We start from the raw sequence: 57,671 nt of genomic DNA, 5'->3' as shown, positions 1-57,671 counted from the left end.
CCATCTTCTATCTATTTTCAAACCTTAATATATGGATAGAAGGCTGGATTGGGCAGCTGCCTGAGTTTTTATCCTGGTTAACTTACATTCTTTGGCCTTTACTCGCTCTAACGATACTCGCTACCTTCTCCTATTTTTTCAGCACGCTCGCGAACTTTATCGCCGCGCCATTCAATGGCCTCTTGGCTGAAAAAGTGGAAGAGTACTTAACGGGACAAAAAGTAAATGATGATGGTTTCACTGCCGTCCTGAAAGATGTTCCTCGCGTTTTAGCTCGTGAGTGGAGAAAGCTCCTTTACATTTTACCTAAAGCAATAGGCCTATTCCTATTATTGCTCATCCCTGCCCTTGGACAAACAGTAGGCCCATTTTTATGGTTTATCTTTACCGCCTGGATGCTCGCGATTCAATATTGTGACTACCCGTTTGATAACCATAAAATCCCATTTAACGACATGCGTTACAAATTGAAACAAAAGCAAGGTAAGGCCTATGGCTTTGGGGTATTGGTGTCTGTGTTTACGACGATCCCAATTTTGAACCTAATTGTCATGCCTGTAGCAATATGTGGTGCAACCGCTATGTGGGTCGCGGAGTTTAAGCACCAACGATAGTCGATTAGAGATTAAGGAAAGGGATCAGCGCCAGCTTTTCCCTTTTCTTTTATCAAGTTCTGGGCCAACCTAATAAGATATAACTTTTTAATCCTTTTCCCTTTTTTTCATACCGCATATTCTTCTATCCATATTCACACAACGTGTAATGAAGGAACATCACTATGAGCAAAATCTACGAAGATAACTCTCTTACTATTGGTAATACACCTCTCGTTCGTCTAAACAAAGTAAGTAAAGGCAAAGTTCTCGCAAAAATTGAAGCGCGTAACCCTAGCTTCAGTGTTAAGTGCCGTATCGGTGCAAACATGATTTGGGAAGCAGAGAAAGCGGGCCTTCTTAAGCCAGGTGTAGAGCTTGTAGAACCTACCAGTGGTAACACTGGTGTTGCTCTAGCATTCGTAGCGGCTGCTCGCGGTTACAAGCTAACATTGACCATGCCTGAATCAATGAGCCTAGAACGCCGTAAGCTACTAAAAGCACTAGGCGCGAACCTTGAGCTGACTGAAGCGGCGAAAGGCATGAAAGGGGCGATTGCTAAAGCAGAAGAAATCGTAGCAAGCAACCCTAAGAAGTACCTACTTCTTCAACAATTTGACAACCCAGCGAACCCAGAAATCCACGAAAAGACTACGGGCCCTGAGATTTGGGAAGCGACAGACGGTGAAATCGACGTATTCGTTGCTGGTGTTGGTACGGGCGGTACTATTACAGGTACTAGCCGTTACATCAAAGGTGAAAAAGGCAAAGCCATCACTTCTGTTGCAGTTGAGCCAGCAGAGTCTCCGGTTATTGCACAAGCACTTGCTGGCGAAGAAATCCAGCCTGCCCCACACAAAATTCAAGGTATCGGTGCTGGTTTCATCCCTGGTAACCTCGATTTAGACATTATTGACCGTGTTGAGCAAGTTACCTCAGAAGAAGCGATTGAGATGGCTCGTCGCCTAATGGAAGAGGAAGGTATCCTAGCTGGTATCTCATCTGGCGCAGCGGTTGTTGCAGCGAACCGACTTGCGGAACTACCTGAATTTGAAGGAAAAACAATTGTAACTGTCTTGCCAAGTTCCGGTGAGCGTTACCTAAGTACAGCACTCTTTGCAGGTATCTTTACCGAAAAAGAGAACCAACAATAATATGTGTTCAAATCAATTTTTAGTTTAAAAAAGCCCCGTTTAGGGGCTTTTTTGTTGATCCCTGCCCTACCTTTGGTAATATCAGGGTGTTTTATTTCTAGCTTCAAAATAAAGAAGCAGAACACAAAAAGGTTTCAAAGTGATTACGCACGCAAACAGTTGCGTAGTTACCAAACTTTTGACTAGTATCAGAACTGACGCGCTTTGAACTCTTCCCGTGCTAGCGCACAAGATGTAAAGCAGTTAAGCTAAAATCTGGTCACAAACTAACAAAAAAATACATTTATTGGGGTATATCACATGTACGAGAAGCAAGTAGAAATCACAGCAGAAAACGGCCTTCACACTCGTCCAGCTGCACAGTTTGTTAAAGAAGCAAAAGCATTCGACGCAGACATCACTGTGACTTCTAACGGTAAAAGCGCTAGCGCTAAGAGCCTGTTCAAACTACAAACACTAGGCCTAGTAAAAGGTACTCAAGTTACTATTTCTGCTGAAGGCCCACAAGCTCAGCAAGCAGTTGACCACCTAGTTGCTCTAATGGACCAACTACACTAATCCGGTCTCCTACTCCAGAAGCCATTTTGTGAAAGCAAAATGGCTTCGTTGGAAATAGGCTCAAAACTAAGCTAAAACTATTCGTTAGCGCACCCATTATTCTCCCGTTTTATAAAGTTGACCAAACTTAAGGTAAGGCTATGATTTCAGGCATCCTAGCATCTCCTGGTATTGCAATCGGTAAAGCACTACTACTTCAAGAAGATGAAATTGTCCTAAACACAAACACTATTTCTGACGATCAAGTAGAAGCTGAAGTTCAGCGTTTCTTTGACGCTCGTAACAAATCTGCAGCTCAGCTAGAAACTATCAAGCAAAAAGCGCTTGAAACGTTTGGCGAAGAAAAAGAAGCGATCTTTGAAGGTCACATCATGCTTCTTGAAGACGAAGAGCTAGAAGAGGAAATCCTAGCACTTATCAAAAACGACAAGATGACTGCTGATCACGCTATCCACTCAGTGATCGAAGAGCAAGCATGTGCTCTTGAGTCTTTAGACGACGAATACTTAAAAGAGCGTGCAACTGACATCCGCGATATCGGTTCTCGTTTTGTTAAGAACGCACTAGGCATCAACATTGTTTCGCTTAGCGATATCAACGAAGAAGTAATTCTTGTTGCTTACGACCTAACGCCATCTGAAACTGCACAAATTAACCTAGACTACGTGCTTGGTTTTGCTTGTGACATCGGTGGTCGTACATCTCACACTTCAATCATGGCTCGCTCACTTGAGCTTCCAGCTATCGTTGGTACTAACGACATCACGAAGAAAGTTAAGAATGGCGACATGCTGATTCTTGACGCAATGAACAACAAGATTGTTGTTAACCCATCAGAAGCTGAGCTAGAAGAAGCGAAAGCGGTTAAAGCAGCATTCCTAGCTGAAAAAGAAGAGCTAGCGAAACTGAAAGACCTACACGCAGAAACGACTGACGGTCACCGTGTAGAAGTTTGCGGTAACATCGGTACAGTGAAAGACTGTGACGGTATCCTTCGTAACGGCGGTGAAGGTGTTGGTCTGTACCGTACTGAATTCCTATTTATGGACCGTACTGCGCTACCAACTGAAGAAGAACAGTACCAAGCGTACAAAGAAGTTGCGGAAGCAATGAACGGTCAAGCTGTGATCATCCGTACTATGGATATCGGCGGCGATAAAGATCTCCCATACATGGATCTTCCAAAAGAGATGAACCCATTCCTAGGCTGGCGCGCTGTACGTATCAGTCTAGATCGTCGTGAAATCCTTCGTGATCAGCTACGTGGCATTCTACGTGCTTCTGCACACGGCAAACTGCGTATCATGTTCCCAATGATCATCTCTGTCGAAGAAATCCGTGAGCTTAAGAAAGCGATCGAAGAGTACAAAGAAGAGCTACGCGCTGAAGGCCACGCGTTCGACGAAAACATCGAAATCGGTGTTATGGTTGAAACTCCTGCTGCTGCTGCGATCGCACACCACTTAGCGAAGGAAGTGTCTTTCTTCTCTATCGGTACAAACGACCTAACTCAGTACACGCTAGCGGTTGACCGTGGTAACGAGATGATTTCTCACCTATACAACCCACTATCACCAGCTGTACTTACAGTGATCAAGCAAGTTATCGACGCTTCTCACGCAGAAGGTAAATGGACTGGTATGTGTGGTGAACTTGCAGGTGACGAGCGTGCAACACTTCTACTTCTAGGTATGGGTCTGGACGAGTTCTCAATGAGCGGTATCTCTATCCCTAAAGTGAAGAAAGTAGTTCGTAACTCTAACTTCGCAGAAGTGAAAGCAATGGCTGAAGAAGCCCTTTCTCTACCGACAGCAGAAGAAATCGAAGCCGTGGTAGAAAAGTTTATTGCTGAGAAAGCTCAGTAATCGGTAGTACCAAGTAATTCAATACTTAATGGCCATTAGACGGCGAAAAAAGTCGTCTAATGAGCTATATTGGTATACTATAATTCGACAGAATAAAACCAAACCTTAGGAGCATGACACAATGGGTCTGTTTGACAAACTTAAGAAGCTTGTATCTGATGACAGCGCTGACGCTGGTGCTATCGAAATCATCGCGCCACTTTCTGGTGAGATTGTAAACATCGAAGACGTGCCAGATGTTGTTTTCGCTGAGAAAATCGTTGGTGACGGTATTGCTATCAAGCCAGCAGGCAACAAAATGGTAGCTCCTGTAAACGGTACTATCGGTAAGATCTTCGAAACTAACCACGCGTTCTCTATCGAGTCTGACGACGGTGTTGAGCTTTTCGTTCACTTCGGTATCGACACAGTTGAACTAAAAGGCGAAGGCTTCACGCGTATCGCTGAAGAAGGTCAAACTGTTAAAGCTGGCGACACTGTAATTGAATTCGATCTAGCTCTTCTAGAAGAGAAAGCGAAGTCAACGCTAACTCCAGTTGTTATCTCTAACATGGACGAAATCAAAGAGCTAAACAAGCTTTCTGGTTCTGTAACTGTTGGTGAAACTCCAGTTCTACGTGTAACTAAGTAATTTTTACTTAATCGAACACGAAAAAAACGCTGCCATTGGCAGCGTTTTTTATTATCTGACTTTTTTCTGAGCGATGTGCATCGCTGAAACACGTTCAACTGAGCAAGCCTAGTGCTGAGCTCGGCCTTTGCTTCGCTTGAGCGAGTAATGCAGTTGTCGCATCTTGGAGCACTTGAGAACGCACCATTTCCGTAGATTCTCTTGCGAAGTCTGTATCTCTTATTCGACTCTTGGATTCTGTAACACTCCGATTCACAGTATTTAAGTTATCCATCGAGCCGTTTACACGGTTCTGAAAGCTGCCAATTTCACTTCGGTGCGAATCAACGTACTTAATTGCTGCATCAATCACCCCAACTGAAAGCTGAGCCTTACCTGCCGTCGACATATCAATGTCATCCATTGTGACTAATTGACCAGCGCTCACATCAAGCTCATCCGCTAAACTCCCTTCGAGAACCACACCCTCTGGCGCCTTCATCGTAGAAGCGAAGAATTGCAGTTCGTTGTTTTCCGTTACTGAAGCATTCACTATCGATTGTTGAGTATTGATGTAAGTGGCGACCTGTTCTATACGGTCACCCAATTTGAGTCCAATGGATTCCGTTTGGGTTTGCCCTTTACTGTCTTGGTATTCGACTTTTAGGGTTTGGTTATCTTTAGTGACTCGCCAATCTTTATCGACCGCATCACCAACATAATGCTGCCCTCCCATCTCTGGGATATGGCTACGCATGTTACGTAACGTCAAAGAGATTGAATTAGCGTTCGCGCCAATATGGAAACTTTGTGAACCGTAAGATCCATCAAACAGGTTTTTATCCGCAAATGTTGTCGTGATCGCGACACGATCAAGCTCATCTTGCAGCGCTACGACCTCATATTGAATACTTTGCCGATCACTTGAGTCATAACTGCCGTTTGCTGCTTGAAGCCCCAGAGAGCGTAAGCGTTGCAATATGTCACTGCTTTCGTGCAATGCTCCCTCCGCTGTTTGAGCAACAGAAAAAGCGTCGTGCGCATTTCTTAAGGCGACATCAAGCCCTCTCGTTTGTACATGGAGAGTATTCGATATCTGTAAACCTGCCGCATCATCGCTCGCCGAGTTGATTCGAAATCCCGAAGTTAGGTTGCGTTGTGAATCAACATTTTGCGCAGCTGCTTGACTCAGGTGTCTCTGCGCCACCATCGCAGAAACATTGGAATTTAAAGAGAGCATCTAATCGATATGAATGCCTTATCGAACATACTGTCAGGACACATCTGAATCGTTATAGCCAATAAGCAAAAAGCCAGGGATGAGCCTGGCTTTGGTTTCTTGCTTTGTTAAATTGATTAACCTAGCAGACTTAGCGCTGAGTTTGGCGCTTGTTTCGCTTGCGCTAGAATTGAGCTTGACGCTTGCGATAGAATTTGTGATTTGGTCATTGCCGTCGTTTCTTTCGCGAAATCTGTATCTTTGATACGGCTCTTCGACGCATTCACGTTCTCGTTAATGTTGTCCAAGTTGCTGATTGCGTGGTTGAAACGGTTCTGGAAAGCACCCAGCTCTGCACGGTGGCTATCTACGTATTTCAGTGCCGCATCGATGATAGCAACAGATTCTTGTGCGCCACCAACTGAGGTTACGTCGATAGTATCTACCGTTACTTTTTTGCGTTCGCCCAGACCTAGTTCACCAGATAGACCGCCTGAAAACTCGACCTCGCCCTCAACTTTGTTGTTGCCTGCGAAGATTTGCAGTTTACCATCTTGGTCTACTGATGCTTTCACTAGGTCAGTTTGACCGTTAATGTAAGTCGCAAGCTCTTCGATATCGTCACCCGCTTTTGCGCTGATGTTGATTTCTTGCTCTTGGCCGTAGCTGTCCGTTAGGTTGATTTTTAGGTCGTTCTTACCTTCAGCAACGTTCCAGTCTTTACCTTTACCACTTTCAGCTTGGTAGCTCACACCGCCCATCATTTTGTTGTCTGAGCGCATGTCTTTTAGCTCAAGCATCACTGCTTCACCGTTATCCGCACCGATTTGGAACGATTTCGCACCGTGTGTGCCGTTTAGTAGCTTGTTACCACCGAAAGAAGTGGTTTCTGCGATACGGTTTAGTTCGTCATTTAGCGCGGTCACTTCTTCTTGAATCGCAACACGTTCTGCTTTCGAGTTTGAACCGTTTGCTGATTGTAGAGACAAATCACGCATACGTTGAAGAATGTTAGTGGTCTCGTTCATTGCACCTTCAGCAGTTTGTGCAATCGAGATACCGTCGTTCGCGTTACGAACAGCCACATCCAGGCCACGGCTTTGTACGTTCAAGCGGTTCGAGATTTGAAGACCCGCAGCGTCGTCTTTCGCGCTGTTGATTTTGAAACCTGAAGACAAACGTTCCATAGAAGTTTGTTGTGCTGAGTTTGCGTTGTTTAGGTAACGCTGAGCGGTCATCGCTGATACGTTTGTGTTTACATTCACTGCCATGGTGATTTCTCCAATTGATTTTCCGATGTAGCGGTTTCCGACGTCTCGGAAAACCAAGTAGTTCTCTCAAAGTTACCTCTATTAACGACACCAAATTCAGAAGCTTTAGAAAAAAGTTTAAAAAAATAACATTGCGAGATTTAGCTAATAAAATTGAAGAAAAGTAAGAAAAAGTGCTCAAGTTTCCACAAATCGAGCCGAGAGGGCCAAATTGTATAGAAAACCAGCGAAAGGAAACAATTGAAGATAAGTTCGCAGACGATAGACGTAAGAATTAGAAAAGAAAAAGCCCCTTTTCCTTTGAGAGAACTGGGGCTAGGTTGGTCGCCAGAGCCTATGTGGAGATCAAGAGAAATGAACACATTTCCGGCATACCGAGTGCAACTTTACATTGAAAATGATTGGCAGGTGAGAGATGAGAGAGCCGCTCATTCTATTGTAAAGTTGCTTGCCAAAAGCCTGCATTCCCATCCACGTCTGAATGTATTGAGCACAGGCTAAGTAAACTACTGCAATAGTGACATTGCAGAGTTTGGCAACTGTTTCGCTTGAGCAAGAATCGATGTTCCTGCTTGTTGCAAAATTTGTGCTTTGGTCATTTGCGTGGTTTCTTTCGCAAAATCTGTATCTTTAATTCGGCTGTTCGATGCGTCAACGTTTTCTTGGATATTCGCCAAGTTGTTGATGCTGTGACTCAAACGGTTTTGCTTCGCACCTAAGTCTGCACGTTGCGAGTCTACGTATTTCAGTGCCGAATCCAGCACAGAAATCGCGTTTTGAGAACCTTGTACCGTGGTCATATCAATATCTTGTACTGACGTTCTGATAGGTTCATCACTCAGGCCAAGCTCAGATGCTAATCCACCAGAAATAGAAATCTCACCCTGAACGTTTGGATGCGCGACAAAAACTTGCAACTTGCCATCTTCACTTACAGACGCATTAATCATATCAGACTGACCATTAATGTAAGTGGCAAGCTCTTCGATGTCGTCGCCCGCTTTGGCATTAATGTTGATTTCTAGATCATCAACATTGCCGTCTTCGTCTTCACCCATACCTGGTAGCGTGATCTTCAAGTCAGATTTAGCTGGGTCAACACTCCAGTTTTTATCTTTACCGTTCTCAGATAAGAAGGTCACACCGCCCATGCGAGTATCGTCCGCACGAATGCTGGTGAGTCCCATGATCATGGCTTCACCTGAGCTCGCACCAATCTGGAATGCTGCTTCACCGAATGAGCCGTTCAATAGACGACGACCACCAAATGAAGTGGTTTCTGCAATACGGTTTAGCTCGTCAATCAATGCCATTGACTCTTCGTTGATCGCCTGACGCTCAGCTGGAGAGTTAGTACCGTTCGATGATTGAATCGCAAGGTCACGCATTCGTTGCATGACAGAGGTTGCCTCATTCATCGCACCTTCAGCGGTTTGTGCAATCGAGATACCATCGTTCGCGTTACGCATTGCGACATCTAGGCCACGAGACTGTGCAGTTAAGCGGTTAGAGATCTGTAGACCTGCCGCATCATCTTTTGCACTGTTAATCTTATGTCCTGAAGATAAGCGCTCCATCGACGTGTTTAATTCATCAGTCGCTTTGTTTAGGTAACGCTGCGCGGTCATCGCGGAGACGTTAGTACTAACTGTTACAGCCATTTTGCTCTCCTGTTGAGTTCGCAAGCTTTTGCGAAGCGGCCAGCTTTACTCTCATTTGGATAAGCACTGACCGTAAAAGTTACTTGCTAAATCTGCCTTAAACGCAGGGTTTAGAATCTCTAAATCTGTTCTGATATTTTCAATACAATTTGTGTGCCAACTTGCGTAAATTATTTAACTACTTTTAAAAGAATCAAATAAACAATAAGTTAGCTTTATCATTAAGCTATTTCCGGTTTGTCAGACTCGTCTTAGCCCAAGGGTATTGAACGCTGCCCTGTTGCCGCCCGACTTGCCTCCCGCATCATTGCCGCTTTGGGTAAAATCGTGCCGCATGACATCTCAGACTCTCAGGTTACGTCGACTTATCGCGCTTAAGGCTTTGCACATAAGGCATCAAAATCAGACAATGTGTATGAGTGTCATACTAGATGTAGTTAAACAACGTTAGATCTTTGGTCTTACCGAATGCTTGTTGCGATGCCTGTAACGCTCGCGAGTTTTCACTGAACTCGATCACGGCTTTAGAGTAATCCAAGTCCTCAAAGTTGCTCTTCGCTTTTGCGAGAGACAAATTAAAGTCTTCATGATTTTGCTCTTGGATATCCAGCGTACTCAATCGAGCACCGGCATCTGTACGCGCTTTATTCAAATGGATAAAAGCAGCGTGGAATTCTTCTGTCATTTGGTGCAATTTGGCGGTCGCCGACGTATCCGAAACCGATTTGTCTGACCATGCCATTGCATCCTTGAAGGTATCGAAAATGCTGAACTCTGCCCGCTTTTCGATCTCAATGCTGTCACCAGGCGTAATTTGACCTTTTACGTGCACTTTCAGGTCTTTGTATTCAATCCCTTTCTCTGGAGAAAACTCATCGGCATCCACTACTTTGCCGTTACGCTCTAATTGGTAACCAAATTTGCCGTTGTTCATATCGACAAATGTCACGCGATACGCCGCATCATCCTTAGCGTCAACGTTAGTAGCTTTGTTTAGCAACAGCTCAGAGCCGTTTTGTAGATCGTAATTCGGCTGATAGTCGCCAAATGGGTTTGGTATCTCCATAAACAGCTTGCTGCCGGGATCGTTCATTGGCATCTCAAGCATGCTGGAGACTTTCATTTTGCGCTGATAATCGTCCCCAGCGTATTGCACGCTACCATCTTTATCGCGATAAAATGGTTGGCTTTTTGGCTTAGTGCCAGCAAACACGTAGTTACCAGATTCATCTTGCGAGTTCACCAAGTTAAGGAAGTTGTTCGCAATCTCTTCTAGCTCACGCTTCTTTGCTTGTCGGTCTTCCGCAGAAAACGCACCGTTAATCATTTCCATCGTTAAGCGCTTCGACTCGTCGGCAAAATTCTCCGCATTGGCGATATTAACTTCGTGGTTTTCTAGACGATTACGCACCAACACTATCGAGCTAAGATATTGTTGTAGCTGTTCTTGTTGCTGACTAATGTTTTGGATGTAATGCGCAGCGAGGGGGTCGTCACTAGGTTTCAGTAACTTTTTCCCTGAAGCAAGCTGCTCTTGGTTGTGGTGAACCTTATTCTCTTGACGACGCAGATCATTTTGTACGGACTGATAGTTATGGAAACTAGAAATTCGGGTTAGCACTTATCTCTTCTCCTTACCTCAGTTGTAAAATGGTATTGAAGGTATCATTCGCCGCTTGCATCACACGTGATGAAGCCATGTACGCTTGTTGAAACTTCATCATGTTGGCCGCTTCTTCATCGAGGTTAACACCAGAAATAGAAGCAACGCGCTCTTGCGCCGCTTCATGCTCTAAACGAGCGACGGAGGCTAAACGGTTTGCTGTAGAAGACTTCAGTCCAACTTCGGTATTGAGGTTATGATAAACATCGATCAAGGTACTGGATTTTCCATCCATCATCTTGTCTGTTTGGATCTTCTGCATTTTTCTCAAGTTGCCGTTACCACCTTCAGAAGGCACCAAGTTTGCGGTGAATTTATCATTCATCAGTGCGCCTTCGCTCAACTCAAACACGGTTGCATCGCCGTTTTTATACAGCGGATGGCTTTTCGGCACTGATATTTCAATCTTCGGGTTATCTTTATCTAACGGGTATGAGTATTTGTCCGATAGTAAATTACCCTTGTTATCCGTGATCTTTAACCACGGCTTATCATGCTTCTCGTCGGTTGGTTGTACGGTAACCTCAAACTCTTTAACATCCCCCGCCTCACGAATTTTAAACTTGGCGTTACCTTGGGCAAAAGTGGTTGAGGCTTCATAACTTTGTGCGGCAATAGCTTTTGCGTCATTGGTTTCCATCTTTATGATGGCTGCACCACTTCTCGTTGGGCGGAGCAATACGCGCTCACCGGCGGCAAGGCCTTCACCAATTTGCACTTTCATACCATCCAGAACAAATGACGAATCCGAACGGTCGATGTTCAACGACATTTGCTCACCTTTCGGTGTTGTCACGCTGTATTGATCGCCATCATAACGCAGCGAATATTCACCACCTTTGATCGCGGAAATGTCCTCGATGTAAACCGCAACATCAGCTTGGGAGTCAGGCGCAGCAAAAACTCGAGATTTTGCCACCAGCTCAGAGTTCACGTCGGTAAATACGTCTTTACCTATCTTACCGTTGAGATCCAGACCTTGAGATTGCAGCTGATTAATTTTGTAGGAAAAGCCCGTCGCTAAACGGCCCATTTCATCTTGCAGTTGTGGGATGTGTTTGTCGCGCATTTCAAGTAAAGCGCCGATTTTGCCATCCATATCATCAGACTTGATCGCTTTAATGCCATTCCCTTCCACCATTGCTAATCGTCTTTGATGAACATCCGGATAGCCATCGATCATTTTGAGCTGGCTTGCTTCCGTGCCAGAAACAAGAGTGTGTCCATTGCCGATATGAACATTAAACCCTTCCGCATTTTTGCGTGGGGTTACGGTAACTTTGGTGTACTCTGACAGCTCAGTAACCAGCTTTTCATGCTGATCCATCAGGTCATTATGTGGACCGGGAGTACGCATCATCAGTCGATGAATATCGCGAATTTCCAACGCAAGTTGATTAACGCGCTCAATGCCCATATCCAATTTTTTATTGGTGACATCAGATTGCAGTCGCACGGTTTCGTGGAAATCATTTAATGTATCAGAGAAGATTTTCGCCTTTTCCAATACCACTTTTCGTGCCCCTAAATCGTTCGGGGTATCTGCCATGGTTTTTACCGCATCGAACCACTCATTCAGGTTCTCGGGAATTTTCTTCGATGCCACAGAGCTCAACATACTAGAGAGCATATCAAGATTGCCTTGGGTATCCGTTTTGTTGGCATTGTTGGTCGACGACAGGTTCAGTTCATTCACGGCAAACTGATCCCACGAGCGGCGAACATTTTCCACATGCACACCCATGCCGTAGGTAGAACCACCAAACATGCGCGGATCATTCGTGCCTTGGATAACAGACTGACGGCTATAACCCTCTGTATTAACATTAGAAATGTTATGACCAGTGGTGTTTAATTGTCTCTGAGCAGTAAGCACACTTTGAGTACCTACATTCAGAAGATCTGACGCCATACATGCCCCCGAAAACGAAATATAAATCGGCAAAACCGATCACCTAGACACATTAAAAGCAAAAGATGTGCCAAGTGATAGAAAGGCGTAGATGTTCAGATAAAGTGAAGGCTTGCACTATGGCAAGCCTTCGAGAACGTCATAAATTGTCGCAGAGACATTACATACTTTCGATTTTATCCTTCACCTGCAGGACTTTATCTGCGTAATTCGGATCGGTCGCGTAACCCGCACTGTGGATACCGCGAATAAACAACTCTGAATTCCCGCGTTTCTGCAATGCTGTCTCGTAACGTGGGTTGTCATTCAAAAATCGTACAAAGTCATTAAAGCTGTCTTCGTAACTTGAGTAGGAGCGAAACGCTGCCGTCTCTTTCACTGGCGTGTTATCGTGGAACTCTAAAGTTTGAGTCGTCACTTTGTCACCCTGCCAGCTTCGATCTGCTTTGATATTAAATAAGTTGTTGCTGCTGCCACGCGCGTTCTTCACGACCTTTTGTCCCCACCCCGTTTCCAAAGCGGCTTGCGCAAGTAGCAGAGATGGCTCGACTCCTAGGGCTTTCGCAGCTTTCTCCGCGTATGGCTTCATCGAGTTAACAAAGGATTCTGGTGAATCGAATCGAGTGGGTTCATTGCTTGGTCGAGATAGTTGACCAGATTCAATCAAGCGCTGTTCAATCTCGCGCGCTTTTTTCGGGTCAACACGACGATATTCCGCAGCATTGTTTGCCGCATCACGCATAGCCGTTTCTTTTTTGTCGTTCCCTTGCCCAGCCGTTAATTGCTTAACAATCATATCGGCCAGTCCCATTGAACCAGACGAACTCAATTCACTCGCCATCTGTTCATCCAACATTTGTCGGTAGAACTTCTCGTTTTGGCTGTTCATCATGTTGGACTCAAAGCCCTCATTGGCTTCACGCATGGATTTCAACATCATGGAGGTGAAGATCGATTCGAACTGACGAGCAGCCGCATGCAATGCTTCTTGCTCGCCATCTTTTCCCTCTTTCACTGCTTTTTGACGCAGAGTGTCCAGAGAACTGATGTCATGGATAAAACCAATGTCGTTAGGATTGTTCATTATACCTACCTCCTAACCATTAAATGATGATCAACTGGCCTTCAATGGCACCAGCTTGCTTCAATGCTTGTAAAATTGCCATCAAGTCCGAAGGCGCAGCCCCGACTTGGTTCACGGCACGGACCAAATCATCCAACGTTAAGCCTGGTTCGAACTTAAACATTTTGCCTTGCTCTTCGCTGACTTCGATATCCGAGTCTGGTACGACTACGGTTTGCCCACCAGAAAAGCCGTTAGGCTGGCTAACATTCAGGTTTTCTTTGATCGCAACCGTCATGCCGCCGTGCGTTACTGCTGCTGGTTTAAGACGCACATGCTTACCAACTACGATGGTGCCCGTGCGAGAGTTAACGATGATTTTGGCTGCACCATCTGCTGGGTCGAACTCTAGGTTTTCGATTGCCGATAAGAACGCAACACGCTGGCTGACGTCACGAGGAGCACGCACGCGCACTGATGTCGCGTCAACAGCGCTCGCCATTTGTGGGCCAAGGAAGTTGTTTACAGCATCCGCCATACGTTGAGCCGTTGTGAAGTCTGACTCAAGCAAGTTGAACGTGATGTAATCACCACGACCAAATGGGTTTGGAATTTCTCGCTCTACTGTCGCACCACTAGAGATAAGACCAACGGTTGGATTGTTACCTACGATTTTAGAACCGTCAGCGCCTTCAGCACTGAAGCCGCTCACGACTAAGTTACCTTGAGCAACCGCGTAAACTTGACCGTCGAGACCTTTGAGGAACGTTTGTAGTAGCGTACCACCACGCAAACTTTTAGCACTTCCGATGGAAGAGACAGTCACGTCCACTTGCTGACCCGGTTTAGAGAAAGGCGGCAATTCTGCCGTAACCATGACTGCGGCAACGTTTTTAATTTTTGGCTTTGTGCCCGGCGGCATCTGAATGCCGAAGTTTTGCAGCATGGCGGCGAAACTTTGCTCTGTAAACGGGTTCGCTTCACCCGTACCAGGTAAGCCTGAAACCAAACCATAACCCACGAGTTGGTTGCTTCGTACACCTGCCACTTGCGCGACGTCTTTGATACGTGCGGCTTGGGCTACGGTAGAAAACAGAGCAACGCTCATCAGTACTAAAAGGAGTTTTTTCATGCTTACTTATCTCTTGCAGTCAAATTGCCGTCAGCACGGCGTGTTATAGCGCTACATTAAAGAATCGTGCCAAGAAGCCTGGCTCTTGCATATCTTGTTGCAAACCAGTGCCAGAGTACTGAATTCTTGCGTTAGAAACGCGATTTGATGCAATGGTGTTGTCGAAATTAATATCATCCGGACGAATAGTGCCACTTAAACGTATGTACTCATCACCCGTATTTAGCGTCATCCACTTCTCACCGCGGATCACGAGGTTGCCGTTTGCCAGTACTTCGATCACCTCAACAGTGATGTAACCACTGATGCTGTTGCTCTGCTTTGCAGAAGAGTCACCTGCAAATGAGTTGGAGTTGTTTAAGTCATAAGAGAAATTATATTTTCCGCCAATTTGCAGCTCTTCTCCGCCCACTTGAAGCGGGTCCATTTGCGCTTCATTGGTTTTCGATAAATCGGCATTTGCGCTTTTCGTCGCACTGGTTGTCTCATCCAGTGTTACGGTAATAATGTCGCCAATACCACGTGGTTTAGAATCGTCGTAGAGATCGGTAATGTGCTCGGCGCTAAACAACGAACCTGTTGCAGCAGCATAATGCTCAGGTTTGTTTTTCGGATGAATTGGAGCCCAAGCAGGATCGCCAGCAACCGGATCGCTTCTACCACGTAAAGTATCTACAATACCGCTGCTCTCTTCTTTCGATTTATCGCCTTCTACTGCGTCGACCACAGTGGTTGCTTGTGTCACTTCATCCGTTTCAATCGGTTCCAACATGGCACAGCCCGACATCGTAGCAATCAAAGCGAGTAGGCAAATACGTTTCATCGTGAGCTCCTCAAATCTTGCTCTTAATCGTTACAATTGCTGGTTAACGAAGCTCATCATTTTATCGACTGACGAGATCACTTTTGAGTTCATTTCGTAAACGCGCTGGGCTTCGATCATGTTGACCAACTCTTCCGTTACATTCACGTTGGACGCTTCCAGCATGGATTGACGAATTTCACCCAAACCGTCCAAACCAGGAACACCCTCTTGTGGATCGCCACTGGCACCCGTTGGTAAGTAAAGGTTCTGACCAATTGGCTCTAGGCCGCCCGGGTTAACAAAATCTGTAATGGTTAGCTGACCAACGACTTGGTTGTCTTGCTGACCTCGGACGCGAACCGACACTTCACCATCCGTACCGACAGTAATAGAAATCGCATCTTCTGGAATCACAATTTCAGGCTCTACAGGGTAGCCAGAACCCGACGTGACTAACGTGCCTTCACCATTTAGCGTGAACTGACCGTTACGGGTATAACCGATGTTGCCGTCCGGCAATGTCACTTGGAAAAAACCGTCGCCTTCCACCATCATGTCCAGTGCGTTGGTCGTTGTCTGTGCATTGCCGTGCGTGTGCACTTTTTGCGTCGCAACCACTTTAGAACCCGCACCTAACATCAAACCACTTGGCAGTTCCGTGTTCTGAGATGACTGGCCGCCAGGTTGGTTGATGTTCTGATAGAACAAATCTTCGAATACTGCACGGCTCTTTTTGTAGCCGACAGTAGAAGCGTTCGCCAAGTTGTTCGAAATCGTGGCAATGTTGGTTTGTTGGGCGTCTAGACCTGTTTTACTTACCCATAGTGCTGGATGCATAGTGAACCTCTAACTCTGTTAACTCATACGAAGCAGTGAATCTGAAGATTTATCCATTTCTTCAGCTGTGCTCATCATCTTGACTTGCATTTCAAACTGACGTTGTAAGTCAATCAATGCGGTCATTTCACCTACGGCATTCACGTTACTGCCTTCTATCGCTCCCGTCTGGAGACTAACAGTCGCGTCTGCTTCGTAAGGTTGGTTTGGAGTTTTATGGCGAAATAAGCCATTGGTGTCTTTAAACAAGCTTTGATCATTAGGCTTAACGAGCTTAATGCGATCAGCCGCTTGGAATTCTTCTGCCGGGGCACCTTGAGGAAGTACAGAGATGGTGCCATCCCGACCGATTTCAATTTTGGAGAGAGGGATAGGCAAAGTAATCGGCGCGTCGTTTTCACCCAGCACCAAATGACCACTTGCGTTGGTAAGCATGCCATTTTGATCGACTTTTAGGTTGCCGTTACGGGTCAACCCTTCTTTCCCTGTATGATCGAGTACCGATATCCAACCGCTGCCTTCAATCGTCACATCCAGATCACGCCCTGTTGTAATCACGCTACCTTGAGCAAAGTTATGCCCTGGACGCTCTGTCATGCTGAATACACGTGAAGGATGGCCTTCACCATAAGCCTGCATTGAGCGAGCCTGTGCTAAATCAGCCCGAAATCCGGTCGTGCTTACGTTAGCCAAGTTATTAGCGCGCAATTGTAGTGCCTGCATATTTTGCTTGGCGCCACTCATTGCGAGAAACAGTGCGCGATCCATAAATTACTCCAAAAAATCTCTCTGTACACGGAGTAAAAAGCAATAGTTATGCCAAAACAAAAATAGACTTATTAATCAATACTTTGAATTAAAAATCAACAATGAAAAGAGGTCAATAGAGGCAGAAAACTGTAACGAGAGGCAAGGTTTTGATCCATACGGCGGCAACAGCGGCAAATCGTAGATCAAAGCATGCTTAGCCTGAGTGAGGTGTATTCAGGCTAAGCATCAGATGAATGTCATGATGAAAATGAACAAAGCGGTAATTACTAAGAAGCAATCACACGCCATTGCTTACTCAAGCAGAGTATCGAATGACCCAGCTAGTGCTCTAGCGGATCTGTAAGATATTCTGTTGTAGTTGGTTGTGTACTTCTAGCGAACGTGAGTTTGCTTGGAAGTTACGCTGAGCAGAGATCAGGTCCACCAACTCCTGCGTCATATCAATGTTTGACTGTTCCAGCATACCGTTATTGATGGTGCCGAAAGAGCCTTTATTTGATTCACCCCAGATCTTGTCACCAGAGAACTGCGTTGAATCCCATTGAGTGCCGCCTTTCTTATCCAGACCTTGCTCGTTTGGAACACGTACGAGAGCAACACGACCCAATGTAACGTTTTCACCGTTTGAGTAAGTTCCCAATACGCTGCCGTTTTCATCGAAGTCAACTTTGGTTAGGAAGCCCGTCGTTGCACCGTCTTCGTCAAACTTAGTCAGTTCGAACGGAGCCGCAAACTGTGTTGCTGAGCCTAAGCCGAAGTTAAGCGTCTGCGCAGGATCGGCACCATTCATATCGACTGGTGTCGTGTTCGTCGCCGGATCGCCCAGAGCCACAGAAGTGATTGGCTGACCATTGTTCAAGCTCGCCAACGTACCATCGTTGTTGAACTTCATGGTATGCCCCACATGACCTGTTGGCGTTTGCGCATCACCAGCCGCAACATTTAAAGGCTTTTCACCTTCTTTATCTGTCACGGTGTAGTAAGTGTTCCATGTATTTGGCTGAGTCTGATCTTTCAAGTAATACGTCGTTAGCTTGTAAGACTGACCCATCGAGTCATAAATTGTCGAAGAGGTTGAACGGTTGTATGTATCTGGGTCTGAAAAATCAAACTGCGTTGGATCTTTCAAATCGCCGTTCGCTGGCAAGTTCACACCCACTTCAATGTTTGCTGTTTGTTTTGGCTTACCAAATTCAGCAGGAATATTGATGGGTTGTGGCTCGTATGAAGAAACCTCACCAGAGCTTGGGTCCACTTGGTAACCTAATAAGAACTCATCGTTCGCGGTCACCATGTAGTTTTCTTTATTTAAGTGAAATGCACCATTACGTGTCAGTTCATTCTGTTGTGGAGTTAGACGCTCTTTCGCTACAGCGAAAAAACCTGTCCCCGAAACACGCAAATCCATTGGGTTGTTGGTGTAAATGCTAGAGCCTTCATGGAACTGCTGTGCCACTTGGCTTGCTTGCGCACCACCACCCGGTGTGGTTTTTGCGTTAGTAAATAAAGAGTTAGAGTAGACATCAGCAAACTCAGCACGGGACTCTTTAAAGCCGTAAGTGTTGGCGTTCGCAATGTTGTTACTGGTGGTATTCAAATCCAGTTGGGCGGCGGACAAACCGCTTAAAGATACATATGACATTCCAAAATCTCCTAATCTAGCGAGCTATGACTACGCTTTGCCGACTTCCAATACTTCTGCAAGTCGAACTGGCGATTCAAAACCAGCCAGATTGAGTAATACGTTTCCGTCACCTTTGCCAAGCAATACGCTGTTTACGTTGGCGTATGTCGATACTGGGAACTCTTGCGACTCCCCTTCAACTAAGCCAGACGCTTTCACTTTGTATTTGCCAGCTGGCAGTGGATTTCCGCTTTCATCTTTACCGTCCCAAAGCACACGCGTGTCGCCGGCTGGTTTCGCCCCTACCTCAAAGGTACGAACCAGTTGGCCAGCTTCATCCTCTACACGAACAAACAGATTATCGATAGATTGTGAAAGCTTAACCATTGCCGCCATTGGTGCGTCGTCCTGCTTCACACCTGCTGCTCCTGGGACCAATACGTCACGCCCTACCAAAGAGGAAGCTTGTAACGCTTGATTTGATGTCATTGACGAATTCAAACTCTCAAACTGAGTGTTCATCTTGCCAATGCCATCAACGGTCGCAAATGAAGCCATTTGCGCAATCATCTGGTCATTACTTACCGGCTTAAAAGGGTCTTGCTGAGACAGTTGCTTCGTGAGCAATGATAAGAAGTCTTCCTGTTTTAGGTCCTGCTTACCCGTGCTCTCTTCCGCTTTCTTGTTACTCTCTTGTAGACTTTTAAGCTGGTCGATATAGGACAAGCCGCTTTGACCAACGTTGTTAATTCCGGCCATACGCTACCCCCTTATCCTTATTGACCCATCTGCAGCGTACGCAGCAGCATTTGTTTACTAGAATCAGCGACCTGTACATTAGTTTGGTATGCACGAGAAGCTGAAATCATGTTTGCCATTTCTTCCATTACATTGACGTTAGGCTTGTAAATGTAGCCTTCTTCGTTTGCAAGGGGATGGTCTGGGTTGTACTCCGCACTCAGCGGTTTATCACTTTCTACAATACCCATCACTTTCACTGGCACCGTATCACCGCCACGCATGGCGTTACTTAACTCTGCACCAAACACTGCATGACGCGCTTTGTAAGTGTCTTTCGCAGAGCTGCTGACACTGTCGGCGTTCGCCAAGTTGCTTGAGGTAGTATTCAGACGAACGGATTCAGCGCTCATTGCGGAACCTGTCACATTGAAAACGTTAAATAAGCTCATCTAAATTATTCCCCTTTGATTGCTTTGGTTAAGTTCTTGAATTTGCTGCCTAGAAAGTCGAGTGATGCTTGGTGTCTGATTTGGTTTTGCATAAACAAGTTACGCTCTAAATCCAAGTCTACCGTGTTGCCATCTCCCGTATCTGGTTGCGTAGGAAGACGATATAACTTGTCCCCAACCAACGTCGTAGTGGCAGGAATATGCCGACCATCTGTGCGACTAAGACCAATGCTTGCCCCAGATGTTGCCGCTTGCAATTCCTTCGCAAAGTCTAAACCTCTTGCTTTGTAACCAGGCGTGTTTGCTTGTGCGATATTGGTGGAAATCACCTCTGCATTGCGCTCACGTACGCCCACCGTGTGCTGGTGGATGCCTAGTGCATTGTCAAAAGATATAGCCATGTTTGCCTCTACAATTAAGAACTGACCGTGATTGATAACCAAAAAGCAATTAGCATGCCAAGACCTAAAGCATTACACCAACCTAGTGGTTACCGTGAATTGAAATAGCAATAAGTGAGCCAAAGTAACTGGAATGTCATGTCGTATCACTTTGCTCACTTAATAAAGATACACCGTGTTGAGGGCACAAGGCAAAAACGCACTTCAACTAATTGAGTGATACATGAAACGCTCGGCGCAGAAAGGTAACAAACAAAAAAGCCTGACACGAAGTCAGGCTTTTCTATCAATGAAGAGATACCGCTATTTAAGCTTGTAAATGATGCCCGGATTACAGCGCACCATTTCAAATTTATCAGTCAGACCAGTTAGCGACTCTGATGCCCCTAACAGCAAGTAGCCACCAGGGTTTAAACTGCTCGCCATTTGGTTAAGCACTTTAGATTTCATTTCTGGAGAAAAGTAAATCAATACGTTACGACAGAAAATGATGTCGAACTTACCCATCAGTGCGTAACTGTCCATCAAGTTTTGTGGACGAAAGTTCACCAAACGCTTGACGTTATCTTTGACTTTCATGCGACCACCGTCCGCATTTTCAAAGAAAGTGCGACGACGTTCTGGTGAAAGCCCGCGACCCAAAGCCAAGTTGTCGTACACCCCTGCACGACACATCTCGAGCATACTTGCCGAAATATCTGTGGCTGTAATGGACACGTTTGGTAACAAGCCCGGCTTGCGCTGTTGCGTTTCCAGGATCGTCATTGCAATAGAATACGGTTCTTGGCCCGATGAACTGGCAGCAGACCAGATCTTAATTGGGCGCTTGCTTGCCGCTACTTCTGGCAATAATTTGTCAGCTAAAACCGTGAACGGATAAGTATCTCGAAACCACAAGGTTTCGTTAGTCGTCATCGCATCCACAGCGGCGACTCGTAATTCTCGATTACGCCCTGTAACAACATCACGTAGCAAATCTGATAACGATGCGAGCTTAAACTTCGTCACTAAAGGACTCAGTCGGCTACGCACGAGGTATTGCTTGCTATCACCTAACACGATGCCACATTGCGATTCTAGAAAACGGCTAAAGTCACGATACTCTTGATCACTGATTGTAATAGCAGTCATTAATGTCTCTTTTATTGTGTTAATGCAGATTTAACCGCGTTACCCAACTCATCTGGGTTAAATTTCGCAATGAAGGTGTTGGCACCTACACGCTCAACCATAGCTTGGTTGAATACACCACTTAATGAAGAATGGAGGATAACATAAAGGTCTTTCAAATCGGCATGTCTGCGAATTTCAGCCGTTAAGGTATAGCCGTCCATTTCTGGCATTTCAATATCGGAAATAACCAACGAAATTTGATCGTAGATATTGCCTTCTTGAGCCATTTCAATCAACTTATTGTACGCTTCTTTGCCGTCTTTGACAGATACGACCTCAAAACCGATGGATGTAATCGCACGCTCTACCTGTTTACGCGCGACCGTCGAGTCATCAGCAATCAGTATGCGGCGTACAATAGGCTTTTCTTGTTCTGCTTGTGCGATTTCTTCGCCAATAGCGGAATCCATCGTTTCATCAACTGGCGCAATTTCTGCCAGGATTTTTTCAACGTCAAGGATTTCAACCAGCTCATTGTCAATGTTTGTCACGGCAGTCAAGTAGTGCGCTTTACCTGCGCCGTCTGGCGGTGGCAAAATCGCTTCCCAATGCATATTGATAATACGCTCAACCGATGATACCAAAAATGCTTGGATCGTACGGTTAAATTCTGCAATAACAACAAAACATTTATCTAAATCAGTGGTTGGGCGGCCACCAATTGCCAGGCTCAAATCAATAACGGACACGGTATGGCCGCGGATATGAGCGATACCTTTAACCAGAGGGTGTAGATTTGGCATTGAAGTCAGCTTAGGGCACTGTAGTACTTCTTTCACTTTGAATACGTTAATGCCGTAGCGCTGTCGGCCCATCAGTCGAAAGGTCAATAATTCCAATCGGTTCTGACCGACGAGTTGCGTACGCTGATTCACCGAGTCAAGAATCCCCGTCATATGCTCATCTCCATCTCAAACTTTTTGTTTTTAAATGATACTCTACCACTGGCAAGCACGATACCAGGGAGACAGTATGGCGTATTTCACTTTCACTTCGACACCATTGACTATGACAATATGTAGAGCGCTAATTACAAAGTACGCTAAGTCTATCGGCATTTTGCTCAGTATGTTTAGCTTTTTTGTTCATTCAGCTTCAGATAATCAGATCGAGCAAATAAAAACAGCAGCAGAACAACATATTCTTGCTACGGTTGATCAGCCTGATGGTGGCGAGCTATCTGTTAATGCGGCAGAGATCGACTCGAGAATAAAAGCAACGGATTGCCCTGTTCCGTTAGATACATCTGCCTCTTCCACCAGCAGCACGAGAAGTAACATCAATGTGTTAGTGGAATGCCAACCGGATGACTGGAAAGTCTATGTCCCTGTGAGGATCTCGGTATCAGTACCAATGATCGTCGCTACACGAACACTAGGGAGAGGAGAAATCGTCAGCGCATCGGATGTTACCACTTCCATGATCGAGCTACAGCGCTTTCGTAAAGATGGATTTTCTAGCTACGATCAAGTGGTTGGGGCAAAGCTAAAGCGTAATGTTCGTTTAGGCGATGTCGTAGAGAGAAATGATGTTTGTGTGGTATGCCGAAATGAAAAGGTCATTATCAAAGCGGTGAATTCTGGCATGACGATCACAACGCAAGGCACAGCATTGCAGGATGGTTCAGCTGGCGATCAAGTAAGAGTGAAAAATGATAAGTCACAACGTATAATAGAAGGCATAGTGACTGACATTGCGGAAATCACTGTTAATTTTTAATACCCACTGGTAGCGTGTTTAAACTGATCAATAAAAATGCAAAAAATGACTAAAGTTATTTTTGCGCTGGTCGATAGTCTGGATACCAGTATTACGATACAAGGCAAAGGTTAAACATGGCAGGTATAGATAATATACGTTCAGGGCAAATGATGACGACAACAAGTCGCGCACCTGCACGTAACGATTCCAATGCTACCAGCACGACAGAATCAAAAAAGGCGCCAGCGCAACAAGACGCAGTATCACTCAGCCAGCAAAGTAAAGCCGTCAGTAAACTCCAGAAGGATATGGCAGCTTCTCCGGCATATGACAGCGCCAAAGTTGCAGCAATCAAAGAAGCTATCACAAACGGTTCATACAAAGTCGATCCTGAAAAATTGGCTGACAACATGATTAAGTTTGAAAACGAATTGCAAGGCAAAAGCTAACTGGCTTAGGCCGAAGGTAAGTGTTTTATGGCAGCATTAGTCGATCTCGTTAATTTCCAGCTAGAAAATGCTAAGGCACTTTCCGCTGTTTTACGCCAAGAAACACAAGCAATCACGGCGCGTGTCTCTACCGAGATTGAGAACATTGCCAAACAGAAGATGACGCTCATTGATCAGCTCAGAACAACTGATCAGCGAATCGCCTCTCACCCGCACGTCAATCAACTTACTGAAGATGAGCACCTAAGTCAGGTTGTTGCTCAGATCCAATCGATCGTCCTCGACTGTCAACAAGTTAACCAAGTAAATGGCGAATCGCTTAGTCGCGCACAGCTGAGCTTCAATAAACTCAACAACATGCTTCAGCGAACTCATGGCAAAGTTGGCATGACCTACAATGCGGGCGGAAAAACCCACACCATCTCGACGCTTGGCACCAATATAAAAGCTTAAACGTCACTCTTACCCTCAATTCCCGCGCTCACGTAGATATAAAAAAGCGACTCATTGTTACCAATCAGCCGCTCAAAAAGATTATCTGTCTAGTGAAATGGTTTAAAACAAGGTTTGCTGACGCTTCTCAGGCACCTGCTGAACTTCTCCATAATCACGTAGCTTATCCATCTTACGGATATCCAGGCGCAGCTCAGTCACATAACTGTCTTCAACAAGATAACTACGCACAACTTCTGCACCACGAATTACACCATCGACGGCACCAGTGGTGCTTTCAATACCCAAACGCTGGTCTTGCAGCTCTGCACGTCCACTAACACGCATGCCATAAACTTGCTCTGCTAGCTCACGATAAGCATCAATTTTTGATGCGCGCATTGCTCGTACACGCTTTTCTTCAACTGTGCGGCCTGTTTGCTCACTGACGCTGGCATAACCCACCGCCACTAAGATTTCATCTTGACGCATCTGTTGTAATGGCTGACACCCAACCAATATCAGTGTGGCAACAATAAATAATAACTTCTTCATGCTTCTATCCTATGGACGGAGAATCACAGTGTACGGCTGACGAATAGTAGGGTCAGAACGAATCAACACACCATCTTGTGTGCGGATGCTATTTAACGTATCTAAGTCACGCCCAATACGGTCAGCCGGAAGGAAACCTTGCGCTGTCGCTACAACTACACGGCTTTGCATGCCAACCACGCGTGCATTGACAAGCACTCCGCCCTCTTGGCGCAGCATTGTTCCGGTCAGTACATACTGAATTTGCTGCTCTTGAGCTAAATCTTGCCAATCACGACTTAAAGCAAAATCGCCCTGCTGCGTCACTTGAATAGAGCCCGTAGTTTTGAAATCAACCACTTTAAACCCTCGGCGCTGAAACTGATGGATAAAACCTTCAGAGACCGAGTTACCTAACCAGTTTGTTGCATCCATATTTTGTAGATCAACAAACGAGGTAATCGCAATCGGTGTCCGCGCTGATACTGCCACATTAGAAACCATCAGGTCTTCTGTCATGCTCTCAATGAAAAAGTCCATCGTATGACGCGGACTATCCATCAGCATGAACTGGCTTCCCGAGTACGGTTCTTTACCATTGTAAATCGGTGAGTACGCGCACGATGTCAGAAGCGTCATCATCGATGCGGCGACAAGCCACTTTTTCATGGTTTGATTCTCCAGATAATCTTAGGTGATACCGTTCTTTATTAATTCCTTTCCAAGAAAGTGAATATTGGAACAGTCTTTGCTTTTCTTTGTTTGCCTAACGAAGAAAAACCCACCAAACTTCACTGAATTTGTTAAAGCAATATTTATACCCGAACGGTTGTAACCAATGAAAAAAATATTAAACAGTCTGTTTTCAATCACTTTAGTGATGCTTGTGCCTTTTAAGGTAATGGCATCTTGGTATGAAGTCACAGGCGTTGCCACCATCGTTTCTTCAGAAGAGACGGCAAGGCTCCATGCGTTGGAAGACGCGCTGTTCAAAGCCGTCAATTTTTCGGGCGCAGATATTGGCAGTATTAGCAACTTGATGCCGCTGTTAGAAGAAAGCCGCAACGAATACCAGTTTACCAATCATGAAGTCCGTTACATTTTGGTCGAATCTGAACGCAAACGTCGCGGTAAAGTCGAGGTAAAAATCCGCGTTGATATTTATCCATCGGCAACGGGTTGCCACACCGATCAATACAAAAAGACAATGCTGGTCGGCAATATTGAGGTCGCATCACCACAACAAGCAGTGATGGGACAAATTTATCAAGTTGGTGACGATTTTAGCCACGTAGTGAACCGTCAACTTGATCAAACCTCACGCAGCTTTGTGTCTGTTGGTACAACGGACTACTCAATAAGCAGCAACTATCCTGCTCGCACTCAAATGATCGCGCAAGACAATGGCGCACAATACATCATTGGAGGGGTCATCACCGATCTCACTGCAACGGTCGAATCTCAACTATTGCAAGATGACATCATCAATCGTCAGTTTGCGTTAGAAATGAAAGTATTTGATGGTAAAACTGGCCATGAAATCTTCAACAAAGCCTACCGTGAGGTCGCGCGTTGGCCATTTGCTAAGACGAGTCAAGTGGACACTCGTAGTGCACGTTTTTGGGCATCGACCTATGGCGAGATGATGCTTCGCGTTAGTCGCAATATTATGTTGGATCTGGAGTCGGAGCTATCTTGCAAAATTACACTGCCAGAGGTTGTGGCAGTCTTCGGTAATACCGTAACGATGGATCTCGGCCGTATGCACGGCGTAAAAGAGGGAGACAAATTGCAGCTTTGGCACACCGCGTCGTTTATCGACCAAAATGGATTGCCAAGAAACAAAGTCTCGCAAAGCGAAATTACATTAACGGTATCACGCATATACGAACACGAAGCGGAACTGACGATTGATCAGCCAAATTTAGCATCTAGCGTTCAAATTGGCGACGTAATGAACAAGATCCTATAAAAGCAAACATTAAGTCTTGAGATATGCTCACTTTTGAATATCATAGGCAGCGCATCTTATTTGATTATACCAATGACCGTAGCGAATCGTTCAACGTGATGCTGATACAGATCTGGTAGATTGCTAGATTTGAACTCAGTAAAACAGTGCAATGAACTGCAACTATTGGTATTACGCCCCCATGGCACAGCTGGATAGCGCAGTCCCCTCCTAAGGGACAGGTCGTAGGTTCGAATCCTACTGGGGGCGCCATATCATAGCCTTAGCTCCCACTTGAGCTAAGGCTTTTTTGTATCTTCAATTTCAAGCCTCGCACTGCTCCCCCTAGTACACCGTGTTAGATAATCTTCCCAGTAATCAATATGATCGGATCGGGTGTTTCGGTTACGGGATAAACCCTTCTACTGATCTGACTTCTTCCCCTTGAAATCATTTCAACAAGCCCTATTTACAGTTTTGTATTTTATTACTTTAATTATCTATGAGTTTTGCTTACCCTTTTAGCTATTAATAAAATTATTAGTTAGCACTATGTCTAAGAGCAATTTAATAACTAACACTGGACACCGCTTTATTTCTAAAGGCAAGACAGCCTTTAAGATACATATCCATACCCCCGAGGATACGGTACTACACCGCTCGGTAGGATTTGTTCGTATTGGAGAAAAGAAAGGCTTACAAAAAGCCATTAAGCTGAGAAACGAGTTAGGCCGGCAAATGTGGGGCAAATTCTGGCGACGTCTTTTGAAAGACCCTTACCTAATGACTAGGCTTCCACATAGCGTTGAGCCTAAAATCGTTCACAAGCCTAACCCTACTCTTGAAAACCCTGACAACCGAGATACGTGTTACATCGCCAAGTGGCGAGAGTTCAATGATGACGGCGAGTATAAATATAAAACGGTGGTTCGCTCTATTAGTAAGTACGGCAAACTTGCCGCCTACATGCAAACCAAAAAAGCGTTGTTAGAAGCACATAAAGATAACTTGGAGATCCTGACATTTATGGGGCGTTTAAACAGCATTGATCTTAAGTAATACCTGGCCACTTTGAACATTTCAGTCAGTTTTTTTGAAGAGAAATAAAAAGCCCCAAAGAGCGAACTCTTTGGGGCTTTCAGCTTCAGTCTTCTATACTACGGTCGAATAGGAGCTTATTGCTGAACTTGGTATTCAAATTCTGGAACAACGACTTCTACGCGACGGTTTTGTTGACGACCTTCACGAGTGTCGTTTGAAGCGATTGGGTTGTTTTCACCTTCGCCACGAGCTTGGATACGTGATGAATCAATACCTTTTTCAACGAGTGCGTTAGCAACAGACTCAGCACGTTTTTCAGAAACTTTTAGGTTGTAAGCTGCTGGACCAGACGTATCTGTGTAACCTACAACTTCAACGTTCGCTTGTGGGTGCTCGTTTAGGAAAGCAACTAGGTTATCAAGTTTTGCAGCGCTCTCTGGTTTTAGAGTTGTGCTGTTTAGATCGAAGCTACCTGTACCAATTGTTTGAGTTTCGAATGTTTTCGTAACTACAACTGGCTCTTCTACCACTTCTTCTACAACCACTTCTTCAACAACAACTGGCTCTTCTACGATTACTGGCTCATCGTTGCCGCCGAATTTGAAAGAAACACCTAGTGTTGCAGTGTTACCTGTCGCACGAGTTACATCGTTGCTGATGTCAGTTAGTGTTTGGTATTCCGCACGAGCTGTTACGTTTTGGCTTAGGTTGAATTCAAGACCAGCCGCGCCTAGGTAAGAGTAATCATCTTTGCCATCAAACATTACGTAAGCGCCACCCACTTTACCGTAAAGTGCGATGTCTTCAGTGATTGGTAGGCTAAATTTAGGAGCAAGAGTGATCGCTTCTACGTGGCCACCGAAAGAAGTTTGGTTAAAATCACCGATGTTGTCGAAACCCGCTTCTACTGCGAAGTATTTATTCATTTCGTAACCAACAAAAGCGCCAAGAGTAGAATCGTCTTTGTCACAAGCCTGGCCCGCTACACACGCGTCTTCCATCCATGACTTACCCATCTTACCACCAACGTATACTTCTGCTTGTGCTGCTGAAGCCATAAGTAGAGACGCTGAAATTACCGCTGCTAATTTTTTCATTATTGATTCCTCTAAAGAAGTTCTTTTGTTAGATGCCGAAATGCGCCGTCTGACTGACGTTGTATTTCAATTCTTTTTATTCACTCCTTGAGTGAGATACTTAGTCAGCTTCTTTTTATGCACATGCATTTTTTTTATGGAAGCAACTTACGTATATTTCCTGTTCAGTGATACATATCGCCATCTCGGTATCGCTGACGGGATGAACTATAACGCTAAGAAATCGCGAGAAAAATCCCAATTCTGTCAATTTATTGTCATCAAAAATCTCGACAACATGTGATCTTAAGCAAAAAAATCCCCACGCAATCACGACGCAAACGTTTGCTTTATTTTTTGAAACAACATAGCTAAAGCAAAGGTTTTTCTTAAAAATGAGACAAACAAAATGGAACTTTAAGGAACATGGATAAAAATCAATCAGATATTTGATATATAATCGCTCGTTTTTTATTCATGCCAACGATATTTGGATTAAAAAATCTTATCCATATTGAGGTAAATTACAGGTGAAACCATCTCTTCATTCACCAATATGAGAGAAAGTTTCTCGTTATCTAAATTGAAGATACAAAAAAGCCGCGGTTGCTCACCGCGGCTTTGTGACTATTTATTCAAAAGAACGTTCAGTTCAAAGCAATTATGCGTTTGCTTCACGCTCAGCAATGAACTCAAGCGCCATCTTAATGCGAGCAATACAACGCTCTTTTCCAACCAGCTCCATTACTGCATCGACAGAAGGAGACTGACCGCCTCCTGTTACAGCAACACGTAATGGCATACCGATTTTGCCCATGCCGATTTCCAACTCTTCACATACTGCTGCGATAACGCCATCTTTGATGTTCGCTGTCGTCCACTCAGTTAGTGCTTCCACTTTCGCTAATGCAAGTTCTAGAGGCTCTTTAGCCACGCCACGTAGGTGTTTCTTCGCTGCGCCCGCTTCAAACTCAGAGAAATCTTCATAGAAGTAACGGATTTGCTCAGCTAGCTCAACTAGTGTGTTGCAACGCTCACCCACTAGCTTGATCACGTCAGTGATAGCAGGACCATTCGTTACGTCTAGTTTTTGTTGATCTAGATGCCATTGTAGATGCTCAGCAACGTACGCAGGATCTGAGTTCTTGATGTAGTGGTTGTTCAACCATTGCAGTTTGTCAGTGTTAAAAGCAGACGCTGACTTAGATACTGCGTTTAGGCTAAATAGATTGATCATCTCTTCTTGAGAGAAGATTTCTTGGTCCCCATGAGACCAACCAAGGCGCACTAGGTAGTTGTTTAGTGCCGCAGGCAGGTAGCCCATATCGCGGTATTGCATGACTGATACAGCGCCGTGACGTTTAGACAGTTTCGCGCCGTCATCACCCAGGATCATTGCACAGTGTGCAAATGTAGGTACTGGCGCACCTAGTGCTTCGTAGATGTTGATTTGACGAGGCGTGTTGTTGATGTGGTCTTCGCCACGAACAACGTGAGTGATACCCATGTCCCAGTCATCCACTACTACACAGAAGTTGTAAGTAGGTGAACCGTCTGTACGACGAATGATTAGGTCATCCATTTGATCGTTGCGGATTTCAATGCGACCACGGATTTGATCATCAAATACTACGCTGCCTTCTTTCGGGTTACGGAAACGGATAACACATGGATCGCCATCTTTTGCCGCTTCGTTTGCTGCTTTGATTTTTGGATGGTTAGCATCGTAGCGAGGCATTTCTTTATTTGCTTCTTGCTCTGCACGGATTTCATCTAGCAGCTCTTTAGACGCGTAACATTTGTAAGCTTTGTCTTCAGCAAGAAGCTTATCAACCATTTCGTTGTAACGGTCAAAACGTTGAGTTTGGTAGTAAGGACCTTCATCCCACTCCAAGCCTAGCCATTCCATGCCTTCAAGAATTGCATCAACCGCTTCCTGAGAGTTACGCTCAAGGTCTGTATCTTCGATACGTAGAACGAATTCACCACCTTGGTTTTTAGCGTATAGCCAAGAGTAAAGTGCAGTACGCGCACCACCAACGTGTAGATAGCCAGTTGGGCTAGGAGCAAAACGAGTTTTAACCGTCATTTGAGTTCCTTAGGGGTAATGAGCAACGAGAGATCTCTCGTTGTAATGTCAAGGATAAAAGTGGCGACATTTTACCACCGTAAGTCAATTCTACAATCGGTTTGACAACAGAAATAAAAACAGGGCAGAACCAAAAAGGCACAGCCCTACTATTTACTGTTAAAGCACAAGACAAAATTACTTCAGGTTACGCATTGCCCATTGCATAAATTCTTGCTGCTCTTCACGGCTCAATTCATTAAACGATGCTTTGATTGTTTTGGTTTCCGCTGGAGAAGACGCAATGCTTGCCTTAGTCGATTCTTTATTCATTGCGTTATTATAGTCGGCAACTTCTCGTTCATAATCACGAAAACCTTGCAAACCACCTTTACGAAGTTGAACCATAGAGAATGCCACTTCTTTTCCGTTTTTGTCTTTCAATACCACTTTAGGATCGAGTTCGAAGGCTCTCGCCTCTTCAATAGTACGGAATGTTTGATAAGTCAGAGAAAGCTCGGTGTCTTTTTCTGCATCAAACTCTAATACCAGCGGCTGCGAATCGAATTTACGGCGCTTTCCATCTTCAAATACGATTTGTCCAACCGTTACCGCCAATTGGTTTTCCCCATCCTTTAACTCGATGCTGTTGTTCTTGGATATCCACTCAGGGTAGACGAACTCGCCGTTGAGAACGCGAGGAACTAATTCAGATTGCAGAGTGAGTTGAGCAGCAAAAGCTGGCGCCGAAAGCATTGCGCAAAGTCCGAGAAGTGTCGTTGTTTTTTTCATCATGGTTTCTCACTTTATACCAATTTAGATAAGCCTCTAAAATTTACAGGCCAGTCATTTCAAAGGCTTATTTGAATAAGTATCAAGATAAAAAGGGCGTTTCCGCCCTTTTAGCTGCTTCTTTAGTTAGAAGTAGTATTCAACACCTACAGAGAACTCGTCGTAGTCAGCAGACTTCCAACGTGCTTCTGTTGGTTTATCTAATTGAGACGCACCGTCGCCAAAATCTAGAGTACGAGCACGTACGTACAGCACTGCCGATGGGTCTACGAAATACATAACTTGTGCTGATAACACATCATCCGCTGTATCGTTAATTTTCTTACCATCACGCTCTAGATCAAAGTTAGCGGCGTAAGCCAGTTTGTATTGCCAATCACCCGTGGTGTACATGATAGCGGCAGACATTGCATCTTGCTTTTCACTCACACCATTGCTTGCGTCCGCCTCCATGTATTTGTATTGCGCGAAGAAAGAGATTCCGTTATCAAACCAGCCTTGTGCCCCTACCAAGTACGTGTTGTTTTTCCACGTTTGGCTTTCCATCTTGATATTACGGTTACCTTCATATGCCGCATCTAACTGGATAGGACCAATTTTGTAGTGTGCTGCGATACCACCCCAGTAGTCATCCCCTTCACCTAGACCTGCTTTATCACCTGCACCAGCTGCGATATCTAGGGAGAATTTGTCAGCAAACATTGGAGAGTCCCAGCGGATAGTGTTTGATTGACGGTCTTGGTACTTGGCGCCACCAATAGCACCACCCCAGTCGTATACATCGCCCAGGCCAGGGTTAGATGCTGGCCAGTCAACCAATTCGTACATAGGTGTCAAAACGCGACCCAGGCGAATTTGCCCCCAAGATGCACTTTCAAAACCGACGAATGTGTCACGTTCACCAAGACCTGCGCCCTCGCCACCAAAGCTAGGGTCTACATAACCGCCTTCGATTTGCCAAATAAAAGTAGGGTCGAAGTTAGCAAATTGTTTCTTACCACGGAAACCGATACGAGATTCGTTGTTTAGCTGCATGCCACCCAAGTCATCGTCCGTTGCTTTGCTGCCAGAATCGTAATCGCGGTACGCGGCCTGCATCGCGATGATCCCGTAAACTTCATAAGAAAATGAATCTTTGGTTAGAAACTCTTTTGCTGCGTCACTGTTTGCACCATCAGCAAATGCAACACCACTGAACATCATGCCGGTAATTGCCGTGGCAAGTAGGCTTTTCTTTAGGTAAGACATTATAAACCCCTATATTTTTAGTTTTTTCCATTTTCAAATTCACTAACTAGGACATGGCAGGAACTTGAAACAGTGTTTGGACGGGGCAAATATGACAAACTTTTTTCGCACTAAAAAACTTTCCCTACAGCAATCTGAGCGACTTCAAAATGAGAAGATCAAAAATAAAATAAATCAATAAAAAACAATTAGTTAACATCAAATATAAAAAATAAAAAACGTTAAAAGTACGTTTTGACACTGAACTGACATTGAGAGCATCTAAAAAACGTGAGCGACTTCATTCATCTTTTAGGTGTTTTAACGGAACTTTATATTCAAAGAGAAAAAACCTTGAGATCACTCGCAAGTAAAATGACCGTGCACTTGTGGGATTCGAGAGATTTTGACGAAATTGTTGTGAGTAGCAAATGGGTATTGACCTTACCCTTGCAGGAAGGTTTAAGCTCATAGCATCACTACTATTGAGGTGCAGATTATGTATCAGTTAGTTATACCTTTATCAGGGCTCAACTGCATGGGCTGTGCGAGAAAAGTTGAGAATGCTTTACATGCGAATCACGATGTGGAGATCCTCAATTTGTCCCCGACGCAAGTAGAGGTCAAAACCGAGTCTTCTCTTAAAGAGCTCGTCTCGTCGATTGAATCTCTTGGTTACCAAGCAGGAAATCACTACGAACTAAACCTTTCAGGCTTAAGCTGTGGCGGTTGCGTCAAAAAACTTTCATCTTTATTAGAATCTAATCAAGACGTTATTTCTTTTGAGGCTTCAACAACGCACTTAGAGATTCGTACCCTCCTCTCCGAGCAACAAGTGATCGACTTAATAGCAACACTCGGCTATACCGCCAACCTTGATTCTGTTGAAGTAGAGAACGAAAGCTCACCAGAGACCGAGCCGGTAGAAAAGCAAAGCAATATTAAAGATACGCAGGTGCCACCAGCGAGTATTCAATTGCAAATGCTGATTCAAGGCATGACGTGTGCGAGTTGCGTATCTTCAGTAGAGAAAGCACTTACTAACGTAGAAGGCGTTGAGAAAGCACAGGTCAACCTTGCAGAACAAAGCGCACTAGTATTCGCAAGCCAAGACTCTGATGACCTCCTTAACGCAATTGTTGAATCGGTAAAACAAGCCGGTTACCAAGCAGAGATCCTACAAGACGCCGCAACCCAGCAAGAAAAGCAAGCACAGCAACAACGTCAGCAACAAAAACGCTTTAAACTGGATGCTATTGCTGGCCTTGTCGTCGGTGCCCCTTTAATGATTTGGGGCGTAGCTGGCGGCAATATGATGATTCGCAACACCAACGACCAATTAGCTTGGGGCGCGATCGGTATCGTATGTTTACTCCTTCTTGCCACAGCAGGGAAACACTTCTTCAGTAACGCTTGGTTAGCAGCTACTCACAAGCGCGCCACCATGGACACGTTAGTCGCGCTCGGTACTGGCGCAGCGTGGTTCTATTCGATGCTTGTGGTGATTTTCCCAGACTGGTTCCCTCTTGCTTCACGCCACGTGTACTTTGAAGCGAGTGCAATGATCATCGGCTTAATTTCTCTTGGGCACTATATAGAAGCAAAAGCCAAAGCAAACACAACACGTTCCTTACAAGCGTTGATTAACCTGCAACCTCAGCAAGCTACGGTAATTACGGAACAAGGCGACCAACAAATCGCGGTTGAGCAAATCACGTTAGGCATGAAACTGCGTATCAAACCAGGCGAGAAAGTGCCTGTTGATGGTGTTGTGATTCAAGGTGAATCATACATTGATGAGTCGATGCTCACTGGTGAACCAGTACCAGTATTAAAAGCGCAAGAGGCTCAAGTGTCTGCCGGGACATTAAACACCGATGGTGGATTAGTCATTGAGGCAACGGGCATTGGCGCAAATACCATGCTGGCTCGTATCATCCGCATGGTGCGCACAGCGCAAAGCAGTAAGCCAGCCATCGCGAAACTGGCAGACCAGATTTCATCGGTGTTTGTCCCTGTCGTTGTTGGTATAGCAATACTGGCCGCGCTCGTTTGGTTTGCCGTTGGCCCAGAGCCAAAAGCGAGTTATATGCTGGTGGTCACCACAACCGTCCTGATCATCGCCTGCCCTTGCGCCCTAGGCTTAGCAACCCCACTTTCTGTCACGGTGGGAGTGGGTAAAGCCGCAGAGCTCGGCATTCTGATCAAAGACGCCGACGCCCTGCAATTGGCAAGCAAAGTCGACACGGTTGTGTTCGACAAAACTGGCACACTTACCCAAGGTAAACCTAGCGTTCAGCAAGTGTTTACTCACGCCACCAGCCAAGAAGATCTATTGGCTTTAGCGTATGCGGCAGAGCGTCAGTCTGAGCACCCACTGGCAAAAGCGGTATGTGATTACGCCAAACGACACGACGCAAAAGACGTCTCATTAGACAAGTTTGAGAACGTTCGCGGACGCGGCATTTTGGCGACGTATCAAGATAAACCGCTGCTCATTGGTTCGCTTCAATTTATGCAAGCAGAGAACGTCGAGACCAGCGCACTAAAACCTGCCATCGATGAATGCGCAAAAAATGCGTGGACTCCGGTAGCTGTGGCATTGAACGGCGAACTGATCGGTCTGATCGCCATTGCCGACCCGATCAAATCAGATGCGAAGCAAGCGCTCTCTGCATTAAAATCGCAAGGCATCAAAACGGTAATGCTGACGGGCGATAACCAACACGTTGCCAATGCTATCGGCCAAGAACTTGGTATTGATGAAGTGATTGCCCAAGTAATGCCAGATGAGAAAGCTCAGCACATTGAGCAACTTCAATCTCAAGGACATGTCGTGGCAATGGTGGGGGATGGCATTAACGACGCCCCTGCTCTCGCGTTATCCAACCTAGGTATTGCCATGGGTAGCGGCAGTGATGTCGCCATTGAAAGTTCGCAAATGACCATCCTGAACACGTCACCAATGGCGGTAGTACATGCGATTGAACTCTCTCGCGCTACACTTAAAAACATGAAGCAAAACCTATTTGGTGCCTTTGTTTACAACTCGTTGGGTATTCCAGTTGCCGCTGGCGTGCTTTACCCAGCGTTTGGATTTTTGCTCAGTCCTGTTGTCGCAGGAGCGGCAATGGCACTGTCTTCAATTACTGTCGTTAGTAATGCAAATCGACTACGACTGTTTTCAGTAAAATAACCACTTCTTTTTGAGGGTATTATGAAGTTGAAACTATTGACCTTTGCAATGCTTGCGACCGTGTCCGCCAACGTATTGGCAGCCGATGTCATTAACCATAAATCGCCATACTGTGGCTGTTGTGGAGAATGGACAAAACACATGGAAGAGAACGGCTTTACGGTCGAAGAAAAATTGCACGATGACATGAACGCCATCAAACGCGATCTAGGCATCAAGAATGAACAGCTTTACTCTTGCCACACGGCAGAGATCAACGGCTATCTGTTTGAAGGTCACATTCCAGCCGAAGACATTAAAGCGTTTTTGAAAAATCCACCACGTAACGCAAAAGGCTTATCAGTACCGGGCATGCCAATGGGCTCCCCTGGTATGGAATATGGCGACAAAAAAGACAGCTACACCGTTTACGCCTTTAACGAAAAAGGCCAAGTGTTCGAATATAGCCACCACGAAGGCAACGACCAATAAAAACAAAGCCCAGCGAGATAAACCGCTGGGCTTTTTCTTAATGGACAGTTAAGACAAATATAAAATTAGAAGCCGTAAGAGGCACCAAATACAAAAGCGTTATTCACTAGGCTGTCACCACTCGCGTTTTCTGCACCGTGTGCTTGACTACGGAACTCAAAGTAAGGTTGAACACCTTTACGAGTCCACGTTGCACGAAGCTCGTGGTCCATGGTTTCCGCTTCAATCATGTAGACGTTGTTGTAGCTTAGCGTCACATCCTCATTCATCACGTAACCGATGCGGTTGTCCATGCGGTAATCTGTATCCGCATCTGCGTCTGTCGCATCAATGTGCGCACGAGTACGGTTACTTAAGGAGATGCCGTTATCGAAGTTGTAACCGATCTTAACCAATGGACGGTACTGTACATTCTCGCCAGCAGAGAACAGGTGTTGATAACCCGCGGCAACCCATAAATGATCGGTAATATTAAATGACTGCTCACCACCCACAGTGATTGCTGGTGTTGTGTTACCTGCGCCACCGTTTTCTGTTTCCAGTTTACCCAACTGAATACCATCAAATTCGGTGTAAACCGTAAAGCCGCCGAATTGGTTATCAAAAGTATGACCAGCTTCCAGTGTAGACGTAACGTCCGAACCATGAATTCGACCATCATCGTGGAATTGAACATTACCTGTTACGTAAGAAGAACCAGCAAAAGCGCTAGAAGCGAAAGCGAGAGAAAGAGCACTCAGTGCAAAAATGTTTTTCATAATTACTGCCTTTATTTATTCACGTTATGCGATAGTTTTAGAGGGCATCTCTTCCCTTTTATCGCAAACTTTGGAATGTGCCTCCTTGGCGTTCGCAATATTGTTTTAATTAATTCGCGATGGAAAATAAAACATTTTAAAAAGTGATCTTGTTCAAACCGAAGCTCAACAACCCTGATAAAAACATGGGAAATACAGGCACTTATCGTATTTTTATAAAATTATTCAAAAAATAGAAGTGTGATCATAAACAGGTTGTTTATTGATATTTAGCAGATTAAGTCGATCCAGTTCACAATAACCTTGACCATTACAACCAAAAACTTATTTATCAATGAAAAATAATTAGACATCGATCACGCTTAATTTCCTCAAAAAATAAAGAAAGCCCCAACATGATGTTGAGGCTTTGCCAAAAAATTAACTTACAAGAATCGAGTTATTTCACGCTGGTCACTCGACTTGCTTTCTCACCGCTTGCTGACACAGAACGGATAAACACTTCACCTTTCACATTTGGACGAGCATTATCTACGTAAGTTAGCCAGTTCTTGCCGTCTAGAGAGTATTGAAGCTTCACACCCGGGAACTGAACGTTCATTGCCAGTTTACCCTCTTCAACTTTCGCGCCTGGTACAGGTAGGCGGTAGTCGATACCCGCTTTTTCTAGCTTAGCCAGTTCGCGTTGGCCAAGTACGTTCGCAAAGCGGTTGTAGTCTTGGTTTAGCGCAGCTTTGTTTACTAGGTTAGAGTTTTGCGAGTATTCAACACCCACTTTGTAGTCGTTTTCCCAATCAGCACGGTGCCATGCACGTTCAGCGGCTGCCAGTACGCGAGGGAATACCATGTACTCGTATTGCTCGTCGTTACGTACTGTCTCAGACCACAGCTGTGCTGATAGACCATAGAAAGGTTTCGCTTTGATTTCACCTTTACCAGTGAAGCCGTTACCATCGCGGTCTACAGAGGTTTCTGCGTTCTGAGGCATGTTCTCTGGTGCAAAACCAAACATCTTACGAGTATCTGTTGCACGCGTCGCCCAGTAGTAACCACGTTCTTTCGGGTCAACTTCGTACGGCATGTCCATGTATACGTAGTCTGGGTTAGAAACGATAACGTCGTAACCTTTCTTAGACCATTCGTACACTGATGATGTGCCACCCCAGTAAAGAACGTCCCAGAAGTTAACACGCGTGTTTTCTGTTGCGAACGCTTTCTCACCTTCACTGTACTTAAGGCCATCTTGCCAAGCTTGGAAGTTTGGAATGCCTTTCTCTGCCACCATCTTCGACACTTCTTCTGCAAAGTGGCTTGGTAGATGAGCAAAATCGCTTACCGTACCGTCTGCAATTAGCGTCTGACATTGTGGTGACTGTGCGAATGGCTTGTCTTGCTTAGACAAATCAATGTTACCCTTCCAGCTTACTTTGTCTTCTGCGTTGATGTCTTGCAGACCAGCGCCTAACTTGATGTTCTTCGCTTCATCACCACCGAAGTGCCATGTTGTTAGCGGCGTACCCGCTTCTTGGTGCATTGCTGCTACTTCTGAAATCACTTTATCAACAAAACGAGTTGAAGATTCCATACATGGGTTGATGAAGCTTTGCTTGTTGTAGAACTGAACCGTCGTTACGTTCGATGTATCTTGAGGATCCATCAGGCGGTACTCGTTCGCTTCTGCTTCTTTACCTTCTTCCATTAGACGGTCGTAACGTGCTTCCATTGATACCACTGCTGCACGAGCGTGTGCTGGCATATCGATTTCAGGAATCACTTCGATGTTACGCGCTTTCGCGTACTTCAAGATGTCCACGTAGTCTGCTTTGCTGAAGAAGCCAGAACCAAAGTTGTCTGTCGTTGCACCTGAGCCAAGCTGAGGCAGTAAACAGCTTTTCTCTTCCAAATCGAAACAACGGTTAGCACCCACTTCAGTCAGCTCAGGCAGACCCGGGATTTCTAAACGCCAGCCTTCATCATCCGTTAGGTGAAGGTGTAGTTTGTTCATCTTGTACGCGGCCATTTGGTCAAGCGTTGCAAGAATCGCGTCTTTAGAGTGGAAGTTACGAGCCACGTCCACCATCACACCACGGTAATCAAAACGCGGCGCATCTTTAATAGACAGTTGTGGTAGAGAATCAGCATTTTGGCTATCTACCAGGCCAAAGATAGATTGTACTGCGTAGAAAGCACCTGCTTGGTCAAACGCTTTAATCGCAATACCGTCGCCTTTGATGCTCATTTCGTAAGCACCAGATTTTGCCAATTCACCGGTGAAGTGTGCAGGAACAACAGTGATGCTTACAGGAAGATCACCACGAACATCCACACCTACCACTTCTGCACGACCTTGAATTGCTGCGTATTGAGCCGCATCGAATGCGTCTTTAGGCAGCGCAATACCCGCCCCGATATCTACCGTACCTTTACCTGCTTCAACAGACATTGGCGTTGGTAGTAACGTGGTTGATACGTCTTGTTTTGCTAGATCTTCGTTCTTCTCGAAACGAGACACAGCGCTCGCAAATACGTTGTTGTCATCTGGCGTACGTTTTAGGTTGTTACCCTCAAGGCCAGTCACGAAAGATGCAACGTCTTCTGTGTTAAGAGAAGCGATCATCTTAGGCTCTGCATTTGGTGCAGCAACGAAAGCGCCTGGCATGAAGTCAGTTTCAAATAGCTGCCAGTATTCAGCAACAAGAGGAAGCACAACCTCTTCACCCGCAGCAAAACCATCAAACTTATCTGTTGGTTCTAGTTTGTGTAGATCACCCGTTACGCGAGAGATTTTAAACTGTTCGTTTTCAACATCCAGAATCAGACGAATGCTATGGAAGTAAATAGCCCAATCTTTTGAGTCAACCGCTTCACCTTGGTTAACCAGTGTCATGTTTACCTTGTTACAAGACGCCCACTCAGCCCCTAAGTCCTGACAAGCAAGACCTTCGTTTGCACCGTGGTTGGTCAACACTTGGTATTGAATATCAAGATTATTAGCCAACGAATTTACAACTTGTTGTTCAGAGCTTTGCAGCGCAGAGCAACCTGCTAATGTAGTGATAACAGAAACAGCAATCAGACTAGGTTTAAACATCTTACTTCCCCAAAAAAGTCAGTGGTTCAAAACGACAATGATAAAAATCTCGGCCCCTCAAATGCGAGGTACCTAACCGTTACATTCAACATACAACCTGTTATTTCTAAGCGTAAAATAAATAGAAATAGGAAGTGATCCAGCTCAAAAAATGACACTCAGCAAAAACAATAAAAACCTAATTTTCATGGAGTTACAATACACGTCAAAATCGAACAACTTGTTTTGACGAGTTTGCTGCGATCTAGGTCACTTATATTCATGAGTTACGACTGATTTTGTAAGATTTGGATCACGCCTAATTATTTTGTGAACCATTAGTAAGCGAATTACCTATTTACCTTTCGTGAAGTGACTCTCATTTATTCGTCGTCAAAACTCGTCAATATTTTTAGAAATGACGATTTTGTCGAATACCCCACTGGAGAAATTGCACTTAACCTCACGCTATTTTGCGTATAAAGTTTAAAGGTATCTTATCTGAGGACCATTCTATGTTTCGTCTCTTGACGCTCATATCATCTCTACTTGTTACTTTGACTCCTTTTTCCTCTTATGCAGAGCCACAGCATTGGTTAGCGAAAAAAGGGGAAACCGAACTTATGATTATTGGCTCGGTACATGTGGGGGATAAAACGATGTACCCACTCCCTAGAACGGTCATCCAGCATTTAAGCCAAAGCGCAGGGTTGATTATTGAAGCAGACGTCAGGAATTCTGAAGGCTTGGTTTACCCACAAACAACCATTCTTTCTAAAGATGTTTTAGACAGAGCTCAACGTCGCCACTTAATTGAAATTGCCCAAGATTTAGGTTTGCCAGAAACTCAACTCCTAAATTCCCCACCTTGGATGGCGGCATTCACCATCCAACTCGCTTTAGTCAACAAACTGGGGTATGTCTCTGATAAAGGGGTCGACATGCACTTAATAGGACTCGCTGATAAAAAGCAAATCCCGGTCATTCCACTGGAGTCCGTGCAATTCCAAATCGATTTAATCGCAGGTCAATCAGAAGGCGGTAAAGAGATACTTCTCTCATCAATTGAAGAATATGATGGCGGAGAAGAGTTGGTTCAATGCTTGATAGAGAGTTGGAAGAGTGGTGATGGTAGCATGTTGGTCGAAGCCTCTTTGACCGATCATACAACAGAAGAGTTTAACCAAGCCTTTTTATACGAGCGTAATCGAGATTGGGCTAAAAAACTCGACACTGGCAGTGTTCTACCTCAGCAATCGGGTCGTTACACCGTTGTTGTTGGTGGCTTGCATTTAGTAGGTAAAGATAACCTGATTGAACTGCTTAAAAATCGGGGATTTAACATCAAACCACTGGGTAAGACGCGCCAAGCAAATTGTGATATCTAGTGATTGTTTGAAAAATGCCATTTAAATACAATTATTTAAATACAACCATTTAAAATTCATTCAAACTTTTTTATAAAACGCCGTTAAGCTAAGTGGATACAAAACAACTCATATGAAATTTAAATATTTATTCCTATACACGATTGGAATTATGCTCACTTCTTCGCTGTCTTATGCTAAACCGCCATGCAACGTAGAAGCTTTTCAAGCTATTGATATAACTCCGGAAGTAAAAGGCGGTGTTTTAGATAAAGAGAGTGGTCAATTTCTTATTACCGAAAAACCAATGATGCGTTGCGCGAACATCACGTTTTCAACAGCCCACACTCGAAATCGCGTTGCACATATGATGAACCAAGGCTTTGAAGCGGTTTACTATGATGGAAATACAAGCAAATCTCACTCAGTAACGTTTGATGAAGACGATTTAAAAGCGGGTTACGTCAAGATTGGGCCAAATCACCCAAAGACCGCTTATATCTGTTTCACTACTTCTGAAACTCCTATCAATACTATCTCGTGTGACATCAAGTAATAAATTTACTCGCTCTAAAAAATGAAAAGGCCCTACATTTCTGTAGAGCCTTCCTCTCAATATGTGTCGATGAAGAGCCATATTCTAACTTCAGGCGAACCCCATTTGGTTCGCAACTATCAAAGCCAAATTTGCGACCGCTGAAACGACGAAAGCCTGCTCATTGAGCAGGCTTTCTAAAAGTGGTCGGTGAAGAGGGATTCGAACCCCCGACCCTCTGGTCCCAAACCAGATGCGCTACCAAGCTGCGCTATTCACCGATATGTTTAACTGAGGAATTGTCCCCGTCAACGAATGCGTATATTACGGATTCTGAACTGTGGCGCAAGTGCTTTTTACAAAAAAACCTTAGGTCTTAATTCGTTTGATGAATAACTGAACACTAGCACGTAAAATGTGACTGATAACTCACAACAAAATACAGTTTATTAACCTTAGCAACATAATTGATCCAGATCAGTGTGCAACAAGACACCGCCATTTAGTTTATTCCTGTCGGGAACATCTTGGAGGAAACGTATGGACTTTTGGCTTGATCTCCTATTTGGTAATGCAGTGGGTCTATCGTCAATGATAGTAATTTTTGGGGCAATTGGTCTGATGTTATTTTACGGCGGTTTCTTCATATACAAGATCATGAACGACAAATCTCCTCACTAGATCTCGCTTAGCTCTAGAAACGCTTTGCACCGGAGTCGGTTACTTGCCTACTCCGGTTTTTTATTTGATCTCAATGCACCACTCATTGATATAATCCTATTATTCTTCCCTGTTCTTAATGAGATTACTGCTATGTCTCACGACGACGATTTTGATCTATTTCAACAGATGATGGGCGATGTAAAGCCAATCACTCAAGACACCACCGAACACAAAAAAGTACACCAAGTAACAGAAGCACAGCTCGCAAAACGCGAAGCAGCAATCTGGTTAACGGAAGATGACCCAGAATACCTATCACTTGATCACGCTGAAATGCTCAAGCCAGAGGACTTTGTTGAGTTCAAACGTGATGGTGTACAGGACGGGGTTTACCGCAAACTTCGCCTTGGTAAGTATCCAATCCAAGCTCGCTTGGATTTGCACCGTAAAACATTGAAAGAAGCACGTGATGAAGTCGTGACGTTTTTAAAGCAATGCCTATCAATGGACATTAGAACGGTCGTTATCGTCCATGGTCGAGGAGAACGCTCAAATCCACCTGCAATGATGAAAAGCTTTGTTAGCAGTTGGCTACGACAAATAAAGGAAGTCCAATGCGTCCATAGTGCGCAACGCTTTCACGGTGGAACTGGAGCCGTTTACGTCCTACTTAGAAAAAGTGCGGAAAAGAAATTAGAAACCCGCGAACGTCACCAAAAACGGTTAGGCTAAATTTCACCCTAATGCTAGAATGCCCGCCCTTATTCTTCCTTCCCCTTAAAGGAAGGGAGCTTCATTCGCCGTTGTGAAACGTTAGGAGACAAAAATGTCACAAGACAACGCTAAACGATTAAATAAATTCATCAGTGAAACGGGGTTTTGCTCACGCCGTGAAGCAGACAGACTGATTGAGCAAGGCCGTGTCACCATTAATGGCAACAAACCTGAAATGGGGACAAAAGTGCTACCTGGTGATGATGTTTGTGTGGATGGTAAGCCAGTGGCAGCAAAAGAGAAGCCGATTTATATCGCTCTCAATAAACCAACAGGCATCACCTGTACAACTGAGAGAGACGTCCCTGGAAACATCGTTGATTTCATCGGCCACCAAAAACGTATCTTTCCGATCGGCCGCTTAGACAAACCCTCTGATGGTCTGATCTTTTTGACCAACGATGGCGACATCGTGAACAAAATCCTTCGCGCAGGCAACAGCCACGAAAAAGAGTACGTCGTACGCGTGGACAAGCCAATTACAGGCGAGTTTCTCAAACAGATGTCGAGTGGCGTTAAGATTCTCGACACAGTCACCCTACCTTGTAAGGTAACGAAAGAAACTAAATTCTCTTTCCGTATTGTGCTCACTCAAGGACTTAACCGTCAGATCCGTCGCATGTGTGAAGCGCTGGGCTATGAAGTATTCAAGCTGCGTCGCGTACGCATCATGAATATCTCTCTTGATGGTATTCCGAATGGAAAATGGCGTTACCTAAGTGACGAAGAAGTGGCAGAGATCCTAGCAATGTGTGAAGGCTCTGTAGGTACAGAAGAAGCATCAAAAACAGACTCTAGAGGTCGCAACATTCGTAAAGCGACCGACGCGAAGCTGTTTGATAGCCGTGAAGAAAACCAAGATTCTACTGCTCGTCGTAACCAGAAGACACGAACTTTCCGCGGTAACAATGCTGATGAATTCCGTCATGCACCAAACTCGAAAAAAGGTCAACAAAAGCGTCGTCAGCGTGATGATGAAGGCGGACGTCCAGCTAAAGAACATTACAAAGCGAAACCACAAGGTGAACGCAGCAGACCGCAAGGCGAGCATGGTAAATCACACCGTAAACCAGATGCATCGAGCAATACGCATTCAGCAAACAAGCCTCAATCACCGAGTAAGCCTAAGCAGCATTACATGAACCCAAATGCCGCGAAACCAAGTAAACCAGCTAAACGCACTGGTGGTACATTGAGTCTGAAGAAGTAACGCTTCACTGACAGGCAAGATCAAAAAAGGACGCTCATGAGCGTCCTTTTTATTTGTCATGAGTTTACAAACAAAGAGGTGCAAACTGACCGCGAGTTAAGTTCAGCAAATCTCTCGGGGCTAACTCAATTTCTAAACCACGTTTACCAGCACTCACACAGATTGTGTCTTGCTCTACTGCGCTTTCGTGCAAAAAAGTAGGTAAGGCTTTCTTCTGCCCTAGTGGGCTAATTCCACCAACGACATAACCTGTGGTCTTTTGCGCGATTTCCGGATCAGCCATATCGGCCTTTTTGCCCTTCGCTGCTTTCGCCGCCAGTTTTAGGTTCAGCTTTTGATCAACAGGGATAATCGCAACCGCAAGGTTCTTTGGCTCCCCGTTCAAGCAGAACAACAAGGTTTTAAATACTGTTTTCGGATCCTGCCCCAGTACTTCAGCAGCCTCCAAGCCATAACTATCGGCTCTAGGGTCATGCTCATACTGATGAATCGTGTGTGGAATTTTTTTCTTTTTCGCAAGATTAATGGCCGGAGTCATCAAGATTCTCCTCATAAAAACAAAAAGCGCAGATTGAATTGGATCTGCGCTTTTAGTTAATGATATCAGCGAGTTTGAGTCAATCGCTTTTTCTCTGTTGGGTTACTGATCAATCGCCGTATCAACTAAATACGTGATTTCACCTGAAGGGGCATACTCATTAACATCAATAGGGCTGTGTGTTTCTAAATAATCCTTCAAAACCTCAGCATCGGTAAAACCTGTATTTACATACCCTGGATGATCGTCGATTTTAGGGTAACCATCACCACCAGCAGCATTATAGCTTGGTACGGTAAAGCGGTAATTACCATCTAAGCGAAGTTGCTTATTACCAATGAACACATTGGTTACCTCACCATTATTGATACTCATCGCAATACCCGCAAACTGCGCGTAAGCTCCAGAGTCGACAGGTTTAGTTGCAACGACATTTAGGTAATCCAATACTTCTTTGCCCGTCATATCAACGTAAGAGACCATATTGCCAAATGGCTGAACAGTCAGCACATCTTTGTAGGTAATCTCACCTGCTGCAATCGAATCGCGAACGCCGCCAGAATTCATTACGGCGAAATCTGCTTTTGCACGTTCCATGTGAGCCGTTGCAATTAATCGACCTAAGTTTGTTTGCTGGTAACGAACAACACTGCGGTCACCCTCAAGCTTACCGTTAGATTCTGCAATCTTCACGTTTAGCTTGCTCTGACCTTTTTCTTGATAAGGACGAAGAAACTCAAGCATCGCTTCGTCTTGTTCAATCTCTTCTTGGATCAAAACTCGTTGCGACTGACCATCAACTTTAATTTTCTTTTTCAAGTTTACAGGGATTAGATCGTAGCTCACCATCGAGAGTTCGCCATTACGAAACTCGTAATCGGCGCGTCCCACATATTTCCCCCACTCATGTGCCTGAACAATAAAGGTACCATTTTGTTTATCGGGCTGACATTCATCACCTGGTTTAAAGTTCTTTTTGATAACGTTTGGACCTTCCATGCACACAGGTTCTTGTGAGTGTCCTCCAACGATCATGTCGAGATCGCCGTCATTCAAATAACGAGCTAACGCCACATCGCCAGGAGCATTGATGCCTCTATTACCATTTTCATAGTGTCCCATATGCGTGACAGCAAAAATCAGATCTGGATACTCTGTCTCTTTCAGTTCTGCAATCAACTTCTTGGCTTCTTCTTTTGGGTCACGGAAGTCAATTTGTTCAATGAATTCAGGGTTGCCAAGTTTCGCTGTGTCTTCGGTTGTAAGGCCAATGACCGCAATTTTAATGCCCTGCTTGTTAAACATCGCGTATGGTTGGAATAAACGCTTGCCAGTATTTTTATCGTAAATATTGGCAGACAACATCGGAAAGTTTGCCCACTCTTGCTGCTTGAATAGCACGTCCAATGGATTATCAAACTCATGATTACCTAGAGCCATCGCATCGTAACCAATTTTGCTCATGCCTTTGAAATCCGGCTCGGCATCTTGTAAATCAGACTCAGGTACTCCTGTGTTGATGTCACCACCAGAAAGCAGTAACACGCTGCCCCCCTCAGCCTGTATTTCTTCGCGCAAATCATCGATTAACGTTTTACGCGCCGCCATGCCATATTCACCGTATCGATTTTGCCAAAAGCGACCATGATGATCGTTAGTGTGCAACACGGTCAATTTATAGGTTGTATCGGCATTCCATTCTGGTGCAGGTTGCGTAGCACACCCAGCTAACGAGACCAAGATAGCGGCACTCAAAACAGTTTTGATCATCAGACGCTGATTCATTTATTTACCTTTTTCTTATTGGGATTACTGACGCACATTTTAAGCATTCGATCTATTTGAAAACCACGTGCACCCTAACACATTGATTTAATAATTATGATGCATTGTTTAGCAATAACAAATTCATCAGTAACAAGTTTGAGAATTTACAGTTTTTCAGATAAAAAAATAGCCAACACTCGGTTGGCTATAGTATTTGTTACCACCAGTCATCTGGCGTTTACTTGATATCGATATCTGCAAAGCTCTTGATTAGATCATCAAGCGATTTCATTTGTGCTAAGAATGGCTCTAACTTGTCTAGAGGCAGTGCAGATGGGCCATCACAACGCGCTTGGTCTGGGTTTGGGTGCGCTTCGATAAATAGACCTGCGATGCCTGTCGCTAGACCCGCTTTTGCAAGCTCAACTGTCTGCTCACGACGGCCGCCAGATGCTGCGCCTGATGGGTCACGCATTTGTAGTGAGTGCGTTACGTCAAAGATGATTGGGCTACCTTTTGAAGCATTTTTCATCACACCAAAACCAAGCATATCTACAACTAGGTTATCGTAACCGTGGCAAGAACCGCGCTCACATAGGATGATCTTGTCGTTACCGCATTCTGCGAACTTCTCAACGATGTTACCCACTTGACCAGGGCTCATAAATTGAGGTTTCTTCACGTTGATAACCGCACCTGTTTTAGCCATAGCTTCAACAAGGTCAGTTTGACGAGCTAGGAATGCAGGAAGCTGAATAACGTCTACCACGTCAGCGACAGGTTGAGCTTGCGCTTCAGTGTGAACGTCCGTGATGATCTTTACACCAAAAGTGTCTTTCAGCTCCTGAAAGATTTTCATACCTTCTTCCAGACCTGGACCACGGTATGAATGAACAGAACTGCGGTTTGCTTTGTCAAACGACGCCTTAAATACGTAAGGAATACCAAGTTTTTCCGTTACTTTTACGTAGTGCTCACAGATCTGCATCGCAAGATCACGAGACTCAAGAACGTTCATACCTGCAAATAGGGTGAATGGCTTGTCGTTAGCAACCTGAATGTCGCCGATATTAACGATTTTCTGTTCCATTTTGATTCTCTTTTTCTGTCCACGATACGCCACCGTTCGGCACATCGATAAAATTAGTGAAGTGTGACGTGCGTTTCACTCATCACATTAACTTGTGATTTTAGTAGCTCGGAAGCCGGATCGTCAGGGCATTGGTCAATAAAGTACTGAAAATCTGATACCGCTACTTGAGGGCACTCTAGCTGTTGGAAAATAAAACCACGGTCACGAATTTCGTATGGGTCATCTGGCACAAATGTTAGAGCAAGATTTGTACAACGTAATGCCAGCGTATAATGCTCTTCACGCAACATCGCACTTTTAATCAACGCCAACCAGCGACCAATAATTGTTGGGTTGTCAGCTTCCTCAAAATGTTCAGGCTTTAGCTGAGCTAGCGGTCCTTCTTGGCCAATAAGCCAAGCTTGAAGAATCCTTTCACCTACATACTCACCATTAAATGGGTTGATGTAGTCTGGCTTCTTATGCATCCAGTCGACTTTTAACAGGAACTGAGTAGGGAAAGTAACTCCCTTCAACGGGAACCCCAGCTTTTTGCCTAGGTATAACAAAATCGAACCTAAGCTCACAGGAATACCTTTTCTGCGCTCCAACACTTTATCGATGAAGCTGTTGTCCGAAATAAAGTATTCCTGCTCGTCGCCTTTAAACCCCCACTCGTGGAAAAACAGTCGTAGGAATGCATCAAATCGTTGCTCTTCATCGGTTTCATGAACAAGCGTGGCTTCTGCATCTTTGTAAAGACGCTCTAACTCTTGTTTCGCCCAATGTACTTTGGTTTCTGGGTTAATCGCTTTGTTTAGCTCAAGCGCACCCTCCACCAACGGTATATTGTCAAAATCTTCGTCAAAAAACTCTAACATGACGTCTATCCAAATAACGTAGGGCTCTTAGACACAGCAATGTTTGCAGCCATGACCAACCAACCTAATGCGCCGAAAAAGCCAAATATCTTCAGTAGGTTGTTTTTCGCAAGTTTCAATGAGAAGAATCCAAGCGCAATGTACGCCAGTACGCAGGTGATTTTGTTTGTTAACCACGGTGCGGCATCGGTAAACGGGATGAAACCCGTAATGAAAATAAGCGCGATACCTGACACTAGCAATGCAGTATCAACGATGTGGGGAAACACTTTCAAAAAGCGATTATTTCGCTTCGGTGAGTTCATCATCATTAACACGAATCGGATCGATAGTAGCGTCGCGCTGAGAGCGATCGTCACTAAGTGTATGTGTTTTAGAGCTACGTACATTTTTCTTCTCTTTTTAGTTAGTGTTTGCTGACTTCCATGATTAACTGGCCAGACAACCAAGCGTTACTCGATCGTTACCGCCATAATCTTTTTCCGTAGCGACCTGTTGGTAACCAAAGCCACGCATTATCTCACGCACCGCCTCACCTTGATCATAACCATGTTCAAATGCCAGCCAACCGCCCACTTCAAGATACTGACGAGCAAGATCCGAGATATGACGAATATCAGCTAAGCCATTCTCTTTAGCAACTAATGCAGATTTTGGCTCAAAGCGCACATCACCTTGGGATAAATGTGGATCTTTTTCATCAATATACGGCGGATTGGAGACAATTAAAGCAAACTTCGTACCTTCTGTAATAGGCTCAAACCAACTGCCTTGAGCAAAGGTCACATTTTTGATGTTTAGCTGCTCAGCATTGTACTCTGCAAGTGTTTTCGCTTCTTGTTTGAGATCTACGCCCATCACTTGACGTTTTGGCATTTCAGATGCGAGTGCGATAGCAATTGCCCCCGTCCCCGTTCCAAGATCTAAAATAGGCCCAGTTTGCTCGTAGGTCTTATCGAGTGCAACCTCGACCAAACGTTCTGTATCCGGTCTTGGGATCAAGGTAGAGGGAGAAACTTTGAACGGTAAAGACCAAAACTCTCGCTCACCAATAATATAAGCGACGGGTTCACCAGTTAAACGTCGTTCAAGTAGAGCGTCGAATTTTGCTTGTTGCTCTGCTTCTAATGCTTTTTCTGGCCAGGTCAGCAGGTAAGTTCGTGGTTTGCCAAGGACATGGCAAAGGAGTACAGCTGCATCGAGAGAAGGCGACTCTTTGCCGCCTTCTGCCAGTTTCGCCGTCGCACTTTTCAGTGCTTGCTCAATCGATTGAACTTGGCTCATCGATTAGCCGTTCTCTGCGAGCGCCGCAAGTTGGTCTGCTTGGTGCTCTTGAATCACAGGATCAATCAAGCTCTGCAGGTCACCTTCCATCACTTCGTTCAAACGATAGATGGTCAGGTTGATACGGTGATCAGACACACGACCTTGTGGGTAGTTGTAGGTACGAATACGGTCACTACGGTCACCAGAACCTAGAAGGTTACGACGTGTATCAGACACTTCTGCGGCACGACGCTCTTCTTCCGCTTGAACGATACGAGCAGCAAGAACCGCCATTGCTTTCGCTTTGTTCTTGTGCTGTGAACGCTCATCCTGACACTCTACTACCGTACCCGTTGGTAAGTGGGTAATACGGATTGCAGAATCCGTGGTGTTAACGTGCTGACCACCCGCGCCAGATGCACGGAACGTATCGATTTTCAGGTCTGCTGCTTTGATTTCTGGCAGATCCGCTTCAGGGATTTCCGCCATTACTGCTACTGTACAAGCAGAAGTATGCACACGACCTTGAGACTCTGTTGCTGGAACACGCTGTACACGGTGACCGCCTGACTCAAACTTCAACACGCCGTATGCACCGTCGCCGCTTACTTTCGCGATCATCTCTTTGTAACCGCCGTGTTCTGCTTCGTTAGAAGACATCACTTCGATACGCCAACCACGCTTTTCTGCGTACTTGCTGTACATACGGAATAGATCACCCGCGAAGATACCCGCTTCGTCGCCACCCGCACCTGCACGAATTTCTAGGAAACAGTTACGATCATCGTTCGGATCTTTTGGCAGAAGAAGAATCTGTAACTCATCAGTAAGACGCTCAATCGTCGCTTTCGCTTCTTTGATTTCTTCTTGCGCCATTTCACGCATTTCTTCGTCGTCTTCGTTTGCCATCTCTTCAGCGGCGACAAGATCTTCTTGTGCTTGTTGATAAGCTTGGAAGCACTTGGTTACTTCTTCTAGCTGAGAGTACTCTCTTGATAGAGCACGGAATTTGTCCTGATTTCCAATTACATCAGGATCACCAAGAAGATGTTGAACTTCTTCGTAACGTTCTACTAGCGTTTCTAGCTTAGTCAGAATAGAGGCTTTCATAGTGTCGTTTTCTTAATAAAAAGCGTGAGTTATAGATCATCCAAGCCAAGTGTTTGGCGGATAATCGTTAATTTTGCTGGTTCGCCTTGCTCTGCTGCACTTTGCAATGCGCGAGTTGGAGCGTGAATCAGTTTGTTGGTGAGTTTATTACTCAGCTCGCGCAGCACTTTCTCCGGATCTGCGCCTGCCGCTAAAGATTGCAAACTTTTGCTCAGTAACTCTTCACGAATTTCGTTGGCTGATTTGCGATAGTCGCGAATACTATCGACGGCTTGCAGTGAACGCAACCATGTCATAAACGCAGCGCTTTCTTCACTAACAATCGCTTCAGCTTGAATCGCTTCGACTTTACGCTGCTCAATGTTGCTGTCGATGATAGATTGCAAGTCATCAACAGAATACAGATATGCGTCGTTCAGTTCACCGACTTCCGACTCTACATCTCGCGGCACCGCAATATCGACTAACAAGATAGGTTGATGTCGGCGCTGCTTTAGAGCCGTTTCGACCATACCTTTGCCAATAATAGGCAATGGGCTCGCCGTTGAGCTAATCACAATGTCCGCTTTCGCCAAATGTTCAGGAATTTCGTTCAAACTGATCACTTCTGCGCCAAATTGGTCCGCTAAGCCTTGCGCGCGCTCTTTAGTGCGGTTCGCGACAATCATTTTTGTGCAACCGTTGGACGCTAAATGCTTCGCGACCAATTCAATCGTCTCGCCCGCACCAACTAAAAGCACGGTTGAATCTGATAACGACTCAAAAATATGTTTTGCCAGTGTACATGCCGCATAAGCCACGGACACGGCATTACCACCTATATCTGTCTCTGTTCTCACCCGTTTGGCGACTGAGAACGTCTTTTGAAACAGTTTATCAATCGAGGCATCGACGGCTTGATGATCTCGCGAGTCAGAAAATGCTTGCTTTACCTGCCCTAAAATTTGAGGCTCACCCAACACCAGAGAGTCAAGACCGCACGATACGCGCATCAAATGCTTTATTGCAGCTTGTTCTTCATGAACATACAAACTCGGCATTAAATCTTCGCGGCTCACTTGATGAAATTGAGCAAGCCAATCGATCAACTTGTTTCGCGCTCCTTGCTTAACATCGCAGTACAACTCAGTTCGGTTACAGGTTGAAACAATCACACTGCCGTTAACTGCTTCGTGCTCTCTAAGTTGCTCGAGTGCAAGGCCGAGTTTATCCGGACCAAACGCCACCTTCTCTCGCAAGTCGACAGACGCTGTATTGTGATTAATTCCAATAGCAAGCAAGGACATCTAACGTGGTATCTCTGGGATAGGTTATAAAATAGGTCCAGAATTTTACTGTAAGCACGCATTTATTGAAAGGGTAAGCCGGATTTGTTTTCCTAAGTGCGACTTTTCAATGCTATAGTTGTGAGCGATTCCCGATGAAACTGATTAATAAGCCATCAAACATGACGTTACGCTCCTTTATTCTTTTTTTCTTGTCGAGCTTACTGCTCGCTGGTTGTTCGTCCGTTCCTGAAAGTGTTACCAGCGTTGAATGGCAAGCTCATGAGCAGCGACTCGAAACCATCCAAGATTTTCAAGCAACGGGGAAACTTGGTTATATTGGCCCAGACCAAAGACAAAATTTAAACTTCTACTGGAAACATTCTTCAGCACTAAGCCAGTTGCGTTTAACAACGATTCTCGGACAAACGGCATTAAAGCTCACCATCACCCCACAAGGCGCCACAGTAGAAACTTACGATGATCAGGTCCTTTCTTCTCGCAGTGCTAACCAGCTGATTTACCGTCTTACAGGGTTAATGATGCCCGTCGAGCACATGCCTGACTGGCTATTAGGTCTACCTACCGATGCCGACAAATTCCAACTGTCTCCAACCAATACACTGCAAGCGTTAAACAAACAGATTGGTTTAAATGATTGGAGTATCGCTTATCAAAGATATGGCGACGTTCAATGGCATGAACAGTCTCTCCCTCTGCCAAATAAGCTGAAACTCACCACAGCTGATGTCAAAATAAATCTAGTGATCACAAAATGGAACATCACCCAATGATTGAACTTTCAACACGCTGGCCATCACCAGCGAAATTGAATCTCTTTCTATATATCAACGGCCGTACAGAGAATGGCTACCACGAGTTACAAACCTTATTCCAATTCGTCGATCACGGCGATGAGCTCACCATTCAAGCGAACCATTCTGGTGATATTACGATTTCTCCAGAGATAGAAGGTGTGCCTCTTCAAGACAATTTAATTTGGAAAGCAGCAACCGCGCTTCAAGCTTACTCAAACTGCCCTTTTGGCGCGCATATTGAGCTACAGAAAGTGCTGCCTATGGGTGGAGGCATTGGTGGGGGCTCATCGAATGCAGCTACAGCATTAGTGGCACTGAATTACTTATGGCAACTGAATCTAACTGACGACGAACTGGCTGAAATAGGTTTAAAACTAGGCGCAGACGTGCCCGTATTTGTGCGCGGATTTGCAGCTTTTGCTGAAGGTGTTGGTGAAAAACTCTCTCCTGCTTATCCCGAAGAAAAGTGGTATTTAGTCGTCAGACCGAATGTATCTATCGCAACCGTCGACGTTTTTTGTCATCCAGATCTAACGCGAAACACCCCAAAACGAGATCTAGAAACACTTTTAAATACGCCAAGCGTAAACGATTGCGAAAAAATTGTACGAATGCTCTACCCAGAGGTTGATAAGCAACTTTCTTGGCTGCTACAATACGCGCCGTCAAGATTGACGGGGACAGGATCTTGCGTTTTTGCTGAATTTTCGAGCAAATCTGAAGCAGAAACTATCCTTGCACAACTCTCTGATAAAGTCTCGGCATTTGTCGCTCAAGGGCGCAATATTTCGCCATTAAAAGAGACTTTGGCTGAATACCAATCAGCCTCACACCGACCTATTTAAACTGGACGCAAACCCGAGGTTTCCACCGTGCCTGATATGAAGCTATTTGCTGGTAACGCAACACCTGAACTAGCCCAACGTATTGCTGATCGTCTTTACATCTCTCTTGGTGATGCATCTGTTTCTCGCTTTTCTGATGGCGAAGTTGCAGTTCAAATCAATGAGAATGTTCGTGGTAGCGATGTTTTCATCATTCAATCCACTTGTGCACCGACTAACGACAACCTAATGGAATTGGTTGTTATGATTGATGCAATGCGCCGTGCTTCAGCAGGCCGTATCACTGCAGTTATCCCTTACTTCGGCTACGCTCGCCAAGACCGTCGTGTACGTTCTGCGCGTGTGCCAATTACTGCAAAAGTTGTTGCTGATTTCCTATCTAACGTTGGTGTTGACCGCGTTCTAACTATCGACCTACACGCAGAGCAAATTCAAGGCTTCTTCGATGTACCTGTAGACAACATCTTCGGCACGCCAGTGCTACTTGAAGATATGCAGGCTCGCGGTCTAGATAACCCTGTAGTGGTATCTCCTGACCTAGGTGGCGTTGTTCGTGCTCGTGCAACAGCAAAAGCACTAGGCGACATCGACATCGCAATCGTAGATAAGCGTCGTCCACGTGCAAACGTTTCTGAAGTAATGAACCTAATCGGTGATGTTGAAGGTCGTGACTGTGTGATCGTTGATGACATGATCGACACAGGTGGCACACTATGTAAAGCAGCTGAAGCACTAAAAGAGCGCGGTGCTAAGCGTGTATTCGCTTACGCTACTCACGCAGTATTCTCAGGCAACGCTGCGGATAACATCAAGAACTCAGTTCTTGACCAAGTTATCGTAACTGACTCTATCTCTCTGTCTAAAGAGATGGCTGCAACAGGTAAAGTGACAACACTAAGCCTATCTCGCATGCTGGCTGAAGCGATTCGTCGTATCAGCAACGAAGAGTCAATCTCTGCAATGTTCAACTAATACGAACATTTCAGTTACACTGATTTCAAAAGCACCCCTCTTTGGGGTGTTTTTTATTTGTACTGATAACTAGAAAATCCCTTGGTCGCCCACCGCGAGTTTTCTGTGCTATCATACTGCGCTTTTTGAGATTCCAGAGAGATCCTAACCTTGAGTCAACAAATCAAACTTCTTGTTGGTCTTGCTAATCCAGGACCAGAATACGCCAGAACTCGTCACAATGCGGGCGCTTGGGTTGTAGAAGAATTAGCACGCGTTCACAACGTTACACTGAAGAACGAACCAAAGTTTTTTGGTCTAACAGGACGCATTATGGTCAATGGCCAGGATCTCCGTTTGCTTATCCCAACCACCTTCATGAATCTATCAGGTAAATCGATCGCAGCGCTTGCGAAATTTTATCAAATTAAACCTGAAGAGATCATGGTTGCTCATGACGAGCTAGACTTACCGCCAGGTGTCGCTAAGTTTAAAAAAGGTGGGGGTCACGGTGGACACAACGGTCTGCGTGACACCATTAGCAAACTGGGCAATAACAAAGATTTTTATCGTCTTCGTATTGGCATTGGTCATCCGGGACACAAAGATAAAGTGGCGGGTTTTGTATTAGGTAAAGCGCCAGCTAAAGAGCAAGAGCTTTTAGATGCAGCAGCTGATGAGGCTGTTCGTTGTCTAGATATCCTGATTAAGGATGGCCTATCTAAAGCACAAAATCGCCTCCACACGTTCAAAGCTGAATAAGGTTACTATCATGGGTTTTAAATGTGGCATCGTTGGTCTACCTAACGTAGGTAAATCAACTCTGTTCAACGCACTAACTAAAGCGGGTATCGAAGCAGCAAACTTCCCGTTCTGTACCATTGAACCAAACACTGGTGTGGTTCCTGTGCCAGATCTACGTCTAGACGCACTAGCTAAGATCGTTAACCCACAGAGAGTTCTTCCAACGACGATGGAGTTCGTGGACATCGCTGGTCTTGTTGCTGGTGCATCACGTGGTGAAGGTTTAGGTAACAAATTCCTAGCTAACATCCGTGAAACAGACGCGATTGGCCACGTTGTACGTTGTTTTGAAAACGAAAACATTGTTCATGTTTCAGGTAAAGTTTCACCCATTGAAGATATCGAAGTGATCAACCTTGAACTTGCAATGGCTGACCTAGATTCTTGTGAGCGAGCGATTCAACGTAACGCGAAGAAGGCAAAAGGCGGCGATAAAGACGCAAAATTTGAACTAACCGTACTAGAAAAACTGTTACCAGTACTAACTGAAGGCGGCATGGCACGCACAGTTGAGCTATCTAAAGAAGAGTTAGCAGCAATCGGCTATCTAAACTTCCTAACACTGAAGCCAACTATGTACATTGCAAACGTAAACGAAGATGGCTTCGAAAATAATCCATATCTAGATGCGGTTCGTGAGTTCGCAGAAAAAGAAAACAATGTCGTTGTACCTGTATGTGCAGCTATCGAATCTGAACTATCTGAACTAGAAGATGAAGATCGCGAAGAATTCCTAGCAGATATGGGGATCGAAGAGCCGGGTCTGAACCGTGTAATTCGCTCTGGTTACGAACTACTGACTCTACACACCTACTTCACAGCAGGTGTTAAAGAAGTACGTGCTTGGACAATCCCTGTTGGTGCAACTGCGCCTCAGGCGGCAGGTAAGATCCACACTGACTTCGAGAAAGGCTTTATTCGTGCAGAAGTAGTCGGTTACGACGATTTCATCCAATTCAATGGTGAAAATGGCGCAAAAGACGCAGGTAAATGGCGTCTAGAAGGTAAAGACTACATCGTAAAAGATGGTGATGTTGTACACTTCCGCTTCAATGTTTAATTAAATGAATGAATTCTAAACACTTCATTTACACTAAAAGCCAGCTGTTAAGCTGGCTTTTTTAATACCTTAAGTAAATGAACAAAAATAAATTACGCAACTGCAAGCTAATTTATTTCCAGTTTTAGATCATAAACACGCCTCTTTGTTTAAAAAGGAAGCGAACGAGGTTTTTTCCGAAATTTATTAAAAAAAACTGTTGACGGATCTCACTCAACTTCGCATAATGCGCGCCGTTCCCAACGACAAGGCAACAAAGCGTTGAGAACAAAAAATATGGTTTTGGCTACGTAGCTCAGCTGGTTAGAGCACATCACTCATAATGATGGGGTCACAGGTTCGAATCCCGTCGTAGCCACCATTCCTAAATGTTCTTTTTATCAGAGCAGTTAGGAATAGATGCGGAAGTGGCGGAATTGGTAGACGCACCAGATTTAGGTTCTGGCGCCGCAAGGTGTGAGAGTTCAAGTCTCTCCT

The 57,671-nt window shown here is 44.9% G+C and carries 54 protein-coding genes and 3 tRNA genes (1 of these 57 running past the window's edge); 24 read left to right on the top strand and 33 right to left on the bottom strand.

Annotated features, from left to right (window positions below):
- The 5 genes from cysZ to crr all read left to right on the top strand — a co-directional run.
- Positions 1-614, top strand: partial view of a sulfate transporter CysZ gene (gene cysZ / locus R7F07_RS14505; protein WP_025767003.1) — the 3' portion only. It extends 130 nt beyond the left edge of the window; the window shows 614 of its 744 coding nt (coding positions 131-744); its start codon lies beyond the left edge, outside the window; it ends in the stop codon at positions 612-614.
- A gap of 164 nt (positions 615-778) precedes the next feature.
- Positions 779-1,747: a cysteine synthase A gene (gene cysK / locus R7F07_RS14500; RefSeq protein WP_136976349.1), complete on the top strand. Its 969-nt coding sequence runs from the start codon at positions 779-781 to the stop codon at positions 1,745-1,747.
- 300 nt (positions 1,748-2,047) lie between these two features.
- On the top strand, positions 2,048-2,305 hold the full coding sequence (locus R7F07_RS14495) for an HPr family phosphocarrier protein (RefSeq protein ID WP_005382043.1): 258 nt from the start codon (positions 2,048-2,050) through the stop codon (positions 2,303-2,305).
- 140 nt (positions 2,306-2,445) lie between these two features.
- On the top strand, positions 2,446-4,170 hold the full coding sequence (gene ptsI / locus R7F07_RS14490; protein ID WP_005389298.1) for a phosphoenolpyruvate-protein phosphotransferase PtsI: 1,725 nt from the start codon (positions 2,446-2,448) through the stop codon (positions 4,168-4,170).
- A 121-nt stretch (positions 4,171-4,291) separates the two neighbouring features.
- Complete coding sequence (gene crr, locus R7F07_RS14485; protein ID WP_005382041.1) at positions 4,292-4,801, top strand: PTS glucose transporter subunit IIA; 510 nt, start codon at positions 4,292-4,294, stop codon at positions 4,799-4,801.
- 94 nt (positions 4,802-4,895) lie between these two features.
- Here crr and R7F07_RS14480 read toward each other — a convergent pair whose 3' ends face one another.
- The 16 genes from R7F07_RS14480 to R7F07_RS14405 all read right to left on the bottom strand — a co-directional run bounded on the left by R7F07_RS14480 (position 4,896) and on the right by R7F07_RS14405 (position 22,398).
- Positions 4,896-6,020 (bottom strand): flagellin, encoded by a 1,125-nt coding sequence (locus tag R7F07_RS14480; RefSeq protein WP_171343139.1) that lies wholly within the window; start codon positions 6,018-6,020, stop codon positions 4,896-4,898.
- A 116-nt stretch (positions 6,021-6,136) separates the two neighbouring features.
- Positions 6,137-7,270: a flagellin gene (locus R7F07_RS14475; RefSeq protein ID WP_318110528.1), complete on the bottom strand. Its 1,134-nt coding sequence runs from the start codon at positions 7,268-7,270 to the stop codon at positions 6,137-6,139.
- Between the two features lie 506 nt (positions 7,271-7,776).
- Positions 7,777-8,931: a flagellin gene (locus tag R7F07_RS14470; RefSeq protein ID WP_005382038.1), complete on the bottom strand. Its 1,155-nt coding sequence runs from the start codon at positions 8,929-8,931 to the stop codon at positions 7,777-7,779.
- Positions 8,932-9,358: 427 nt separating this feature from the next.
- Positions 9,359-10,552: a flagellar hook-associated protein FlgL gene (gene flgL / locus R7F07_RS14465; RefSeq protein ID WP_053303009.1), complete on the bottom strand. Its 1,194-nt coding sequence runs from the start codon at positions 10,550-10,552 to the stop codon at positions 9,359-9,361.
- A 13-nt stretch (positions 10,553-10,565) separates the two neighbouring features.
- On the bottom strand, positions 10,566-12,506 hold the full coding sequence (flgK, locus tag R7F07_RS14460; RefSeq protein ID WP_171343382.1) for a flagellar hook-associated protein FlgK: 1,941 nt from the start codon (positions 12,504-12,506) through the stop codon (positions 10,566-10,568).
- Between the two features lie 160 nt (positions 12,507-12,666).
- On the bottom strand, positions 12,667-13,593 hold the full coding sequence (gene flgJ, locus R7F07_RS14455) for a flagellar assembly peptidoglycan hydrolase FlgJ (protein WP_042522768.1): 927 nt from the start codon (positions 13,591-13,593) through the stop codon (positions 12,667-12,669).
- A gap of 16 nt (positions 13,594-13,609) precedes the next feature.
- Positions 13,610-14,701 carry a flagellar basal body P-ring protein FlgI gene (locus R7F07_RS14450; RefSeq protein WP_005393118.1) on the bottom strand — a complete coding sequence of 364 codons (1,092 nt, stop codon included), beginning with the start codon at positions 14,699-14,701 and terminating at the stop codon, positions 13,610-13,612.
- A gap of 43 nt (positions 14,702-14,744) precedes the next feature.
- Positions 14,745-15,524, bottom strand: a complete 780-nt coding sequence (gene flgH / locus R7F07_RS14445; protein WP_005382033.1) for a flagellar basal body L-ring protein FlgH — start codon at positions 15,522-15,524, stop codon at positions 14,745-14,747.
- A 30-nt stretch (positions 15,525-15,554) separates the two neighbouring features.
- Positions 15,555-16,343, bottom strand: a complete 789-nt coding sequence (gene flgG, locus R7F07_RS14440) for a flagellar basal-body rod protein FlgG (RefSeq protein WP_005382032.1) — start codon at positions 16,341-16,343, stop codon at positions 15,555-15,557.
- Between the two features lie 18 nt (positions 16,344-16,361).
- Positions 16,362-17,111, bottom strand: coding sequence for a flagellar basal body rod protein FlgF (locus R7F07_RS14435; RefSeq protein ID WP_136976124.1), 750 nt, complete (start codon positions 17,109-17,111; stop codon positions 16,362-16,364).
- A gap of 331 nt (positions 17,112-17,442) precedes the next feature.
- Positions 17,443-18,756 carry a flagellar hook protein FlgE gene (gene flgE, locus R7F07_RS14430; RefSeq protein WP_005382030.1) on the bottom strand — a complete coding sequence of 438 codons (1,314 nt, stop codon included), beginning with the start codon at positions 18,754-18,756 and terminating at the stop codon, positions 17,443-17,445.
- Between the two features lie 30 nt (positions 18,757-18,786).
- Entirely contained in the window at positions 18,787-19,497 is a 711-nt protein-coding gene (gene flgD, locus R7F07_RS14425) for a flagellar hook assembly protein FlgD (protein WP_005382029.1), read from the bottom strand.
- Positions 19,498-19,514: 17 nt separating this feature from the next.
- The gene (flgC, locus tag R7F07_RS14420) at positions 19,515-19,928 is read right to left on the bottom strand and encodes a flagellar basal body rod protein FlgC (RefSeq protein WP_005393132.1); all 414 of its coding nucleotides are present in this window, start codon (positions 19,926-19,928) and stop codon (positions 19,515-19,517) included.
- A gap of 5 nt (positions 19,929-19,933) precedes the next feature.
- Positions 19,934-20,329, bottom strand: a complete 396-nt coding sequence (flgB, locus tag R7F07_RS14415; protein ID WP_005382026.1) for a flagellar basal body rod protein FlgB — start codon at positions 20,327-20,329, stop codon at positions 19,934-19,936.
- A 303-nt stretch (positions 20,330-20,632) separates the two neighbouring features.
- The gene (locus R7F07_RS14410) at positions 20,633-21,460 is read right to left on the bottom strand and encodes a CheR family methyltransferase (RefSeq protein WP_005382024.1); all 828 of its coding nucleotides are present in this window, start codon (positions 21,458-21,460) and stop codon (positions 20,633-20,635) included.
- Between the two features lie 11 nt (positions 21,461-21,471).
- Positions 21,472-22,398, bottom strand: a complete 927-nt coding sequence (locus R7F07_RS14405) for a chemotaxis protein CheV (protein WP_005382022.1) — start codon at positions 22,396-22,398, stop codon at positions 21,472-21,474.
- A 76-nt stretch (positions 22,399-22,474) separates the two neighbouring features.
- Between R7F07_RS14405 and flgA the strand changes: the two genes are divergently transcribed.
- The 3 genes from flgA (at position 22,475) to R7F07_RS14390 (ending at position 24,105) form a co-directional block, all read left to right on the top strand.
- Positions 22,475-23,221, top strand: coding sequence for a flagellar basal body P-ring formation chaperone FlgA (flgA, locus tag R7F07_RS14400; RefSeq protein ID WP_005382020.1), 747 nt, complete (start codon positions 22,475-22,477; stop codon positions 23,219-23,221).
- Between the two features lie 116 nt (positions 23,222-23,337).
- A complete protein-coding gene (gene flgM, locus R7F07_RS14395; RefSeq protein ID WP_005382018.1) occupies positions 23,338-23,652 on the top strand; it encodes a flagellar biosynthesis anti-sigma factor FlgM in 315 nt (104 codons plus the stop codon).
- A gap of 27 nt (positions 23,653-23,679) precedes the next feature.
- Complete coding sequence (locus R7F07_RS14390) at positions 23,680-24,105, top strand: flagella synthesis protein FlgN (protein ID WP_005382015.1); 426 nt, start codon at positions 23,680-23,682, stop codon at positions 24,103-24,105.
- A gap of 102 nt (positions 24,106-24,207) precedes the next feature.
- On the opposite strand, the gene flgP is transcribed toward R7F07_RS14390, so the two are convergent.
- Complete coding sequence (gene flgP / locus R7F07_RS14385; RefSeq protein ID WP_005382014.1) at positions 24,208-24,639, bottom strand: flagellar assembly lipoprotein FlgP; 432 nt, start codon at positions 24,637-24,639, stop codon at positions 24,208-24,210.
- Between the two features lie 9 nt (positions 24,640-24,648).
- On the bottom strand, positions 24,649-25,287 hold the full coding sequence (locus R7F07_RS14380; RefSeq protein WP_005382013.1) for a FlgO family outer membrane protein: 639 nt from the start codon (positions 25,285-25,287) through the stop codon (positions 24,649-24,651).
- 169 nt (positions 25,288-25,456) lie between these two features.
- Here R7F07_RS14380 and R7F07_RS14375 point away from each other — a divergent pair, with 169 nt between their 5' ends.
- From R7F07_RS14375 to R7F07_RS14365, 3 genes are all read left to right on the top strand, one after another.
- Positions 25,457-26,590: a flagellar assembly protein FlgT gene (locus R7F07_RS14375; protein WP_005382012.1), complete on the top strand. Its 1,134-nt coding sequence runs from the start codon at positions 25,457-25,459 to the stop codon at positions 26,588-26,590.
- A 175-nt stretch (positions 26,591-26,765) separates the two neighbouring features.
- Positions 26,766-26,842: transfer RNA gene (locus R7F07_RS14370), tRNA-Arg, on the top strand.
- Positions 26,843-27,121: 279 nt separating this feature from the next.
- Complete coding sequence (locus R7F07_RS14365; RefSeq protein ID WP_005382011.1) at positions 27,122-27,628, top strand: hypothetical protein; 507 nt, start codon at positions 27,122-27,124, stop codon at positions 27,626-27,628.
- A 116-nt stretch (positions 27,629-27,744) separates the two neighbouring features.
- Here R7F07_RS14365 and R7F07_RS14360 read toward each other — a convergent pair whose 3' ends face one another.
- The 4 genes from R7F07_RS14360 to chiP form a co-directional block, all read right to left on the bottom strand.
- On the bottom strand, positions 27,745-28,707 hold the full coding sequence (locus tag R7F07_RS14360) for an OmpA family protein (protein WP_005382010.1): 963 nt from the start codon (positions 28,705-28,707) through the stop codon (positions 27,745-27,747).
- A 640-nt stretch (positions 28,708-29,347) separates the two neighbouring features.
- Positions 29,348-30,775 carry a glutamate--tRNA ligase gene (gene gltX / locus R7F07_RS14355; protein WP_005384075.1) on the bottom strand — a complete coding sequence of 476 codons (1,428 nt, stop codon included), beginning with the start codon at positions 30,773-30,775 and terminating at the stop codon, positions 29,348-29,350.
- A gap of 177 nt (positions 30,776-30,952) precedes the next feature.
- On the bottom strand, positions 30,953-31,549 hold the full coding sequence (locus R7F07_RS14350) for a DUF2057 domain-containing protein (protein ID WP_005382008.1): 597 nt from the start codon (positions 31,547-31,549) through the stop codon (positions 30,953-30,955).
- A gap of 123 nt (positions 31,550-31,672) precedes the next feature.
- Positions 31,673-32,794 carry a chitoporin gene (chiP, locus tag R7F07_RS14345; RefSeq protein WP_136976125.1) on the bottom strand — a complete coding sequence of 374 codons (1,122 nt, stop codon included), beginning with the start codon at positions 32,792-32,794 and terminating at the stop codon, positions 31,673-31,675.
- Between the two features lie 478 nt (positions 32,795-33,272).
- Here chiP and R7F07_RS14340 point away from each other — a divergent pair, with 478 nt between their 5' ends.
- Complete coding sequence (locus tag R7F07_RS14340; protein ID WP_017819979.1) at positions 33,273-35,969, top strand: heavy metal translocating P-type ATPase; 2,697 nt, start codon at positions 33,273-33,275, stop codon at positions 35,967-35,969.
- A gap of 21 nt (positions 35,970-35,990) precedes the next feature.
- Positions 35,991-36,440 carry a DUF411 domain-containing protein gene (locus R7F07_RS14335; RefSeq protein WP_005382005.1) on the top strand — a complete coding sequence of 150 codons (450 nt, stop codon included), beginning with the start codon at positions 35,991-35,993 and terminating at the stop codon, positions 36,438-36,440.
- A gap of 65 nt (positions 36,441-36,505) precedes the next feature.
- Here the strand turns inward: R7F07_RS14335 and R7F07_RS14330 are convergent, their stop codons facing one another.
- On the bottom strand, positions 36,506-37,198 hold the full coding sequence (locus R7F07_RS14330) for an oligogalacturonate-specific porin KdgM family protein (RefSeq protein ID WP_005382004.1): 693 nt from the start codon (positions 37,196-37,198) through the stop codon (positions 36,506-36,508).
- Positions 37,199-37,637: 439 nt separating this feature from the next.
- Positions 37,638-40,289 carry a beta-N-acetylhexosaminidase gene (locus tag R7F07_RS14325; RefSeq protein WP_136976126.1) on the bottom strand — a complete coding sequence of 884 codons (2,652 nt, stop codon included), beginning with the start codon at positions 40,287-40,289 and terminating at the stop codon, positions 37,638-37,640.
- A gap of 494 nt (positions 40,290-40,783) precedes the next feature.
- Between R7F07_RS14325 and R7F07_RS14320 the strand changes: the two genes are divergently transcribed.
- Both R7F07_RS14320 and R7F07_RS14315 read left to right on the top strand, forming a co-directional pair.
- On the top strand, positions 40,784-41,656 hold the full coding sequence (locus tag R7F07_RS14320) for a TraB/GumN family protein (RefSeq protein WP_005382001.1): 873 nt from the start codon (positions 40,784-40,786) through the stop codon (positions 41,654-41,656).
- A 151-nt stretch (positions 41,657-41,807) separates the two neighbouring features.
- Positions 41,808-42,191: a hypothetical protein gene (locus tag R7F07_RS14315; RefSeq protein ID WP_372059874.1), complete on the top strand. Its 384-nt coding sequence runs from the start codon at positions 41,808-41,810 to the stop codon at positions 42,189-42,191.
- Between the two features lie 183 nt (positions 42,192-42,374).
- Here the strand turns inward: R7F07_RS14315 and R7F07_RS14310 are convergent.
- Positions 42,375-42,451 (bottom strand) — tRNA-Pro (locus R7F07_RS14310).
- A 259-nt stretch (positions 42,452-42,710) separates the two neighbouring features.
- On the opposite strand from R7F07_RS14310, the gene R7F07_RS14305 reads away from it, so the two are divergent.
- The 3 genes from R7F07_RS14305 (at position 42,711) to rluF (ending at position 44,817) form a co-directional block, all read left to right on the top strand.
- Complete coding sequence (locus R7F07_RS14305) at positions 42,711-42,851, top strand: DUF3149 domain-containing protein (protein ID WP_005382236.1); 141 nt, start codon at positions 42,711-42,713, stop codon at positions 42,849-42,851.
- Positions 42,852-42,983: 132 nt separating this feature from the next.
- Entirely contained in the window at positions 42,984-43,565 is a 582-nt protein-coding gene (smrA, locus tag R7F07_RS14300; RefSeq protein WP_005382233.1) for a DNA endonuclease SmrA, read from the top strand.
- 94 nt (positions 43,566-43,659) lie between these two features.
- Complete coding sequence (gene rluF, locus R7F07_RS14295) at positions 43,660-44,817, top strand: 23S rRNA pseudouridine(2604) synthase RluF (RefSeq protein WP_064377052.1); 1,158 nt, start codon at positions 43,660-43,662, stop codon at positions 44,815-44,817.
- A gap of 64 nt (positions 44,818-44,881) precedes the next feature.
- Here rluF and ybaK read toward each other — a convergent pair whose 3' ends face one another.
- The 8 genes from ybaK to hemA form a co-directional block, all read right to left on the bottom strand.
- A complete protein-coding gene (gene ybaK / locus R7F07_RS14290; RefSeq protein ID WP_064377051.1) occupies positions 44,882-45,355 on the bottom strand; it encodes a Cys-tRNA(Pro) deacylase in 474 nt (157 codons plus the stop codon).
- A 102-nt stretch (positions 45,356-45,457) separates the two neighbouring features.
- A complete protein-coding gene (gene ushA / locus R7F07_RS14285; protein ID WP_136976130.1) occupies positions 45,458-47,140 on the bottom strand; it encodes a bifunctional UDP-sugar hydrolase/5'-nucleotidase UshA in 1,683 nt (560 codons plus the stop codon).
- Positions 47,141-47,360: 220 nt separating this feature from the next.
- Complete coding sequence (kdsA, locus tag R7F07_RS14280) at positions 47,361-48,212, bottom strand: 3-deoxy-8-phosphooctulonate synthase (protein ID WP_005384095.1); 852 nt, start codon at positions 48,210-48,212, stop codon at positions 47,361-47,363.
- Positions 48,213-48,265: 53 nt separating this feature from the next.
- Positions 48,266-49,075, bottom strand: a complete 810-nt coding sequence (locus R7F07_RS14275; protein ID WP_005384098.1) for a SirB1 family protein — start codon at positions 49,073-49,075, stop codon at positions 48,266-48,268.
- Between the two features lie 5 nt (positions 49,076-49,080).
- Positions 49,081-49,464: a SirB2 family protein gene (locus R7F07_RS14270; RefSeq protein ID WP_005382225.1), complete on the bottom strand. Its 384-nt coding sequence runs from the start codon at positions 49,462-49,464 to the stop codon at positions 49,081-49,083.
- 40 nt (positions 49,465-49,504) lie between these two features.
- Complete coding sequence (gene prmC, locus R7F07_RS14265) at positions 49,505-50,359, bottom strand: peptide chain release factor N(5)-glutamine methyltransferase (protein ID WP_064353686.1); 855 nt, start codon at positions 50,357-50,359, stop codon at positions 49,505-49,507.
- A gap of 3 nt (positions 50,360-50,362) precedes the next feature.
- The gene (prfA, locus tag R7F07_RS14260; protein ID WP_005382222.1) at positions 50,363-51,451 is read right to left on the bottom strand and encodes a peptide chain release factor 1; all 1,089 of its coding nucleotides are present in this window, start codon (positions 51,449-51,451) and stop codon (positions 50,363-50,365) included.
- 29 nt (positions 51,452-51,480) lie between these two features.
- Positions 51,481-52,737 carry a glutamyl-tRNA reductase gene (gene hemA, locus R7F07_RS14255; RefSeq protein WP_171343381.1) on the bottom strand — a complete coding sequence of 419 codons (1,257 nt, stop codon included), beginning with the start codon at positions 52,735-52,737 and terminating at the stop codon, positions 51,481-51,483.
- Positions 52,738-52,871: 134 nt separating this feature from the next.
- Here hemA and lolB point away from each other — a divergent pair, with 134 nt between their 5' ends.
- The 6 genes from lolB (at position 52,872) to R7F07_RS14225 (ending at position 57,555) form a co-directional block, all read left to right on the top strand.
- On the top strand, positions 52,872-53,510 hold the full coding sequence (gene lolB / locus R7F07_RS14250; RefSeq protein ID WP_085570134.1) for a lipoprotein insertase outer membrane protein LolB: 639 nt from the start codon (positions 52,872-52,874) through the stop codon (positions 53,508-53,510).
- Positions 53,507-54,379 (top strand): 4-(cytidine 5'-diphospho)-2-C-methyl-D-erythritol kinase, encoded by an 873-nt coding sequence (gene ispE / locus R7F07_RS14245; protein ID WP_005384108.1) that lies wholly within the window; start codon positions 53,507-53,509, stop codon positions 54,377-54,379. The genes lolB and ispE overlap by 4 nt, the downstream gene beginning before the upstream one ends.
- Before the next feature lie 27 nt (positions 54,380-54,406).
- Complete coding sequence (locus R7F07_RS14240) at positions 54,407-55,351, top strand: ribose-phosphate pyrophosphokinase (protein ID WP_005393176.1); 945 nt, start codon at positions 54,407-54,409, stop codon at positions 55,349-55,351.
- 150 nt (positions 55,352-55,501) lie between these two features.
- Complete coding sequence (gene pth, locus R7F07_RS14235; RefSeq protein ID WP_005384112.1) at positions 55,502-56,092, top strand: aminoacyl-tRNA hydrolase; 591 nt, start codon at positions 55,502-55,504, stop codon at positions 56,090-56,092.
- A gap of 10 nt (positions 56,093-56,102) precedes the next feature.
- Complete coding sequence (gene ychF / locus R7F07_RS14230; RefSeq protein ID WP_005393178.1) at positions 56,103-57,194, top strand: redox-regulated ATPase YchF; 1,092 nt, start codon at positions 56,103-56,105, stop codon at positions 57,192-57,194.
- Positions 57,195-57,478: 284 nt separating this feature from the next.
- Positions 57,479-57,555 (top strand) — tRNA-Met (locus R7F07_RS14225).
- Positions 57,556-57,671: the final 116 nt, after the last annotated feature.

It is taken from the genome of Vibrio sp. YT-16 (assembly GCF_033337405.1).
GTDB lineage: Bacteria > Pseudomonadota > Gammaproteobacteria > Enterobacterales > Vibrionaceae > Vibrio > Vibrio alginolyticus.
Note: the sequence above shows the minus strand (reverse complement) of the source record. Positions and strands in the feature narration are given on the sequence as shown.

Bases quoted from the DNA above. Each gene is read 5' to 3' on its own strand.
- kdsA (WP_005384095.1), bottom strand. From the start codon at position 48,212: ATGGAACAGAAAATCGTTAATATCGGCGACATTCAGGTTGCTAACGAC.
- R7F07_RS14435 (WP_136976124.1), bottom strand. From the start codon at position 17,111: ATGGATCGCGCACTGTTTCTCGCAATGAGTGGCGCCAAGCAAAATATG.
- ushA (WP_136976130.1), bottom strand. From the start codon at position 47,140: ATGAATCAGCGTCTGATGATCAAAACTGTTTTGAGTGCCGCTATCTTG.
- flgE (WP_005382030.1), bottom strand. From the start codon at position 18,756: ATGTCATATGTATCTTTAAGCGGTTTGTCCGCCGCCCAACTGGATTTG.
- chiP (WP_136976125.1), bottom strand. From the start codon at position 32,794: ATGTCTTACCTAAAGAAAAGCCTACTTGCCACGGCAATTACCGGCATG.
- hemA (WP_171343381.1), bottom strand. From the start codon at position 52,737: ATGTCCTTGCTTGCTATTGGAATTAATCACAATACAGCGTCTGTCGAC.
- cysK (WP_136976349.1), top strand. From the start codon at position 779: ATGAGCAAAATCTACGAAGATAACTCTCTTACTATTGGTAATACACCT.
- flgM (WP_005382018.1), top strand. From the start codon at position 23,338: ATGGCAGGTATAGATAATATACGTTCAGGGCAAATGATGACGACAACA.
- R7F07_RS14320 (WP_005382001.1), top strand. From the start codon at position 40,784: ATGTTTCGTCTCTTGACGCTCATATCATCTCTACTTGTTACTTTGACT.
- R7F07_RS14335 (WP_005382005.1), top strand. From the start codon at position 35,991: ATGAAGTTGAAACTATTGACCTTTGCAATGCTTGCGACCGTGTCCGCC.
- R7F07_RS14375 (WP_005382012.1), top strand. From the start codon at position 25,457: ATGAAAAAAATATTAAACAGTCTGTTTTCAATCACTTTAGTGATGCTT.
- R7F07_RS14270 (WP_005382225.1), bottom strand. From the start codon at position 49,464: ATGTACGTAGCTCTAAAACACATACACTTAGTGACGATCGCTCTCAGC.
- R7F07_RS14350 (WP_005382008.1), bottom strand. From the start codon at position 31,549: ATGATGAAAAAAACAACGACACTTCTCGGACTTTGCGCAATGCTTTCG.
- flgP (WP_005382014.1), bottom strand. From the start codon at position 24,639: ATGAAGAAGTTATTATTTATTGTTGCCACACTGATATTGGTTGGGTGT.
- gltX (WP_005384075.1), bottom strand. From the start codon at position 30,775: ATGACGGTTAAAACTCGTTTTGCTCCTAGCCCAACTGGCTATCTACAC.
- ybaK (WP_064377051.1), bottom strand. From the start codon at position 45,355: ATGACTCCGGCCATTAATCTTGCGAAAAAGAAAAAAATTCCACACACG.
- R7F07_RS14380 (WP_005382013.1), bottom strand. From the start codon at position 25,287: ATGAAAAAGTGGCTTGTCGCCGCATCGATGATGACGCTTCTGACATCG.
- prmC (WP_064353686.1), bottom strand. From the start codon at position 50,359: ATGAGCCAAGTTCAATCGATTGAGCAAGCACTGAAAAGTGCGACGGCG.
- R7F07_RS14470 (WP_005382038.1), bottom strand. From the start codon at position 8,931: ATGGCTGTAACAGTTAGTACTAACGTCTCCGCGATGACCGCGCAGCGT.
- flgC (WP_005393132.1), bottom strand. From the start codon at position 19,928: ATGAGCTTATTTAACGTTTTCAATGTGACAGGTTCCGCAATGAGCGCT.
- R7F07_RS14360 (WP_005382010.1), bottom strand. From the start codon at position 28,707: ATGAAAAAATTAGCAGCGGTAATTTCAGCGTCTCTACTTATGGCTTCA.
- rluF (WP_064377052.1), top strand. From the start codon at position 43,660: ATGTCACAAGACAACGCTAAACGATTAAATAAATTCATCAGTGAAACG.
- R7F07_RS14340 (WP_017819979.1), top strand. From the start codon at position 33,273: ATGTATCAGTTAGTTATACCTTTATCAGGGCTCAACTGCATGGGCTGT.
- R7F07_RS14495 (WP_005382043.1), top strand. From the start codon at position 2,048: ATGTACGAGAAGCAAGTAGAAATCACAGCAGAAAACGGCCTTCACACT.
- ptsI (WP_005389298.1), top strand. From the start codon at position 2,446: ATGATTTCAGGCATCCTAGCATCTCCTGGTATTGCAATCGGTAAAGCA.
- R7F07_RS14410 (WP_005382024.1), bottom strand. From the start codon at position 21,460: ATGACTGCTATTACAATCAGTGATCAAGAGTATCGTGACTTTAGCCGT.
- R7F07_RS14325 (WP_136976126.1), bottom strand. From the start codon at position 40,289: ATGTTTAAACCTAGTCTGATTGCTGTTTCTGTTATCACTACATTAGCA.
- prfA (WP_005382222.1), bottom strand. From the start codon at position 51,451: ATGAAAGCCTCTATTCTGACTAAGCTAGAAACGCTAGTAGAACGTTAC.
- R7F07_RS14365 (WP_005382011.1), top strand. From the start codon at position 27,122: ATGTCTAAGAGCAATTTAATAACTAACACTGGACACCGCTTTATTTCT.
- smrA (WP_005382233.1), top strand. From the start codon at position 42,984: ATGTCTCACGACGACGATTTTGATCTATTTCAACAGATGATGGGCGAT.
- flgB (WP_005382026.1), bottom strand. From the start codon at position 20,329: ATGGCTATATCTTTTGACAATGCACTAGGCATCCACCAGCACACGGTG.
- R7F07_RS14390 (WP_005382015.1), top strand. From the start codon at position 23,680: ATGGCAGCATTAGTCGATCTCGTTAATTTCCAGCTAGAAAATGCTAAG.
- R7F07_RS14480 (WP_171343139.1), bottom strand. From the start codon at position 6,020: ATGCTCTCTTTAAATTCCAATGTTTCTGCGATGGTGGCGCAGAGACAC.
- R7F07_RS14315 (WP_372059874.1), top strand. From the start codon at position 41,808: ATGCTCACTTCTTCGCTGTCTTATGCTAAACCGCCATGCAACGTAGAA.
- flgH (WP_005382033.1), bottom strand. From the start codon at position 15,524: ATGAAACGTATTTGCCTACTCGCTTTGATTGCTACGATGTCGGGCTGT.
- flgA (WP_005382020.1), top strand. From the start codon at position 22,475: ATGGCGTATTTCACTTTCACTTCGACACCATTGACTATGACAATATGT.
- R7F07_RS14475 (WP_318110528.1), bottom strand. From the start codon at position 7,270: ATGGCAGTGAATGTAAACACAAACGTATCAGCGATGACCGCTCAGCGT.
- ychF (WP_005393178.1), top strand. From the start codon at position 56,103: ATGGGTTTTAAATGTGGCATCGTTGGTCTACCTAACGTAGGTAAATCA.
- ispE (WP_005384108.1), top strand. From the start codon at position 53,507: ATGATTGAACTTTCAACACGCTGGCCATCACCAGCGAAATTGAATCTC.
- R7F07_RS14330 (WP_005382004.1), bottom strand. From the start codon at position 37,198: ATGAAAAACATTTTTGCACTGAGTGCTCTTTCTCTCGCTTTCGCTTCT.
- crr (WP_005382041.1), top strand. From the start codon at position 4,292: ATGGGTCTGTTTGACAAACTTAAGAAGCTTGTATCTGATGACAGCGCT.
- flgK (WP_171343382.1), bottom strand. From the start codon at position 12,506: ATGGCGTCAGATCTTCTGAATGTAGGTACTCAAAGTGTGCTTACTGCT.
- lolB (WP_085570134.1), top strand. From the start codon at position 52,872: ATGAAACTGATTAATAAGCCATCAAACATGACGTTACGCTCCTTTATT.
- flgD (WP_005382029.1), bottom strand. From the start codon at position 19,497: ATGGCCGGAATTAACAACGTTGGTCAAAGCGGCTTGTCCTATATCGAC.
- R7F07_RS14305 (WP_005382236.1), top strand. From the start codon at position 42,711: ATGGACTTTTGGCTTGATCTCCTATTTGGTAATGCAGTGGGTCTATCG.
- flgG (WP_005382032.1), bottom strand. From the start codon at position 16,343: ATGCATCCAGCACTATGGGTAAGTAAAACAGGTCTAGACGCCCAACAA.
- R7F07_RS14275 (WP_005384098.1), bottom strand. From the start codon at position 49,075: ATGTTAGAGTTTTTTGACGAAGATTTTGACAATATACCGTTGGTGGAG.
- R7F07_RS14450 (WP_005393118.1), bottom strand. From the start codon at position 14,701: ATGAAAAAACTCCTTTTAGTACTGATGAGCGTTGCTCTGTTTTCTACC.
- R7F07_RS14405 (WP_005382022.1), bottom strand. From the start codon at position 22,398: ATGACGGGGATTCTTGACTCGGTGAATCAGCGTACGCAACTCGTCGGT.